The organism is Pseudomonas sp. 05N431, from assembly GCF_056397005.1.
Window position 1 is genome coordinate 57,672 of record NZ_JBFTMN010000006.1, and the last position, 56,612, is coordinate 114,283.

General features: G+C 59.3%; 55 protein-coding genes (2 of these 55 cut by a window edge). 32 read left to right on the forward strand and 23 right to left on the reverse strand.

Annotated features, from left to right (window positions below):
* The 5 genes from AC1DIG_RS12875 to AC1DIG_RS12895 form a co-directional block, all read left to right on the forward strand.
* Positions 1 to 717, forward strand: the 3' portion of a protein-coding gene (locus AC1DIG_RS12875; protein ID WP_477767612.1) for a mannuronate-specific alginate lyase. Its footprint begins 408 nt before the window's first position; only the last 717 of its 1,125 coding nucleotides appear in the window; its start codon lies beyond the left edge, outside the window; it ends in the stop codon at positions 715 to 717.
* 207 nt (positions 718 to 924) lie between these two features.
* On the forward strand, positions 925 to 2,403 hold the full coding sequence (locus AC1DIG_RS12880) for an MBOAT family O-acyltransferase (protein WP_477767613.1): 1,479 nt from the start codon (positions 925 to 927) through the stop codon (positions 2,401 to 2,403).
* Positions 2,404 to 2,414: 11 nt separating this feature from the next.
* Complete coding sequence (locus AC1DIG_RS12885) at positions 2,415 to 3,590, forward strand: alginate O-acetyltransferase (protein WP_477767614.1); 1,176 nt, start codon at positions 2,415 to 2,417, stop codon at positions 3,588 to 3,590.
* Between the two features lie 14 nt (positions 3,591 to 3,604).
* On the forward strand, positions 3,605 to 4,261 hold the full coding sequence (locus AC1DIG_RS12890; RefSeq protein ID WP_477767615.1) for an alginate O-acetyltransferase AlgF: 657 nt from the start codon (positions 3,605 to 3,607) through the stop codon (positions 4,259 to 4,261).
* Positions 4,262 to 4,527: 266 nt separating this feature from the next.
* Entirely contained in the window at positions 4,528 to 5,979 is a 1,452-nt protein-coding gene (locus AC1DIG_RS12895) for a mannose-1-phosphate guanylyltransferase/mannose-6-phosphate isomerase (protein ID WP_477767616.1), read from the forward strand.
* A gap of 73 nt (positions 5,980 to 6,052) precedes the next feature.
* On the opposite strand, the gene AC1DIG_RS12900 is transcribed toward AC1DIG_RS12895, so the two are convergent.
* A complete protein-coding gene (locus AC1DIG_RS12900) occupies positions 6,053 to 8,740 on the reverse strand; it encodes an RHS repeat domain-containing protein (RefSeq protein WP_477767617.1) in 2,688 nt (895 codons plus the stop codon).
* 34 nt (positions 8,741 to 8,774) lie between these two features.
* Here AC1DIG_RS12900 and AC1DIG_RS12905 point away from each other — a divergent pair, with 34 nt between their 5' ends.
* The 6 genes from AC1DIG_RS12905 to AC1DIG_RS12930 all read left to right on the forward strand — a co-directional run bounded on the left by AC1DIG_RS12905 (position 8,775) and on the right by AC1DIG_RS12930 (position 12,998).
* Positions 8,775 to 9,230 (forward strand): Tc toxin subunit A-related protein, encoded by a 456-nt coding sequence (locus tag AC1DIG_RS12905; RefSeq protein WP_477767618.1) that lies wholly within the window; start codon positions 8,775 to 8,777, stop codon positions 9,228 to 9,230.
* Positions 9,185 to 9,436: a Tc toxin subunit A-related protein gene (locus AC1DIG_RS12910; protein ID WP_477767619.1), complete on the forward strand. Its 252-nt coding sequence runs from the start codon at positions 9,185 to 9,187 to the stop codon at positions 9,434 to 9,436. Before AC1DIG_RS12905 ends, AC1DIG_RS12910 begins: the two co-directional genes overlap by 46 nt.
* Before the next feature lie 62 nt (positions 9,437 to 9,498).
* Positions 9,499 to 10,038: a hypothetical protein gene (locus AC1DIG_RS12915; protein ID WP_477767620.1), complete on the forward strand. Its 540-nt coding sequence runs from the start codon at positions 9,499 to 9,501 to the stop codon at positions 10,036 to 10,038.
* A 67-nt stretch (positions 10,039 to 10,105) separates the two neighbouring features.
* A complete protein-coding gene (locus AC1DIG_RS12920; RefSeq protein WP_477767621.1) occupies positions 10,106 to 11,383 on the forward strand; it encodes a hypothetical protein in 1,278 nt (425 codons plus the stop codon).
* A 284-nt stretch (positions 11,384 to 11,667) separates the two neighbouring features.
* Complete coding sequence (locus AC1DIG_RS12925; protein ID WP_477767622.1) at positions 11,668 to 12,132, forward strand: multidrug transporter; 465 nt, start codon at positions 11,668 to 11,670, stop codon at positions 12,130 to 12,132.
* Positions 12,133 to 12,173: 41 nt separating this feature from the next.
* Positions 12,174 to 12,998 carry an SDR family oxidoreductase gene (locus tag AC1DIG_RS12930; RefSeq protein WP_477767623.1) on the forward strand — a complete coding sequence of 275 codons (825 nt, stop codon included), beginning with the start codon at positions 12,174 to 12,176 and terminating at the stop codon, positions 12,996 to 12,998.
* A gap of 121 nt (positions 12,999 to 13,119) precedes the next feature.
* Here AC1DIG_RS12930 and AC1DIG_RS12935 read toward each other — a convergent pair whose 3' ends face one another.
* Complete coding sequence (locus tag AC1DIG_RS12935; protein WP_477767624.1) at positions 13,120 to 14,007, reverse strand: LysR family transcriptional regulator; 888 nt, start codon at positions 14,005 to 14,007, stop codon at positions 13,120 to 13,122.
* 109 nt (positions 14,008 to 14,116) lie between these two features.
* On the opposite strand from AC1DIG_RS12935, the gene AC1DIG_RS12940 reads away from it, so the two are divergent.
* The 3 genes from AC1DIG_RS12940 (at position 14,117) to AC1DIG_RS12950 (ending at position 16,605) form a co-directional block, all read left to right on the forward strand.
* On the forward strand, positions 14,117 to 15,496 hold the full coding sequence (locus tag AC1DIG_RS12940; RefSeq protein WP_477767625.1) for an MFS transporter: 1,380 nt from the start codon (positions 14,117 to 14,119) through the stop codon (positions 15,494 to 15,496).
* A complete protein-coding gene (locus AC1DIG_RS12945) occupies positions 15,493 to 15,891 on the forward strand; it encodes a DUF4440 domain-containing protein (RefSeq protein ID WP_477767626.1) in 399 nt (132 codons plus the stop codon). The genes AC1DIG_RS12940 and AC1DIG_RS12945 overlap by 4 nt, the downstream gene beginning before the upstream one ends.
* Before the next feature lie 339 nt (positions 15,892 to 16,230).
* Positions 16,231 to 16,605 carry a DUF6124 family protein gene (locus tag AC1DIG_RS12950; protein ID WP_477767627.1) on the forward strand — a complete coding sequence of 125 codons (375 nt, stop codon included), beginning with the start codon at positions 16,231 to 16,233 and terminating at the stop codon, positions 16,603 to 16,605.
* Between the two features lie 149 nt (positions 16,606 to 16,754).
* Here AC1DIG_RS12950 and AC1DIG_RS12955 read toward each other — a convergent pair whose 3' ends face one another.
* From AC1DIG_RS12955 to AC1DIG_RS12970, 4 genes are all read right to left on the reverse strand, one after another.
* Positions 16,755 to 17,618 carry an efflux RND transporter periplasmic adaptor subunit gene (locus AC1DIG_RS12955; protein ID WP_477767628.1) on the reverse strand — a complete coding sequence of 288 codons (864 nt, stop codon included), beginning with the start codon at positions 17,616 to 17,618 and terminating at the stop codon, positions 16,755 to 16,757.
* Between the two features lie 10 nt (positions 17,619 to 17,628).
* Positions 17,629 to 17,829: a DUF1656 domain-containing protein gene (locus tag AC1DIG_RS12960; protein WP_019691945.1), complete on the reverse strand. Its 201-nt coding sequence runs from the start codon at positions 17,827 to 17,829 to the stop codon at positions 17,629 to 17,631.
* Entirely contained in the window at positions 17,819 to 20,005 is a 2,187-nt protein-coding gene (locus AC1DIG_RS12965) for an FUSC family protein (protein ID WP_477767629.1), read from the reverse strand. Before AC1DIG_RS12965 ends, AC1DIG_RS12960 begins: the two co-directional genes overlap by 11 nt.
* A gap of 147 nt (positions 20,006 to 20,152) precedes the next feature.
* The gene (locus tag AC1DIG_RS12970; RefSeq protein ID WP_477767630.1) at positions 20,153 to 21,664 is read right to left on the reverse strand and encodes an efflux transporter outer membrane subunit; all 1,512 of its coding nucleotides are present in this window, start codon (positions 21,662 to 21,664) and stop codon (positions 20,153 to 20,155) included.
* A gap of 311 nt (positions 21,665 to 21,975) precedes the next feature.
* On the opposite strand from AC1DIG_RS12970, the gene AC1DIG_RS12975 reads away from it, so the two are divergent.
* From AC1DIG_RS12975 to AC1DIG_RS12985, 3 genes are all read left to right on the forward strand, one after another.
* Positions 21,976 to 22,944 carry a LysR family transcriptional regulator gene (locus AC1DIG_RS12975; RefSeq protein WP_477767631.1) on the forward strand — a complete coding sequence of 323 codons (969 nt, stop codon included), beginning with the start codon at positions 21,976 to 21,978 and terminating at the stop codon, positions 22,942 to 22,944.
* 189 nt (positions 22,945 to 23,133) lie between these two features.
* Complete coding sequence (locus AC1DIG_RS12980) at positions 23,134 to 24,108, forward strand: 2-hydroxyacid dehydrogenase (RefSeq protein WP_477767632.1); 975 nt, start codon at positions 23,134 to 23,136, stop codon at positions 24,106 to 24,108.
* 246 nt (positions 24,109 to 24,354) lie between these two features.
* Positions 24,355 to 24,864, forward strand: a complete 510-nt coding sequence (locus AC1DIG_RS12985; RefSeq protein WP_477767633.1) for a DUF2165 family protein — start codon at positions 24,355 to 24,357, stop codon at positions 24,862 to 24,864.
* A 48-nt stretch (positions 24,865 to 24,912) separates the two neighbouring features.
* Here AC1DIG_RS12985 and AC1DIG_RS12990 read toward each other — a convergent pair whose 3' ends face one another.
* A complete protein-coding gene (locus AC1DIG_RS12990) occupies positions 24,913 to 25,815 on the reverse strand; it encodes a DMT family transporter (RefSeq protein WP_477767634.1) in 903 nt (300 codons plus the stop codon).
* Positions 25,816 to 25,954: 139 nt separating this feature from the next.
* Between AC1DIG_RS12990 and AC1DIG_RS12995 the strand changes: the two genes are divergently transcribed.
* Entirely contained in the window at positions 25,955 to 26,830 is an 876-nt protein-coding gene (locus tag AC1DIG_RS12995; RefSeq protein WP_347927963.1) for an AraC family transcriptional regulator, read from the forward strand.
* 22 nt (positions 26,831 to 26,852) lie between these two features.
* Here AC1DIG_RS12995 and AC1DIG_RS13000 read toward each other — a convergent pair whose 3' ends face one another.
* From AC1DIG_RS13000 to AC1DIG_RS13035, 8 genes are all read right to left on the reverse strand, one after another.
* The gene (locus tag AC1DIG_RS13000) at positions 26,853 to 27,905 is read right to left on the reverse strand and encodes a YncE family protein (RefSeq protein WP_477767635.1); all 1,053 of its coding nucleotides are present in this window, start codon (positions 27,903 to 27,905) and stop codon (positions 26,853 to 26,855) included.
* The gene (locus AC1DIG_RS13005) at positions 27,905 to 30,346 is read right to left on the reverse strand and encodes a TonB-dependent siderophore receptor (RefSeq protein ID WP_477767636.1); all 2,442 of its coding nucleotides are present in this window, start codon (positions 30,344 to 30,346) and stop codon (positions 27,905 to 27,907) included. Before AC1DIG_RS13005 ends, AC1DIG_RS13000 begins: the two co-directional genes overlap by 1 nt.
* Positions 30,347 to 30,649: 303 nt before the next feature.
* Positions 30,650 to 32,350 (reverse strand): bifunctional metallophosphatase/5'-nucleotidase, encoded by a 1,701-nt coding sequence (locus AC1DIG_RS13010; protein ID WP_477767637.1) that lies wholly within the window; start codon positions 32,348 to 32,350, stop codon positions 30,650 to 30,652.
* 149 nt (positions 32,351 to 32,499) lie between these two features.
* A complete protein-coding gene (locus tag AC1DIG_RS13015; RefSeq protein WP_477767638.1) occupies positions 32,500 to 33,489 on the reverse strand; it encodes a FecR family protein in 990 nt (329 codons plus the stop codon).
* Entirely contained in the window at positions 33,486 to 34,061 is a 576-nt protein-coding gene (locus AC1DIG_RS13020; RefSeq protein ID WP_477767639.1) for an RNA polymerase sigma factor, read from the reverse strand. The genes AC1DIG_RS13015 and AC1DIG_RS13020 overlap by 4 nt, the downstream gene beginning before the upstream one ends.
* A gap of 199 nt (positions 34,062 to 34,260) precedes the next feature.
* Positions 34,261 to 35,163, reverse strand: a complete 903-nt coding sequence (locus AC1DIG_RS13025) for an alpha/beta fold hydrolase (RefSeq protein WP_477767640.1) — start codon at positions 35,161 to 35,163, stop codon at positions 34,261 to 34,263.
* On the reverse strand, positions 35,163 to 35,945 hold the full coding sequence (locus AC1DIG_RS13030; protein ID WP_477767641.1) for a class II aldolase/adducin family protein: 783 nt from the start codon (positions 35,943 to 35,945) through the stop codon (positions 35,163 to 35,165). Before AC1DIG_RS13030 ends, AC1DIG_RS13025 begins: the two co-directional genes overlap by 1 nt.
* A 196-nt stretch (positions 35,946 to 36,141) precedes the next feature.
* A complete protein-coding gene (locus tag AC1DIG_RS13035) occupies positions 36,142 to 36,597 on the reverse strand; it encodes a flavodoxin (protein WP_477767642.1) in 456 nt (151 codons plus the stop codon).
* Positions 36,598 to 36,750: 153 nt separating this feature from the next.
* Between AC1DIG_RS13035 and AC1DIG_RS13040 the strand changes: the two genes are divergently transcribed.
* Positions 36,751 to 37,224 (forward strand): PAS domain-containing protein, encoded by a 474-nt coding sequence (locus AC1DIG_RS13040; RefSeq protein ID WP_477767643.1) that lies wholly within the window; start codon positions 36,751 to 36,753, stop codon positions 37,222 to 37,224.
* 54 nt (positions 37,225 to 37,278) lie between these two features.
* Positions 37,279 to 37,884 (forward strand): hypothetical protein, encoded by a 606-nt coding sequence (locus AC1DIG_RS13045; RefSeq protein ID WP_054593953.1) that lies wholly within the window; start codon positions 37,279 to 37,281, stop codon positions 37,882 to 37,884.
* 3 nt (positions 37,885 to 37,887) lie between these two features.
* On the opposite strand, the gene AC1DIG_RS13050 is transcribed toward AC1DIG_RS13045, so the two are convergent.
* Entirely contained in the window at positions 37,888 to 38,847 is a 960-nt protein-coding gene (locus AC1DIG_RS13050; RefSeq protein WP_477767644.1) for a MerR family transcriptional regulator, read from the reverse strand.
* A 208-nt stretch (positions 38,848 to 39,055) separates the two neighbouring features.
* Here AC1DIG_RS13050 and AC1DIG_RS13055 point away from each other — a divergent pair, with 208 nt between their 5' ends.
* From AC1DIG_RS13055 to AC1DIG_RS13080, 6 genes are all read left to right on the forward strand, one after another.
* Positions 39,056 to 39,625, forward strand: coding sequence for an antibiotic biosynthesis monooxygenase (locus AC1DIG_RS13055; protein ID WP_477767645.1), 570 nt, complete (start codon positions 39,056 to 39,058; stop codon positions 39,623 to 39,625).
* A gap of 132 nt (positions 39,626 to 39,757) precedes the next feature.
* The gene (gene folM / locus AC1DIG_RS13060) at positions 39,758 to 40,468 is read left to right on the forward strand and encodes a dihydromonapterin reductase (RefSeq protein ID WP_477767646.1); all 711 of its coding nucleotides are present in this window, start codon (positions 39,758 to 39,760) and stop codon (positions 40,466 to 40,468) included.
* Between the two features lie 22 nt (positions 40,469 to 40,490).
* Entirely contained in the window at positions 40,491 to 41,051 is a 561-nt protein-coding gene (gene folE / locus AC1DIG_RS13065) for a GTP cyclohydrolase I FolE (protein WP_477767647.1), read from the forward strand.
* 2 nt (positions 41,052 to 41,053) lie between these two features.
* On the forward strand, positions 41,054 to 41,425 hold the full coding sequence (folX, locus tag AC1DIG_RS13070) for a dihydroneopterin triphosphate 2'-epimerase (RefSeq protein ID WP_054593958.1): 372 nt from the start codon (positions 41,054 to 41,056) through the stop codon (positions 41,423 to 41,425).
* A 68-nt stretch (positions 41,426 to 41,493) separates the two neighbouring features.
* The gene (locus AC1DIG_RS13075; protein ID WP_145022190.1) at positions 41,494 to 41,790 is read left to right on the forward strand and encodes a DUF1244 domain-containing protein; all 297 of its coding nucleotides are present in this window, start codon (positions 41,494 to 41,496) and stop codon (positions 41,788 to 41,790) included.
* Positions 41,783 to 42,121 carry a HopJ type III effector protein gene (locus tag AC1DIG_RS13080; protein ID WP_477767648.1) on the forward strand — a complete coding sequence of 113 codons (339 nt, stop codon included), beginning with the start codon at positions 41,783 to 41,785 and terminating at the stop codon, positions 42,119 to 42,121. Before AC1DIG_RS13075 ends, AC1DIG_RS13080 begins: the two co-directional genes overlap by 8 nt.
* Positions 42,122 to 42,291: 170 nt before the next feature.
* On the opposite strand, the gene trxB is transcribed toward AC1DIG_RS13080, so the two are convergent.
* Positions 42,292 to 43,254, reverse strand: a complete 963-nt coding sequence (trxB, locus tag AC1DIG_RS13085) for a thioredoxin-disulfide reductase (RefSeq protein WP_477767649.1) — start codon at positions 43,252 to 43,254, stop codon at positions 42,292 to 42,294.
* A 315-nt stretch (positions 43,255 to 43,569) separates the two neighbouring features.
* Between trxB and cysZ the strand changes: the two genes are divergently transcribed.
* A complete protein-coding gene (gene cysZ, locus AC1DIG_RS13090) occupies positions 43,570 to 44,325 on the forward strand; it encodes a sulfate transporter CysZ (RefSeq protein WP_477767650.1) in 756 nt (251 codons plus the stop codon).
* Positions 44,326 to 44,365: 40 nt separating this feature from the next.
* Positions 44,366 to 45,565 (forward strand): glycosyltransferase family 4 protein, encoded by a 1,200-nt coding sequence (locus AC1DIG_RS13095; RefSeq protein ID WP_477767651.1) that lies wholly within the window; start codon positions 44,366 to 44,368, stop codon positions 45,563 to 45,565.
* 108 nt (positions 45,566 to 45,673) lie between these two features.
* Here the strand turns inward: AC1DIG_RS13095 and AC1DIG_RS13100 are convergent, their stop codons facing one another.
* From AC1DIG_RS13100 to AC1DIG_RS13110, 3 genes are all read right to left on the reverse strand, one after another.
* On the reverse strand, positions 45,674 to 46,777 hold the full coding sequence (locus tag AC1DIG_RS13100; RefSeq protein WP_477767652.1) for an NADH:flavin oxidoreductase: 1,104 nt from the start codon (positions 46,775 to 46,777) through the stop codon (positions 45,674 to 45,676).
* Between the two features lie 188 nt (positions 46,778 to 46,965).
* Positions 46,966 to 47,448 (reverse strand): glutathione peroxidase, encoded by a 483-nt coding sequence (locus AC1DIG_RS13105; RefSeq protein WP_477767653.1) that lies wholly within the window; start codon positions 47,446 to 47,448, stop codon positions 46,966 to 46,968.
* Positions 47,449 to 47,572: 124 nt separating this feature from the next.
* Positions 47,573 to 48,058, reverse strand: a complete 486-nt coding sequence (locus tag AC1DIG_RS13110) for an FKBP-type peptidyl-prolyl cis-trans isomerase (protein ID WP_103315756.1) — start codon at positions 48,056 to 48,058, stop codon at positions 47,573 to 47,575.
* Here AC1DIG_RS13110 and AC1DIG_RS13115 point away from each other — a divergent pair.
* From AC1DIG_RS13115 to AC1DIG_RS13125, 3 genes are all read left to right on the forward strand, one after another.
* Positions 48,027 to 48,365 (forward strand): DUF3565 domain-containing protein, encoded by a 339-nt coding sequence (locus tag AC1DIG_RS13115; protein ID WP_477767654.1) that lies wholly within the window; start codon positions 48,027 to 48,029, stop codon positions 48,363 to 48,365. The genes AC1DIG_RS13110 and AC1DIG_RS13115 overlap by 32 nt on opposite strands.
* 61 nt (positions 48,366 to 48,426) lie before the next feature.
* Positions 48,427 to 50,526 carry a phosphate acetyltransferase gene (gene pta, locus AC1DIG_RS13120; RefSeq protein ID WP_477767655.1) on the forward strand — a complete coding sequence of 700 codons (2,100 nt, stop codon included), beginning with the start codon at positions 48,427 to 48,429 and terminating at the stop codon, positions 50,524 to 50,526.
* Positions 50,527 to 51,432: an acyltransferase gene (locus AC1DIG_RS13125; protein WP_477767656.1), complete on the forward strand. Its 906-nt coding sequence runs from the start codon at positions 50,527 to 50,529 to the stop codon at positions 51,430 to 51,432.
* A gap of 185 nt (positions 51,433 to 51,617) precedes the next feature.
* On the opposite strand, the gene cysN is transcribed toward AC1DIG_RS13125, so the two are convergent.
* The 3 genes from cysN to AC1DIG_RS13140 all read right to left on the reverse strand — a co-directional run bounded on the left by cysN (position 51,618) and on the right by AC1DIG_RS13140 (position 55,450).
* Complete coding sequence (gene cysN, locus AC1DIG_RS13130; protein ID WP_216742423.1) at positions 51,618 to 53,516, reverse strand: sulfate adenylyltransferase subunit CysN; 1,899 nt, start codon at positions 53,514 to 53,516, stop codon at positions 51,618 to 51,620.
* Between the two features lie 9 nt (positions 53,517 to 53,525).
* On the reverse strand, positions 53,526 to 54,443 hold the full coding sequence (gene cysD / locus AC1DIG_RS13135) for a sulfate adenylyltransferase subunit CysD (protein ID WP_477767657.1): 918 nt from the start codon (positions 54,441 to 54,443) through the stop codon (positions 53,526 to 53,528).
* A 248-nt stretch (positions 54,444 to 54,691) separates the two neighbouring features.
* Positions 54,692 to 55,450 carry a Nif3-like dinuclear metal center hexameric protein gene (locus AC1DIG_RS13140; RefSeq protein ID WP_427530134.1) on the reverse strand — a complete coding sequence of 253 codons (759 nt, stop codon included), beginning with the start codon at positions 55,448 to 55,450 and terminating at the stop codon, positions 54,692 to 54,694.
* Positions 55,451 to 55,552: 102 nt separating this feature from the next.
* Between AC1DIG_RS13140 and algW the strand changes: the two genes are divergently transcribed.
* Positions 55,553 to 56,612, forward strand: the 5' portion of a protein-coding gene (gene algW / locus AC1DIG_RS13145; RefSeq protein ID WP_477767658.1) for a Do family serine endopeptidase AlgW. The gene runs 95 nt beyond the window's last position; 1,060 of the gene's 1,155 nt are visible here — the first part of the coding sequence; it begins with the start codon at positions 55,553 to 55,555; the stop codon falls past the right edge of the window.

The following is a 56,612-nucleotide window of genomic DNA, read 5'->3' on the forward strand; positions in this document are numbered from 1 at the left end:
GACTTCAACCACACCGGCAAGTCGATGCGCAAATGGGCACTGGGCAGCATGGCTTCGGCCTACATCCGCCTGAAGTTCTCCGACTCCCATCCGCTGGCGACGCATCAGCAGGAAACCCAAGTGATCGAGGCCTGGTTCAGCAAGATGGCCGATCAGGTGGTCAGTGACTGGGACAACCTGCCGCTCGAGCAAACCAACAACCATTCGTACTGGGCTGCCTGGTCGGTGATGGCGACGTCGGTCGCGACCAACCGCCGCGACCTGTTCGACTGGGCCGTGAAGGAATACAAGGTCGGCGCCAATCAGGTCGACGCCCAGGGTTTCTTGCCCAACGAACTCAAGCGCCAGCAACGGGCGCTGGCCTATCACAACTACGCCCTGCCACCGCTGGCGATGATCGCCAGTTTTGCTCAGGCCAACGGTGTCGACTTGCGCCAGGAAAACAATGGCGCACTGAAACGTCTCGGTGACCGGGTGCTCGCCGGGGTGAAAGACCCGCAAACGTTCGAGCAGAAGAACGGCAAGGAACAGGACATGACCGACCTCAAAGTCGACTCGAAATTCGCCTGGCTCGAACCCTTCTGCACGCTCTACACCTGCCCGGCCGATGTGCTGGAACGCAAGCATGCGATGCAGCCGTTCAAGAGTTTTCGACTCGGGGGCGACCTGACCAAGGTCTACGACCCGGCACACGAAAAGGGCAACAAGGGCAACTAACGCATAACTCCCTGTAAAGCAGGGAACCCTTGTGGGAGCGAGCTTGCTCGCGATTGCGGTCTGACATTCACCATTGATGTCGACTGACACACCGTCATCGCGAGCAAGCTCGCTCCCACACTGAATGCAGTACATCCCCCCGGATATCGTGGGGGGTTTGGGGGGGCCGTTGGCCCTTGACTGTTGGTTACACAAGGAGAGATCAGGATGGTGTTTTCATCCAACGTGTTCCTGTTTTTGTTCTTGCCGATCTTTCTCGGCTTGTACTACTTGAGCGGGCAACGCTATCGCAACCTGCTGCTACTGATCGCCAGCTATGTGTTTTATGCCTGGTGGCGCGTGGACTTCCTGGCACTGTTCGCCGGCGTCACGTTGTGGAACTACTGGATCGGCCTGAAAGTCGGTGCCGCCGGCGTGCGGACCAAACCGGCGCAGCACTGGCTGTTGCTCGGCGTGGCGGTGGACCTGTGCATCCTCGGCTACTTCAAGTACGCCAACTTCGGGGTCGACAGCCTCAACGCGATCATGACCTCCATGGGCCTGTCGCCGTTCATCCTGACCCACGTGCTGTTACCGATCGGTATCTCGTTCTACATCTTCGAGTCCATCAGCTACATCATCGACGTCTACCGTGGCGACACCCCGGCGACCCGCAACCTGATCGACTTCGCGGCGTTCGTGGCGATCTTCCCGCACCTGATCGCCGGCCCGGTGTTGCGCTTTCGCGACCTCGCCGATCAGTTCAATAACCGCACCCACACCCTCGATAAATTCTCCGAGGGCTGCACGCGGTTCATGCAGGGTTTCGTCAAGAAAGTCTTTATCGCCGACACCCTGGCGGTGGTCGCCGACCATTGCTTCGCCCTGCAAAACCCGACCACGGGTGACGCCTGGCTCGGCGCGCTGGCCTACACCGCGCAGCTGTATTTCGACTTCTCCGGCTACAGCGACATGGCCATCGGCCTGGGCTTGATGATGGGTTTCCGCTTCATGGAAAACTTCAAGCAGCCGTACATCAGCCAGTCAATCACCGAGTTCTGGCGCCGCTGGCACATCAGCCTGTCGACCTGGTTGCGCGACTACCTCTACATCACGCTGGGCGGTAACCGTAAAGGCACGCTGATCACTTACCGCAATCTGTTCCTGACCATGCTGCTCGGTGGTCTGTGGCACGGCGCGAACATCACCTACATCGTCTGGGGTGCCTGGCACGGCATGTGGCTGGCGATTGAAAAAGCCATCGGCCTGAACACCTCGCCCCGCAGTTTCAACCCGACCCGCTGGGCGCTGACCTTCCTGCTGGTGGTGATGGGCTGGGTGATTTTCCGCGCGGAGAACCTGCACGTTGCTGCTCGCATGTATGGCGCGATGTTCAGCTTCAGCGAGTGGTCGCTGTCGGAACTCAACCGCGCCAGCCTCACCGGCCTGCAAGTCGCAACCCTGGCGGTGGCGTACGCCACGCTGGCGTTCTTCGGCCTGCGGGACTTTTACCGCAACCGGTCTGAGGTGCGGCTCGACGCCACGGCGAACAACCCTGTCAGCGGCGATGCCCAGGTGTTGGCGGCCAGTTGGGTCGCGGACTGGCCGCGTTATGCCATGCGTGCGCTGGTGCTGCTGCTGTTCATCGCTTCGATCCTGAAACTCTCGGCGCAAAGCTTCTCGCCATTCCTTTACTTCCAGTTCTGAGGGATCTGACCATGACCCGCTCATTACGTCTGTTCTACATCGCCCTGTTCCTGGTGACCCTGTTGGTCCTGGGCCTGTGGTCGGTGCGCAGCTTCTTTGGTTTCAACACCAACGCCGACGCAACGGTGCTCAACGGTCGCTGGAGCAAAGCCGTAGAGACCCACTACGACGACCATTTCCCGATCAAACGCCTGGGCACCAACCTCTGGGCGCTACTTGATTTCAAACTGTTCAACGAAGGTCGTCCGGGCGTAGTGCTCGGTCGCGATCAGTGGTTGTACAGCGATGAAGAATTCAACCCGGTGGTCAACGAAGAACTGAACCTGCAAGGCAACTACGCGCTGGTCGAAGGCGTGCGCCAAACCTTGAAGGCCAAGGGCGTGCAACTGGTGATGGCGATTGTCCCGGCCAAGACTCGCCTGTACCCGGAACACCTGGGTGAAGTGAAACCGGCGCGCATTCACGCCGACCTCTACAAGGATTTTCACGCCCGTGTCGCCGCCGACAAGATCCTCGCCCCTGACCTGCTCGGCCCGCTGCAAAAAGCCAAGCAGAACGGTCAGCAAGTGTTCCTCCGCACCGACACGCACTGGACGCCAGAGGGCGCGCAAATCGCCGCCGAACAACTGGCCAAAACCATCGCCGACAAAACCCCGCTCAGCGGCCAGCCGCAGCGCTTTGTCACTGAGGCGGCGGAACAAATCAGCCACAAGGGCGACCTGCGGTTGTTCCTGCCGCTGGACCCATTGTTCGAAAACCTGATGCCGGCGCCAGAGCCCCTGCAAAAGCGCAACACCCACGCGGTTGAAGACCAGCCTGCCGGTGACGACGCGCTGTTCGCCGACAACGAAGTGCCGGTGGCGCTGATCGGCACCAGCTACAGCGCCAACCCGAACTGGAACTTCGTCGGCGCGCTCAAGCAAGCGCTGCACAGCGACGTGGTCAATTACGCCGAAGACGGCCATGGCCCGATCCTGCCGATGCTCAGCTACCTGAACAGCGATGCCTTCAAGAACAGCCCGCCACAGGTGCTGATCTGGGAGTTTCCTGAACGTTATCTGCCTGTGAACAACGAAATCGGCGACGCCGACCCGCAGTGGGTCGCAGAGCTCAAACAAGCCGGTGCTCGTCAGCAAAACCTAGCGATTAACCGCAAATCCGAGACGCCCGACCGGGCGCAAAACTGAAAGAGGTAACTCCTATGACTTTCACTACCAATCCTCGTCGTCTCGCCAAGACTTTTGCACTGGTTGCCGGTGTCAGCCTGCTGTCGATGCAGGCGTTCGCCGGTGGCGACGCGGCGCTCTACGGCCCAGTCGCGCCGAAAGGTTCGACCTTTGTGCGGATCTACAACGCGAGTAACGCCGAAGTCAGCGCCAGTGTCGGCAGCACCGCTATCAGCGATGTCGCGCCGCTGGGCAGCAGTGACTTCAGCTTCATGCCCGGTGGCGACTACAGCGCCAAGGTCGGTAGCCAGAGCGTGCCGCTGAAGCTCGCCGCCGACCACTATTACACCCTGGTCAACAACGCCAGCGGCCAGCCGCTACTGATCGAAGAACCACCGTTCAAGAACAAGCAGAAATCCCTGGTCCGCGTGCAGAACCTCAGCGACAAGGCGCTGACCCTGAAGACTGCCGACGGCAAGACCGAAGTGGTTCAGGCCGTCGCGGCCAAGAGCCGTGGCGAGCGTGAAATCAACCCGGTGAAAGTCAGCCTGGCGCTGTTCGATGGCGACAAGAAAGTCAGCGACGTGAAACCGGTCGCCCTGGAGCGCGGTGAAGCCGCAGTGCTCTACGTCACCGGCAACGGCAGCAGCCTGTCGCCAGTCTGGGTAAAACGCCCGGTCTCGACGCGCTAATGAAATTATCGGGGCGTCACACGAGATCCCTGTAGCAGCTGCCGAGCCTGCGAGGCTGCGTTCGACTGCGCAGCAGTCGTAATTCCGGTGAATGCGGTCATTCAGTAAGACCGAGTTGTCAGAATTTACGACCGCTGCGCGGCCGAACGCAGGCTACGCCAGCTGCTACGGGGACTGTGTATGCCGGCCCGGCACGGAATAAGAACAAGAGTGAAACGACAAAACTTCGTCGCTCTAACCCATTACGATTTTCAAGGAGTAACACCATGATTCCAGTGATCTTGTCAGGTGGTAGCGGCTCACGTCTTTGGCCGCTTTCGCGCAAGCAGTTCCCCAAGCAATTCCTCGCCCTGACGGGGGAACAAACGCTGTTCCAGCAAACCCTCGAACGTCTGGTGTTCGAAGGCATGGACAGCCCGATCGTGGTCTGCAACAAGGACCACCGTTTCATCGTCAACGAACAACTGAGCAATCGTAAACTGGAAGCCCAGCGCATCCTCATGGAACCCTTCGGCCGTAACACCGCGCCGGCGGTGGCCATGACCGCGATGATGCTGGTCAATGAAGGTCGTGACGAACTGATGCTGGTGCTGCCGGCCGACCACGTGCTGGAAGACCAGAAAGCCCTGCAACGCGCCCTGGCCTTGGCCACCATTGCCGCCGAGCGCGGTGAAATGGTGCTGTTCGGCGTACCGGCAACCAAACCGGAAACCGGTTACGGCTACATCAAGTCCGCCAACGATGCCTTGCTGCCCGAAGGCGTCAGCCGGGTTTCGCACTTCGTTGAAAAACCCGACGTGAAACGCGCCACCGAGTTCGTCGAGGCCGGCGGTTACTTCTGGAACAGCGGCATGTTCCTGTTCCGCGCCAGCCGTTTCCTCGAAGAGCTGAAAAAACACGATCCGGATATCTACGACACCTGCCTGCTGACCCTGGAGCGCAGCGAACAGGACGCCGACACCATCACCTTCGACGAAGCCACCTTCGCCTGCTGCCCGGATAACTCCATCGACTACGCGGTGATGGAAAAAACCCGACGCGCCTGCGTGGTGCCGCTGTCCGCTGGCTGGAGCGATGTCGGTTGCTGGTCGTCGCTGTGGGACGTGCATGAAAAAGACGCCAACGGCAACGTCACCAAAGGCGACGTGGTGATCCAGGACAGCCGCAACTGCATGATCCACGGCAACGGCAAACTGGTGTCGGTGATTGGCCTTGAGAACATCGTGGTGGTCGAAACCAAGGACGCCATGATGATCGCTCACAAGGACAAGGTCCAAGGCGTCAAGCAGATGGTCAACACCCTCAACGAACAGGGCCGCAGCGAAACCCAGAACCATTGCGAGGTCTACCGCCCGTGGGGTTCCTACGACTCGGTGGACATGGGCGGCCGCTTCCAGGTCAAGCACATCTCGGTCAAACCAGGCGCGTGCCTGTCATTGCAGATGCACCACCACCGCGCCGAACACTGGATCGTGGTCAGCGGCACCGCCGAAGTGACCTGCGACGAAAACGTGTTCCTGCTCTGTGAAAACCAGTCGACCTACATCCCGATCGCCTCGGTCCATCGCCTGCGCAACCCGGGCAAGATCCCGCTGGAAATCATCGAAGTGCAATCGGGCAGCTATCTGGGCGAGGACGATATCGAGCGGTTTGAAGATATCTATGGTCGCTCTACGCCGATTGAACGCGGCGTCTCGGTGAAAACCATCGCACAGTGATTGATGGGTAAAACACCAAGCCCCTGTCCAGCCGACTGCGTTCCCTGTCCGCAGTGGGTTGGGTGGGGGCTTTTTAGCTGGATCGGCTTCTTCTGCGTACGGGCGTCGGAGGTACATCTGCGGGAACAATCGAATGCACATCTGCAGGAGCCGTCGGGGCATAGGCTGCAACCAGTAAGCGCATTGCCAAAGGACTCGGTGAGTGCGACTGCACGGTATCAAGTGTCGACACCTGGGCAGGCACCAGAGTGCGTGGCATCGAACGCTCGACGGTAAGCGCTGACGGACTTTCAGCTACCGGCGCCCTAATACTGGTCAATTGCCGGTACTGCATTTGCGTCTGAGCTTCCGAAACTCTCATCAGCCGTGCATAGGTCACTGCCACGCTACCCGCTGCATTCAGGACAGGGTTACGAGAATACGAAGCCATTCTGCCACCTATCTGTATCACGTTGGCCACACCCTCCCGACGATCAGCCAGTACCTGCGGCGACTCGACCGGACTATTAAAGGCCACCGACATCGGCCCCATGATGCGGCTTGTCATTTGCTCTCCCACGACATGGTTCAACACACCCGACATCACCTCGCCCGAGTGATACAGCACCGCACCGGAAGGTGAAGCCGTTTGCGTTCTAGCCGCCGCAATCACGTGCGCCTGGTGGGTGTTGGTAAAAGCGTTGTTGCCGTCAGCCCCCAACTCTACAAGCGCGACAGGGATTTCGCGCCGGTAAGCCATCGTCGCTGGATCCTGGCTGCCGGCGAAATAATTACGGATCGGCTGCATCCCAGCGGCTTGAAGGGGGTGAACCACGCCCTCCCGAGAAAGGTCGTGATAAACCGCATCCCCAGACACTTGATTGGGAGTGGGCGCCAAACCATCTTCATCACGATAGAACAACGGATTGTTGCGCATGGCCCGGTATCGATTCTGTCCATCGATGTCGCCCCCCGGATCAGGGTTGATCCAGCGCTGCAACCATGCGGCGTAATACCTGAATCCGAAATAGCAGAGTCTTGTCGCGTCTCGTTCCTTGCCCGAATAATGAAGGGTTTTATAGCTGTCTATACCCTCACTCCAGGCCGTCTCGCCATACGAATAAAAGACCTCCTGACTGATGACGCTACCGTCGCCAGCGAGCTCAACGGTGCAGGAATCCTGATGATCGCTAAGGCTGTAGCGGTATTGAACGTTGGCAACGCCTCGCGGCGGTATTGAGACCCAATGCAGTACCCGTACGCTATTGAGCCCGGCCTGGAGGGTCATCACCTCCAGCGCTTCTCCCGTCCCCGAGTCGATGCGTGTCTCCAACCCCGGTAGATAGCGCACCTCGTAAACGACAGTGCGGGCATTGGTTTGCAGTGAACGAACCTTGCGAACACGCTGTCTGTGTCCGTCACAGCTATAAACCTCGCAATCGTCGGGCTCGGCGTCACGCTCTACAGGCGACACCGACAGCAACTGATTACGCCGATCCCACGTCATGACGCCAGCAGAACTCAGCTCGAGCAAGTTCCCGTTGTCATCGAACGCCACCGCAATTTGCTCCTGCGTCGGTGGCTGGCCGTCCGGGCGCAAAGGCAAACAGCGATTGCTGTACAGCGCGGCCGTCATTTCCAGCCCAAGGCTTCGAGCACCGACGTGAGTGCGTTTGAGCAGATTGCCGCCAGCGTCGTATTCGTACGTCTGCCGGTAATTGCGTATGGCTGCGGGATCGTTCGGCACCGCTACGTGTGGCCCTTTGTTGGGTGCACTCGCTTCCCAGCCGAATGCCTCTATCAATCGATAAAGGCTGTCATAGCAATACCGCCGGACGGGATCAATACGCTGATTGGCAAAGTAACGCACGGGCATTGCCGCGTCGGTAATGCTCAACACATTGCCCATCCGGTCATAGTCATGGATCAGCCATTGCAACAGCTTGCCGTTGTAATCCTTGCGCTCCATCAGCCGACCGTCTTCGGGTCGATAGTGCTGGGTCGTTATCACGCCATTACCGGCCACCTGCCGCTCGATTTTGCCCTCGGCGTTGTACTCGATAGCGCTGACAACGGTGTGCCAGTCGCTTTCACCGTTCAGTTTCAAACGGCTTTCGCGCACGCGGCCGTCAAGGGTGTAACGGTGCTGCTGGCGATTACCTTTGGCATCGCGTTGTTCGTGTAAATCGTCAAGAGGGTTGAAACGCCAAAGGGTTTCATAGGACTGCGACTCCAACAGTGGCTCACGGTCATCGGGCAACGGCGGCCAGTCCGGTTGAACCGGATCAACCGTAAAACGTCGGGCCTGCCGGATGCAGTTGCCATGAATGTCGAACTCGGTGAAAGAAAGCGTTCCAGAGGGATCATCGTGACGAATCAACTGACCACACTGATTGCGCTCACGACTCGCGTCATCCGGCCCAGCGTATTCGAAACGTTCAGCACACGTATCTTGTTCAAACACGGCCAACGGTCGCAACAGACGATCGTATTGAGTCTCCTGCCGAGTGCCGCGACCGTCCCAGCTTCGCAACCGTTCCTCGGCCAGGCCGAACAATTGCAAGCGCATCCCGGCGTCGACACTCAGCGTTTTCAGTGCCTTGGTGGAAAGTGAGTAAACCGTTGTCTGATTGGCCGGTGTATTGGGATCATCCTTTTGCAGATCCCAGAGCCGCGGGTCCCATTGCTCAATGGCGCGGCCAGCCTTATCGAACACGCTACGGCTAATTCGGGCTTGCGCCGCTACGCTTTCTTCAGCGCGATAATAATCCACCGTACGCACAGACAACCACCACGGCCTGGGCGCAGGTGGGTCGATGCTGCTTGACCTGCTACGCCTGGAACGCATGTTCCTTGAGCGTAACGAGCGCCGACTGGAGCTGACCCAAACGATCTCCCTGCGCAACCTGTTCGAGCAAGGACAGTTCACGCCAGCTAAAACCTGGACCGTCGTGATTGCTGATCTCAAGAAAGGCAAGCTCGATTTTGAGCTCTCTCAAAAGCTGTTCGACAGCTGTCACCCCGGTCATTACTGCCGACAGATCACCACCGTCGCACTGTCCCTGCCGGTGGTGCTGGGCCCCTACCAGAATATGTATGCGACACTGATGCAAACCGGCAGCACCACGGTACTCAAAGCCAACATCAACTCGCTCGAGTACCTGTATGGCGACCGGAACCAGATGCCCCCCCCGATATTTTGCTCAACCTGCGCAGCCACCAGGAAGTGGGGATCAGCCACGGCCAGGATGATGCCGGCCTGCACCAACTGAACTTCGGTGATGAACGCTACCTGCCCTTTGAAGGGACAGGCGCCGTGTCGACTTGGCGACTTCAACTACCGCGGCCCACTAAGTCAAAAGAACAAGAAAAACTGATCAACGGCCTGACGGACATCATTGTGCACGTGCGTTATCTGGCGAAGGCCGGGGGTACGGCTTACACCGACGCGGTTCTGGATAAATTGGGGGACTCATAGTAGAGCGTGGCAACGTTGCATTAACCATTCAACAACCCTGAATCAATAGAGGTAAAAGTATCATGAACGAAGACGAAATCCCGGGTCGTGATTTGATTACAGATGGCCGATTTCCCCCAGACTGGAAGGAACACTGGACACACTTCAATGGAAAAGGAATTGCACGCCCCTACACAGATCCTGACTATGGTTATTACTTGCTAATGAATGGGGAAGCGGCAGTTTCTCAGACATTCAAGGCCGCGCCATTCACACCAGCTCAGCTGGAAAAGGCCCGGTATCGATTGAGTTTTCAGTATGAAAACCATGGTGATGGTTCAAACGCCAAAGTGGTGATAAAAACCAGTAACGGAAGTGAAGACACCATTAATCTTAGCGGCAAGATTTTTGACAAGCCCATGGCTGATTGGAACCGCTATGAACCTTATACATTCACTACGGTCACTTCAACAGACAAAGATATTACGATTGAACTGCATGGCTCTAACTTGACGGGAGTTAGCGGCTTACGCATAACTGACCTTAATATTCAATTGCATCTTGATTCTCTGAAATTGAGCAAAATCCAGGTCGACAACAGAGTTTATGAGCTCCAAAACTGATCATTGATCAGAAATGCAAGACCACCGCTTATCCAGTGTTCCCCCCACAATCCAGGAGTGACCTGCGATGAAACACAATCGCGAACCACAATCAACGTCAACACCAGTATTGTACTTTTGCCACGGAGGTGAGCATACAAAAACGATTTTTGCCGAAGCTGATAACCCTTGGCTTAACCAACGTGTCAGCCTTAATGAAGCACCAGGGCAACCACCGCTACCTCTGACCGTCGAGCCGCAGGTCGGCGACTTCCAAGTGCTTGAGGAGGATGGGGCGAGCTGGAAGTTCAAGTGTCCGAGCGACGGTAACGATACCGAATTCGCACTGAGGGTTCAGAACGAATACGCTGCCCCCCCCTATGACATATGGGTCTCGTTAGGGGACCATCGGCCTAAGTTCAGTAAAACAACTGCGCCAAATTATCCAATCGTATTGAATGAAGACGTCGCAGAGTTGGTGGTGACCGTTGCGTCTTTCTACACTGGCAAAGTGCTGGGGGGTGTTGAAGTCGAATGGTTCGTGCAGGGTGAAACGATTAAAAAGCATACCGAGGCAGACGGCAGGTGCAAGCACACATTCACACCCAATGGTGTTGGCGAATACGACATACATGTAAGAATGTGGTCTCCTTATGACGATGCGTATGTCCAGCACGTGTTCAAAGTTGAAGTAACTCCCACCTCCGCTTGGGCGTCCGACTTAGAGTTTTCTTGGAATGGTAAGCCATTCGCCATTGGAGAAGGAATATTAATGCCGACACCTAGTACAAATCATATCTTAAGGATAACCCCAAAGAACTCAAACCTCATAGGCAGTGACATTAACGCATATAACCTTGACAATATGGGCTGGTTTACCGCTACACCACCACTCAGAAATCCAAAAACTTTAACGCAATCAGGAATAGAGTGGCGCATAAACACTGCGACTGCTTTTGATACAGGCCGTCTGGAGTGGCGGTGTTCAAAACCCCTTAAACCAAGAGTAATGCCGATTCACGCTTTTAGCATAAACCTTTTGCACGGGGGCACCATGACACTTGATGGTTCTATCATAGTAGCCGAAAAATATGTTGACTTACACAGAGATAGAATACAGGTCATGAAATTCACACCCAAGCCGGGTAGTTCATTGATAGGTCGCGATTTAATCTTAACCCTTCCGAGCGGTAATGATTACGGGCTTGTTTTTTCACCTGGTGCGAACTCCCCCGTGCAGTTGACAGAAGACGGGATAGAGTGGTCAATTGATGGAAGGACCGCGAGAGCCGGTCATTTAATAATTTCTATAAAGTGCGTAACTCCTTTTGTTAGCGCGAACTTTAACTGCAATATAATGCCGTAGACTGGCGAGGAGGGGGGGACGTGCTGAATGTCATCTATGAAATACCCATGTTCAGCCAGTTCCTCCTGTTTTTTTCCATCCCAAACACTGCGCCCCCCATTCAGTTCTCCGAGTCTCCGGGCGCACATCCAGCATCGTGCACTCTATGAGTACGCAACCGCTCAAGGCGCTCTAGCCGTGTATCAGAGCCCACTGTGCTGCATGCTGGACTCACCAAACCGCCCATCGCCAATCCCATCTACGCTTAGGTAGCATGACCGTCTCCCTTCCCGAGGTTTCGCTTCATGTTCATCGGCGTCCTGCTGGTCATTACCTGGCTGATCCTGTTGCTGCGCTACCCGGCCAAGGCCTTGCCGGTCTCTCTGGCTGCGGCTATAGGCTTGGGGTTGGTCGCGACCTGGGTCATGTGGCTGGACAACCGCGAGATCAAGCAACTGGCGCGACTGGAGTTGCGCATCACCTACGCACCGGAACACTGCCCGGCGGATCGTCCGCTGGAACTGAAGATGAACAACGGCAACGACGTGCCGCTGACTGAATTGCGCTGGCGGGTCGCCGCCTATGCGCCGGGCGATACGGTCAATCTGGCGGACAATCAATACACCGCACCGCGCTACCGTGGCCCCGGCGAATTACAGGCCGGCGCGACGTGGGAAGACTGCTTGCCGATGCCGCCGCTGCGTCCGGGCTATCGCCCGCAAACCCTGGAGTTTCGCGCCGAGCATTTGCAAGGTAGTTTCTCTGACTGATGCTTCTCCTTCCCCTCTTCTTCTTGCACAAGGACCGCGCCATGCCCGTCGCGTTAATCACCGGTTGTTCCAGCGGCATTGGCCGCGCCCTGGCCGACGCCTTCAAAAACGCCGGTTTCGAGGTCTTGGCCACCGCGCGCAAGGCAGAAGATGTGGCGGTACTCGCGGCAGCCGGGTTCACCGCCGTGCAACTGGACGTCAACGATGAACCGGCACTCGAACAATTGAGCGAACGGATCAACCAGCAATACGGCGGCCTCGACATCCTGATCAACAACGCCGGTTACGGTGCCATGGGGCCGTTGCTCGACGGCGGTGTCGCGGCGATGCAACGCCAGTTTGAAACCAATGTGTTCGCCGTGGTCGGTGTCACCCGTGCGCTGTTTCCGGTGCTGCGTCGTGCCAAGGGATTAGTGATTAATATCGGCAGTGTCTCCGGCGTATTGGTCACGCCATTCGCCGGTGCTTATTGCGCCTCGAAAGCCGCGGTGCATGCCCTGAGCGATGCGCTGCGCATGGAACTGGCGCCGTTCGGCATCCGGGTGATGGAAGTCCAGCCCGGCGCTATCGCCTCCAGTTTCGCCAGGAACGCAGGTGTTGAAGCCGAACTGTTGATCAGCGAACAATCGCCCTGGTGGCCGTTGCGCGAGGGAATTCGTGCCCGGGCCAAGGCTTCCCAGGACAACCCGACCCCGGCCTCGCAGTTCGCGGCTGACCTGCTCAAAGCCATACAGCGACCCAAACCGCCGCGCTTGCTGCGCTTGGGCAATGGCAGTCGGGCGTTGCCGCTGCTGGCAGGATTGCTGCCCAAGGGGTTGCTGGAAAGCGGGTTGATGAAGCGGTTTGGGTTGCGCGGGCAGCTTTAAGACCGCGTCGACGCTATCGCGAGCAAGCTCGCTCCCACATTGGATCTCTGGCGAACACACAATTGGCATATCACTCAGATCCAATGTGGGAGCGGGCTTGCCCGCGAAGGCGTCAGAACGTTCAACCCAATTGTGGGCCTTTCATGAAATCAATAAACGCCCGCACCTTCAGCGGCAGATGCCGGGCATCCGGATACAACGCATACACCCCCTGTCGGGCGAATTGATGGTCGGGCAGCAAGCGTTGTAATCGTCCGGCATCGAGGTCTTCCTGAATCAACCATTGCGGCAGGATCGCGACGCCATGTCCTGACAGCGCGAAGGCCCGCAAGGTCGCCGAGTTGTCAGCGACAATCGCGGCTTTACCGGGGCCAGGCTGATAGAGATGTTCAGCCCCCTCGGCATCGGTCAGCGTCAGTTCAGTCACCCGCGCGTGTCCCAGTTTCGGCAGTCCCTCCAGCGCCGCCAATGTCGTGACCGCTGCGTGCCGGGCGATCAGCGTTGGCGCCGCCACCGCGTAAATCTCGAACGTCGACAACTGCACTGCGCGCAAGTTGGAGTCGAGCATTCGTCCCAACCTGATCGCCAGGTCGAAGCGTTCGGAAATCAGATCAGCGTGGGTCGAGGAGGTGGATAAGTGAATGTTCAGTTGCGGGTGCAATTCCCGGAACACATCCAGCGCCGACACCACTCTGGCCACTGCATATTCCACCGTAGTGGTAATACGCAGCGTGCCCTCGAGTTGGCTGTGTGCCGAACGCGCCTCCTCAATCGCCAGTTGTGCCTCTTCCAGGGTCCGCAGGCAGCGCTGATAAAAACGCTCGCCGGCATCGGTCAGCGCCAGTTGCCGGGTGTTGCGGGTCAACAGGGTCACGCCCAGTTCCGACTCCAGCCGTTTGAGGTTGAAACTCACCACCGCACGGCTCTGCCCCAGCAGATCAGCCGCAGCGGTCAGCGATCCGGCTTCGACCACGGCTTTGAAGGTGTCGAAACGATCCAGACTCACCATGTTGCGCCAACCATTTGTCAAAATAATTTTGACAAACTAGCAGGCAAACCACCGTTTCTCCAGCACGCCAAACGCCCTACCCTGCGCTTCTGTCTACCCGGAGGCTGCCATGGCCTATCGCTCGAAAGTCACCCTTGTGTATTTGCTCGGCTTTGCCCTCGACCTGTTGAACATGTTCGTCGCCAACATCGCTTACCCGGACATTGCCCTGGAACTGCACGCCTCGGTGACTCAACTGGCGTGGATCAGCAACGCCTACATGCTCGGGCTGACGCTGATCATTCCATTGAGCGTCTGGCTTGCGGCAGCAGTCGGTGAACGGCGGCTGATCCTCGGCTCATTGCTGCTGTTCAGTTGTGCCTCGCTGCTGGTGGCTCGGGCCGGTTCAATCGAGGCGCTGATCGGTTGGCGACTGGTTCAAGGTTTGGGTGGCGGACTGTTGATACCGGTGGGTCAGGCCTTGGCTTATCGACAGTTTCCGGTAGCAGAGCGCAATCACCTGACGGCGTGGGTGATGCTCATCGCTTTGCTGGTGCCGGCGCTGTCGCCTGCTGCGGGTGGGCTGATTGTGCAGGTGCTGTCCTGGCGCTGGATCTTCTACACCAATCTGCCGCTGGCGCTGTTGGCGTTGTTACTCGCGGCCGTGTGGTTGAAAGTCGACGACCCGGTGCCTGAACGCCCGACACTGGACAGTCGAGGACTGTTGCTCGGCGCCGGGACCTTGAGCCTGTTGCTGATTGCGCTGAGCCTGTTGAGCGAGGTCGACAGCCGCAACCTGGGTATTTTGGGACTGGTGCTCAGTGCCGTCGGCGGATGGCTGTACGTTCGCGATGGCTGGCGAAAAGCTGCACCGATCCTCGACCTGCAACTGATCAAGGGTCAGTGGTTGCGCGTGGCGATGCTGGTGTATCTGTTCATCCCCGGCGTCTTCATCGGCACCAGCCTGATCGCCGTGTTGTATTTGCGCGACCTCGGTTTCAGTGCGGTACAGACCGGCGCGTTGATGCTGCCGTGGGCGCTTGCCTCAGGGCTCGCGATCACGCTGGGCAAACGCGCCTTCCAGCATTTCGGCCCCAAGCCTTTGCTGATTGGCGGGATGTTGCTGCAAAGCGTTGGCATCCTGTTGCTGACACTGATCGAGCAGCCGCACGGCTGGCTGCCGATCCTCGCCTACAGTCTGATGGGGTTGGGTGGCAGCCTGTGCAGCAGCACCGCGCAGACCCTGGCCTTTCTCGACATTCACACCTCGCGCATGGGCCACGCCAGCGCCCTGTGGAACATCAATCGGCAACTGAGTTTCTGCCTCGGCGCGGCGCTCTTGAGTTCACTGCTGGGCGCGTTCGGCCCCTCTTCGTCGCAGGCTTTCATCCTGTGTTTTCTGTGCGCAGCCGCGCTCACGCTTTTTCCCTTATCAGCCATTCTGCGTCTCGACACCGCGAAATTGCTGACGCACATTAGCCCTCACTCACCCAAGGAGAACACCGCATGACGGACTACAGCGAATACTTCAACGAAGTGACCCAGACCCTTGTCGACATCGAGCAATGGTTTTCCGGCACGGCCGACAGAGGCCTACTGTCGCAGCTGCTGGCGCGTTTCTCGCCGCAGTTTTCGATGATCGTGCCCGGCGGCAATGTGCTGGATTATCCGGGGTTGAGCGAGCTGTTCGATAAACTCGGCGGTGCTCGTCCGGGCTTGCGAATCGGCCTGAGCGAAATGCACGGGATTGACCAACACGCAAACGGCGCCACCGTCAGCTATCGCGAACTGCAATCCGATGCGAGCGGTGTGTTGAACGATCGGCGTGCGACTGCGGTGATTGAAAGGCTGCCGTCAGGTGCGTTGCTGTGGCGGCATTTGCATGAGACGTATTGCCAGGGTTGATAAAGACGTGATCGCTCCCACGCGATCAACTTGAGCAGGATCGCTCCCATGCTCTGCGTGGTAGCGCGACGCCCGGGACGCTCTGCGTCCCAAGCGGTGACGCAGAGCGTCACGGGATGCATTCCCACGCAGGAGCGTGGGAACGATCAACAATGGTGTTTATGTCGCGTAGGTTTTGAAGGGCAATGGCCCGCGCTTCTGAGGACGGTTCCGACACGTTTTGACGGTTGCACCGGGTGATGAGGGATGGATAACCTTTTAGGGTCGCTGCCCATTCAGCGATCGGGTGTGGTAGCCCGGATTTCTCATAGGAGTGACTTAACCTATTGGAGCATCACCATGTCTAAAGCTACCCCAAATCCCACTGAAACCGACAGCACCGCCCCCTACGCCTCCCCCGATTCAAAAGAACTCCACGCCGCCGCGCACCGTGCGCTCGACCATTACCTGGTGCTGCCCGAGACCAAGCAATTGTTGGCCGACCGCCGTCCCGGCTGCATTTTCGTCATCGCCCCGGACGTCGACTCTGAAACCCTGCTGGCCCATGCCTGCGAGACCCTCGCCTCGGTCAATGTCATGGCCAGCGATCTGGCGTTTGAGCTTGAAGGCCCCAAGCGCAATACCGCGCTGGCGATTCAGCAGATGATTTCCCTGACCGAGATGGCCGTGAATCGCGCGCTGGATCACCTCGATCCACCGGATTCGCCGGAGTAGCACGCCAGTGCATTGATGTTGAATGTAATGCCGTCATCGCGAGCAAGCTCGCTCCCACACTGGATCTTCAGCGAATACACGATATGTGTACGAAGGAGGTCAATTGTGGGAGCGAGCTTGCTCGCGATGCAGGCGACTCGGTCTAGCAGTTACTCCACGCGATCCTGCTTCACCACCACCGTACAGGTAATCCCCGCCGCCAACAGCACCCCGTCCGGCACTTCATCAATGTGAATCCGCACCGGCACCCGTTGCGCCAAACGCACCCAGTTGAAGGTCGGATTCACATCGGCGATCAACTCGCGGCTTTCCGGGTTATCGCGGTCGTAGATACCGCGCGAAACACTTTCGACATGGCCCTTGAGCACTTCGCCGCTCATCAATTGCATGTCGGCCTTATCGCCGACCTTCACATGCGGCAGTTTGGTTTCTTCGAAGAAGCCGTAGACCCAGAACGAGTTCATGTCGACCACGGCCATTTTCGCTTCGCCGATGCGCGCGTAGTCGCCGCGATGGACGTTGAGGTTGGTGACATAACCGTCCACCGCCGCCAGCACTTTGGTGCGCTTGAGGTTCAGTTCTGCCGCTTCCAGCTGAGCCTGGGCCTGTTGGTAATCGGCCAGCGCCGAGTCGGCGATGTTGCTGGCGTCGTCGCGGTTTTCCTTGGAGATCACCAGGTTGTCGAGGTCGGCGCGGCGGTGCGCGTTGACCTTGCGCATCTCCCAAGTGGCTTTGCGCGAAGCCACCAGCGACTGCGCCTGTTTCACCGCGATCTGGTAGTGCTCGGGGTCAATCTGCATCAGCAGGTCACCCTTTTTTACCAACTGGTTGTCACGCACCGGCACGTCGACCACTTCGCCGGTGACGTCGGCGGCGACGTTGATGATGTCGGCGCGCACCCGGCCATCGCGGGTCCACGGGGTGTCCATGTAATGCACCCAGAGGGTCCGGCCGATCCACAGCGCGAGGGCCAGTACCAACAAGGTCGCGAGCAGGCTGAAAAGTTTTTTCATCGAATCGGTCTCAAGGATAAACAGTCAGCGCGAGGGCGCCGAACAAACAGGTGAAGAGGCTCAGGCGCAGCAGCGCCGGGTGCCAGAAGAAGCGGTACAGATCGAACCCGGACAGAAACCGGTCGAGCGCCCAGGCCACTGCCGCAGCGATGAAAAACATCAGGGTCATGGTCGGCATGTACACGCCGTGGAAGGCGATTTCACGAGGCATGGTCAGGTCCTTGCGGGGCAGCGAGTGCTGCCAGAGGCGATTGCGGATCGAGCAACGAAGTGCGGATGAAATGCAGGTAGCTCTTCACCCGGCGTAGGGCCGAGGTGTCGAAGTGCGGGGCGAACGGTTCGTCGGTGGCCTGGACGCGGCTGATGGCGTGGTCGACCGCCACCAGGCTGCGCTCCAGATTGCTCTGGCTCGGCTGCAGAAACAGCCGCACCAGCGAGCGGCCCATGACCCGGATCGCCTGGCGCCACGGCTGGGTTTCGGCATAGGCCGGGTGCACCGGGAGAATCGCCTGCTCCTTGCGCAACTCGATGATCGCGTGGCCGACTTCCAGCACCACGAACATCCAGCGCAGCAGATCGCGCTGCACCTGCGGTTGCCCGACGGCCAGGCCATAGGCCTGATGCACCAGATCGCGGGTGCTGCTTTCAAAACCCGATGCCAGCCCCTTGAGCTTGCCGCTGATGGCAAACACCACTTGCCCGCGCAAGTCCTGCTCCAGTCGCCGCCACAACCAGCGACTATTGGGCGGCAGGATGATCGCCCCGGCCGCCGCGCACACCAGCATGCCCATGATCATCGCGATGTAGTCATTGATGAAGGTGTAGGGGTTGTAGACCGTCAGGTTGTCCGGCACTGAACCGGTGCTGAAAAAGATCAGCAACCCTAGGCCGACACCGGCGTACTGCGGCCGTGAGGTGAGGAACGAACCGAGCACGATCACCGGCGCCAACATCACGCACAACAGTGGGAAACCGTCGATCCACGGGAAGATAAAAAACATCTCGACGAAGCCGATCAGCGCCCCGAGCAACGTCCCGCAGGCCATCTGGAACGCCATGCGCTTGGGGTTTGGCGTGGCCGCCGAGAGACCGACCGTGGCAGCAGCAATCAAGGTCATGGTCGCGCCGCTCGGCCACGCGGTGGCGACCCAGTAACTGCCCAGCACAATCAGAATGAACGACGCCCGAATGCCTGCCGCGGTCGACGCCAGCCAGTTGGTTTTCGGAGTGTAGGGCTCATCCCATTGCTCGCGTTCGTGACGGTGTTCGGCCAGCGAGGCGTGGGTCTGTGCATAACTGTGCACTTCGTCGACGAAGCGGTAGAGCAACTCGTACGCGGTGTGGAAATCCAGTTGCTCGGCGTCGCTCGGTTCGCTCTCCTGAAAGCTCGCCCGCAAGCTGCGAACCCGCGCCGGCAAGCCCTCTTTGTAGGCCGCCAATTGCGCCGCCAGACGCGCCGCGTCGGCATGCGTCAGTGCACGCCCCGAGAAGCCATCGAGCACTTCGGCCAGGTCCTGCAGCCCCGGTTTGATCGCCGCCACCACTTGTTCGGTGCCACTGCTGCGCAAGCGTTCGAGCAATTGGTGCAAGGCGTTGAACCGGGTGGTGATGCCCATGAATTCGCTGTTCAAGCGACTGAGCCGACCGTTACGCCGACGCATGTGCGGGTCTTCGAACACGGTGACGCTGCGCAAGCCTTCCAGCCCCACGGCTTCAGCGATAAAGCGCACGTTGCCGGCTTCGAATGCGTCACGTTGGCTCCGTCCACGCAAGCCATCGGTCACGAACAATGCGAACACCCCGAAGCGCTGATACAAGGCGTTGCGCATCGCCGCGCTGGCGGTTTGCGGAAGAATCGCGGCGCTGACCAGGGTCGAACAGAGAATCCCCAAAGAGATCTCCAGCACTCGCCAGACCGCCGCCATGAACGCGCCGTCCGGGTGCGCCAGCGCCGGCAAGCCGACCATCGCTGCGGTGTAACCGGCGAGCACAAACCCGTAGGCGCGAAAGTTGCGATAACGCGCCGCACCGGCCGTGCAGATGCCGACCCAGATCGCCAGCGAGCCGAGGAACAGTTCAGTGTTCTGGGCGAACAGGGCGATCAGCGCGACCATCACCGCCGACCCGGCCAGCGTGCCAAGGAAGCGATAGAAACTCTTGGCGAACACCTGGCCGCTCTGCGGCTGCATGACGATGAACACGGTGATCATCGCCGTGCGCGGTTGCGGCAGTTCCAGGCGCATGGCCAACCAGAGGGTCAGGAACGCGGCGATCAGTACCTTGAAGATGTAGACCCAGGTCACGCCGTCACTGCGTGCCCAGTCGAAAAAACCCCGGCGCCACTCAAGGGAATACAGCCAGCGCAAAGGTGCGGGCAAGGGAGTCATGAAATCCTGCTCAGTGGTCGAAAATTGTGCGGCGAGAACACGATCTCTGTGGGAGCGAGCTTGCTCGCGAAGACGGAGTGTCAGTCGATGCAGATGTCGCCTGACCCACCGCTATCGCGAGCAAGCTCGCTCCCACAGGGTTTGTTTTCAATTCACGATGCTCTTGAGAAGAGCCGGGGTTTTCGGCGCCTGGACTTTGCCGTCTGGCGGCACGTCGTTACCGGCACCGAGCCCGCCACCAAGGGCAGTGACCAGTTCAGCATGAGCACTCAAACGCGCGGCCTGAACCTGTTGTTGCACTTGCTGCTGCTTGAACAACAGGCTCTGGGCATTCAGCACATTCAGGTAGTCGGTGAGCCCGCGCTGGTAGGCGATCATCGCGATGTCATAGGTTTTCTGCGCGGTGGCCACCGATTCCTCGGCGAAGGCTTGCTGCTTGTCCATGGACTCGCGGCGGATCAACTGATCGGAGACGCTTTTGAGCGCATTGACCAGGGTCTGGTTGTACTTGGCCACGGCGATGTCATAGCCGGCGGAGGCTTCGCCCAATTCCGAACGCAAACGCCCACCGTCGAAGATCGGCAAGGAGATCGCCGGCCCGACGTTGTAGTTGAGTTTTTTGCCGGTCAGAAACTCCAGCGCCCCGCCACCGGTGGCCATGTAACCAAGGCTGCCGACCAGGTCGACGTTGGGGTAAAAGCCGGCGTGCGCCACGTCGATACCGCGCGCCTGGGCCGCGACTTGCCAGCGACTGGCAACCACATCCGGGCGTTGGCCGAGCAACTGAGCGGGCAATGCCGAGGGCAGTTTCAGTGCGGCGCCAAGGGACAAAGTCGGACGCTGCAACTGTGCGCCCTTCCCTGGGCCTTTGCCTGCCAGTGCAGCGAGTTGATTTCGGCTCAGGGCGATTTCTTCGTCCAGTGCATCCAGTTGCCGATGGGTTTCCGGCAACGGGGTTTGAGCCTGGCTGACTTCGAAATGGGTGCCGATGCCGCCATCCAGACGCTTTTGCGCGAGGTCGAGAATCTGCTGTTGCTGCTTGAGGGTCGCGGCCACGATGTCCCGCTGCGCGTAATGCAGCGACAGCTGGATGTAGGCGCGGACCACGTTGTTCTGCAATTCGAGCTGAGCCATGCGCGCCTCGGCGGCGCTCATGTGGGCCATGTCGACGGCGCGTTCGGTGGCATTGCTTTCGCGGCCCCAAAGATCGAGGGCGTAGCTGAAGCCGAGGGCAGCATTGTTGTCCCAAGTGGTAGTGTTGGCCAACTCGCCCGGACCGTAGAACTGGTCGGTGGGCCAGTTATGGCGTTTGAGCGTGGACTGGCCATTGACCTGCAACGACTCGGCCGACTCGGCAACACCGGCCATGGATTTGGCCTGACGCACTCGGGCAGCGGCCATGGCCATGTTCGGGCTGCCTTGCACGGCGAGGTCGACCCAGTGATTGAGTTGCGGGTCGCCATAGGCCTGCCACCACTGCGCGGTCGGCCAGTGAGCATCCTTGGCGGCGCTTTGAATGGCCTCGTCGGTGGCCAATGTATTGGCATCGAATGCCTTGCCCTGTGGGGCAATACCTCCGGTTCCGATGCAGCCGCTGATTGCTAACGATAAAGCCCAAACACTGAGAGTCTTCAGCTCTCTGCTGATGCGACGCGGCACTGCTGCAAATTCCTGGAATTAGGGGGAGGTACGAGGTCTTGTGGACACTGACTTATCTGTGGGAGCGAGCTTGCTCGCGATGGCCTCGGCGCGGTGTACCTGATGCACCGAGTTGTTTGCATCGCGAGCAAGCTCGCTCCCACATACCAGTAACGGCGCAATTCTAGGGGTGGGCCTGTGCGGCGATAAGCCGGGATTCCTGTGAATCTTTGTTACCGTTCACGAGATAATCCCTTGGTCGCATTCATTGGTCGCCTGTAAAAAAGCAGCAACTTCGTGTCACAATTTGTCATCGCACCCGAGAGCACCCCATGGACACTTTGCAAAACATGCGCGCCTTCAGCTGTGTCGCCGAAGCCGGCAGCTTCACTGCCGCTGCCGTGCAGCTCGATACCACGACGGCCAACGTCTCGCGCGCGGTCTCCAACCTGGAAGCCCACCTGCAAACCCGTTTGCTCAACCGCACTACCCGCCGCATCGCCCTGACCGAGGCCGGCAAACGTTATTTGCTGCGCTGCGAGCAGATCCTCGCCTATGTCGAGGAAGCCGAAGCCGAGGCCAGCGACGCCCATGCGCGGCCGGCCGGGCAGCTCAAAGTGCACACCATGACCGGGATCGGTCAGCACTTCGTGATCGACGCGATCGCCCGTTATCGCAAATCCCACCCGGACGTGACCTTCGACCTGACCATGGCCAACCGCGTGCCGGACTTGCTGGACGAGGGCTACGACGTATCGATCGTGCTTGCCAGCGAACTGCCGGACTCGGGTTTCGTCTCGCAACGGCTGGGCATCACTTACAGTATCGTTTGCGCTTCGCCGGCCTACGTGAAAGCCAACGGCTGCGCGCAGAAGCCCAGCGACCTGCTGAACCATGCCTGCCTGCGCCTGGTCAGCCCGGTGATTCCGCTGGAGAAGTGGCTGTTCGACGGCCCAGAAGGCCAGGAAATGGTCACCATCAATAGCTCACCGTTTCTGGTGAACTCCGCCGACGCCATGAAAACCGCGATCATCAGCGGCATGGGCATTGGTGTGCTGCCGGTCTACGCCGCCATCGAAAGTCTGCGCAACGGTAGTCTGGTGCGGGTCATGCCCAACTACCGCTCGCAAGAGCTGAACCTGTACGCCATCTACCCGTCGCGCCAGTACCTGGATGCGAAGATCAAGACCTGGGTCGAATACCTGCGCGGCTCGCTGCCGGAGATTCTGGCGGCGCATCAGGCAGAATTGGCGGCGTATGAGTTGAGCGGCACTTTGGGTGGCGCACGCGTGGCCAACTGACAACACCTGACTTGTCGTTCCCACGCTCCCGCGTGGTAATGCCTCTAGGGACGCTCCGCGTCCAGTGACGCGGAGCGTCACGGGCTGCATTCCCACGCAGAGCGTGGGAACGATCACTGGTCTCGCGTAAACCTCGTCAGGAATGTTAGCGTGCCTGGCATTCTCCTCCGCCTGACGAGCCTTCCTGCGATGAAAAAGACCGTACTTGCCTTCAGCCGTGTCTCGCCCGAAATGGTCGAGTCCTTGCGACACGACTTCGATGTGATCGTGCCCAACCCAAAGCTGGGTGACATCAATGCACAGTTCAACGAAGCCCTGCCCCACGCTCACGGCTTGATCGGCGTCGGTCGCAAGCTCGGTCGGGCCCAATTGGAGAACGCCAGCAAACTGGAAGTGGTATCCAGCGTCTCGGTCGGCTACGACAACTACGACCTGGACTACTTCAACGAACGCGGGATCATGCTCACCAACACCCCGGACGTGCTGACCGAAAGCACCGCCGACCTGGCCTTTGCCTTGCTGATGAGCAGCGCCCGACGCGTCGCCGAACTGGACGCCTGGACCAAGGCCGGGCAATGGCAGGCCACGGTCGGCGCGCAGCTGTTTGGTTGCGATGTGCATGGCAAGACCCTGGGCATCGTTGGCATGGGCAACATCGGCGCGGCCATCGCCCGACGCGGTCGCCTGGGCTTCAACATGCCGATTCTGTACAGCGGCAACAGCCGCAAGCCCCAGCTTGAACAGGAGCTCGGCGCGCAGTTTCGCAGCCTTGACCAGTTGCTGGCCGAAGCCGATTTCGTCTGCCTGGTGGTGCCACTCAGCGACAAGACCCGGCACCTGATCAGCCATCGCGAACTGGCACTGATGAAGCCGAGCGCGATTCTGGTGAATATTTCCCGTGGCCCGGTGGTCGATGAACCGGCGCTGATCGAGGCCTTGCAGAACAACCAGATCCGCGGGGCGGGGCTGGATGTCTACGAGAAGGAGCCCCTGGCCGAGTCGCCGCTGTTCCAGCTGAAGAATGCCGTGACCTTGCCGCACATCGGTTCGGCCACCCATGAAACCCGCGAAGCCATGGCCCACCGCGCCTTGGCCAACTTGCGCAGCGCACTGTTGGGCGAGCGGCCGCAGGATCTGGTTAATCCGCAGGTGTGGAAGGGTTGATTAACTAACAGGCACGCAGATCAAGGCGTGCCTGTTGCTTTAAACTCATGCAAGAACAAAAAGTACAGGACGAGTATACAATTCACACTCATATTCTGACCCAGCACTTGAGTTATTACTAAACAGTAAAATCTACCTTGCGACACAACTTGCAATTCAGTCCCCTGCCCGTCATTTTTTTCGCGTTATAAACTCCTGCCCCAATTACCTGCACAGTGCAGGCCCCGGAGATGGAGAGTACACACCATGAGAAATTTCACAACAGCCTGTCTGATCAGGCGCAGTAAGTTGGCCCTGGTTTTAATGGCGGGAGTCTTTGGCTTGCTTGTTGTATTCAGCAACGTGACCGACTATGACTCCAACTACGAATTCGTTGGACATATCCTCAGCATGGACACAACCCGCCCCAACGACGCCCTACGCTATCGGGCCATCACCTCCCCCATACTCCACCATAGAATCTACTGGATGATCATCACCCTGGAGACAACCTACACCGCCTGTTGTTTATTGGGGGCGTATCAGCTTTACACAAAACTCAACGCGCCGCGCAAGGAGTTCCACGAGGCAAAGAAATATGGAATTGTCGGTTTGATGATCGGCATTTTCGTGTATTACTTCTGCATACAAGTGATCGCCAATGAATGGTTCGATATGGACACTTCCGCAGAATGGAATGCCATGGCATGGACCCGAAGCATTATCGGTTACATGATGACGGCGCTTATTTATCTGTCACTGAAGACCGACCATTAATAAACGCCGTACTGCTGAACCCGATAATGCACAGTGCAACTTGATCGATCACGCCAACTTGCCACTTCCCACCGCCACCCGGGCCTTGGGCTTGCGAAACACCAACACGTTCCCCAACATGACCAGCACCAATCCGGCCAATGCCGGTGTGGTCCATTGGTAGCCTTCGGCGAAGGCCGACACGTTCAATGCCACTACCGGGAACAATACGGTGCAATACGCCGCACGTTCGGGGCCCATGCGCCCGACCAGGGTCAGGTACGCGGTGAAGCCGATGACCGAACCCGGAATCACCAGGTACAACAACGAGCCGATGTAACGCGTGTTCCATTCAATGTCGAAGGGAATACCTTTGACCAGGCAGTACATCGACAGCATCGCGGCGCCATAGGCCATGCCCCAGGCGTTGGTGGTCAGCGGCTTGAGGCCGGCTTTCTGTTGCAGGCTCGAGAGCATGTTGCCGGCCGAGAAACACAGCGTGCCCAGCAACGCCAGACCCAGGCCAAGCAGGGTTTGCGGGCTGGCGGTATGGCCGACCAGTTCCGGCCAGAACAACAAGCCCAGCCCGAACAGCCCCAACGCGCCGCCCATTAGCACATTGCGCGCAATTTTCTGACCGAAGAACACTCGCGAGTTGAGCGCATTCCACAGCGTGGCGGTGGAAAACACCACGGCAACCAGACCGCTGGGGATCCACTGGCTGGCGCTGAGAAAACACATGAAATTGATGCAGAACAGGCACAGCCCCTGGGCCAGGCAGATCAGATGACCGCGCCGGTTCATCACCTGCAGGCGTCGGCTGAGCAGTAACATCACGAACAGCACCAGCGATGCCAGGCCGAAGCGATAAACGATCGACACCGGAATCGCCACCACCCCCAGTTGCAGTTTCAAGGCGATCCAGGTGGTGCCCCAGATCAGCACGGTCAGCAGGTATAACGAGAGGTTCATGACGGCAACTCCTGAAGATGGCCTTCAGTCTGTTCCCGAGGCAGGTCGTGCGCTTGCATAAACTTGCGCTTTTGTCAGACGACGGGCTGGCAGCGTCGAGGCGACGGAGTAGGATGCAAGGCGTTGGAGAGAGCCGATCATGCCCGCACTGGAAACCCTGCAAGTCTTTCAAGCCCTCAACCGCTCGCCGAATGCTCGCCTTGAGCACAGCGCCGAGCTCGGTGACGGCATGGCTGCAGCCCTGTGGAGCAACCATCACGATGCGCAGGACTATGAAGCGCCCGGTCATCACACCCTCTCCTGCTACATCGCCGGTGGCACCGGGACCTTTCGCCGCGAGCAGCCCGGCACCAAGGGCGGCCCCGACAAACTCTGCATCCTGCCCGCCGAGCACCAGTCGGCCTGGGTGATCAACGGTGAAATCCGCCTGGCTCACCTGTACTTCAGCCCCGAGCAATTTGCCCTTGGCTGCGTCACTCTGCTCGACCGTGAACCGCGTGAACTGCAATTGCAGGAAAGCACCTTTCTCGAAGACCCGGTGCAGGCCCGGCGTTTCCGTCAGTTGATTGAATTGAACTGGGACGAACCCGGTGAACGCCTGCTGACCAGCAGCCTCGCGCATGAAATGCTCAGCCACACGCTGCTCAGCCAGGTTGGCCTGCGCCAGGGTTTGCGTCTCAAGGGTGGGCTGGCGGCACATCAGCGTCGGCAACTGATCGAGTACATCGACCAGCAATTGGCCGAGCCAATCAGCCTTGGTCAGTTGGCCGGCTTGTGCGCCCTGTCGGAGTACCACTTCGCACGGATGTTTCGCGAAAGCTTCGGCCTGCCGCCGCATCAATACCTGTTGGCCCGCCGCCTGGCTCACGCCCGGCATCTGCTGCGCAACAGCTCACAACCGCTCGGTGAAATTGCACTGGCCTGCGGTTTTGCCAGCGCCAGCCATTTCACCAATCGCTTTCGCCAGGCCATGAAGGGCACGCCCGGTGAGTACCGCCAGGCGTTTTTGCGCTAACACGGCCCCCGATGCAATGCTCTTACGGAGCCAGGGTGGTGACCGAGAAGGTGTTGGCGTGAAACAGCGGATCCGGCTTGGGCTCAGCCTTGCTCGGCGCAGGCTGGGTGAAGTCCATTGCTGGCAGGTAGAGCTTTTTACTCACAGGATCGAAGGCCATGTTGTAGGCCATCGGCAAGGTGCCGACGCTGGCCTGCGCCTGGTAATGATCGGCATCGAGTTGCTTGACGATGCTCAGGTTGGCATCGACTCCGCTGGGGATCAGCAACTGCCGGTTGTCCGCGTCATAGGCCAGCGCGTTGACGTCACGGGTGATCGGCAGACGGGCCTTCAACGCGCCGCTCTGAAGATCGGCGACGACCAGTTGCGGTTTTTCGCCTCGGCACGCAATGAACAGACGCCCGCGCTCGGTATCCTGAGCCAGTGCACTGGGCCGCGCGCAGCCTTCGAACTGCCAGGTGTCGAGGACTTCAAAACTGCTTGCCGAGAAACGAGCAACCTTGCCCTCATCGCGCATCGGCAGGAAGAAACTGCCGTCACCCTTGACCAGCAACGGATCGATTTTCTTCACATCCAGTTCATGCGCAGCGCTGATGCGCTCTTGCTTCGGATCGAACACGAACAAGGTCGAACGATCGGCGCGCCGACCGCTGACGATGATCACCTGCCCCGTGCGCGGTTCATACACCGCGCTGTTGAGGTTGCTCTGGGCCACCGGGATACGCTTGAGCAGTTTGAGTGTGGACAACTCGACCACGCCCAGGCTGCCGTCGGTGTTGAGCACAAACACCCGGTTCAACGTCGGCACGAATACCACGCCGTTGGCGCCCGCTGAGCCGTCGATGGTTTTCAGCAGACGTTGCTGCTCGACGTCGAACACGCTCAGGCCGTTTTCCCGGCGGGCCAGAAACAGATAAGGCCGCGTCGGGTCGAGGGCGACAAAGCCCCAGCTGTCTCCCGAGCCGGGCAAGCTCACCTGCCGCTCGCGATGGTAAACCCGGGCATCCGGTGCCGGCGCGGCAAACGCCGCGCCGCTGAATGCCAGGGCCAACATGGCAATCTTCAAGGTTTTCATCAGAACTCCAACGTGCTGGACAGCGAGATCTGGCGCGAATCGCCCATCGACACAAAGAACCGGTTGACGGCCGAGGTGTAGTAAGTGCGGTCGAAGAGGTTTTTCACGTTGAGCTGGAACTTGACCTTCTGCCCATCGAGCTTGGTGTCGTAGGTGGCGAAGGCGTCGGCTACGGTGTAGCTCGGCAGGTCGAAGTCGTTCACCGCGTTACCGGCCCGCTCGCCGACATACCGGGCGCCCGCGCCGACCCGCAACTGGTCGCCACCGACGATGGTGCCGAAGTCATAGACCGCCGACAGCGAGCCGGTGTTTTTCGCCACGTTCTGCAGTCGCTTGCCTTTGTAGGTCGGGTCCTCGGTGACCTCGGCGTCGGTGTAGGCGTAGCTGCCGATCATGCTCCAGCGGTCGCTCAACTGGCCGGCCAGGTCGATCTCCAGGCCACGGGAACGTACTTCACCGGCGGCGCTGTAAGTGGTGACCAGCGGGTTCTCGGAGTTGGCCACCAGCACGTTGCGCTTCTTGATGTCGAACAGCGCGATGTTGCCGGTCACGCGGCCCGGCATGTCGAGCTTGGCCCCCAGTTCCCAGGACTTGGCTTCTTCCGGTGCAATGCTGCCATCGAGCACGATCGAGCTGCCGCTCAATGGCGCGATGGTCGAGTTCGGTTTGAAGGATTCGGTGTAGCTGCCGTAGAACGACAACTCATCGGTGTAGCGATACACCAGGCCGGCGCGCGGCACCCATTTCTGACCGTTGCTGTCGGTGTTGGCCTTGAACGGACGGCCCTTGCCGGCGTACTGGTCGTATTCCTGGAAGCGTCCGCCGGCCACCAGAATCCACTGGTCGTTCAGGTGGATCGAGTCCTGCAAAAAGACTGAATCGCTGCGCAGCAGATCGGTCTGGTTGCTGTCCGCAGCGCTGACCGTGGTGCCGGCCACTTCACGACCGTAGACCGGGTCCAGATAGCTGAAGGACGGGAACAGGCTCTTCTGGCGGATCAGGTCGGCGCGGTAGATCTTGCGGTATTCGTCATCCACGCCGAACACCAGATCGTGTTGCATACCGGCCACATCGACCTTGCCTTCGAGGCTGGCGGTGGTGAAGCGGTCGGTGGTCAATGCGCCTTGGGTGCCGTCCATGCTGCGGGTCAGCGTGCCTTTTTTCGGGTCGATGGCGGTGATGCGAACCTGGCTGGCGTCGTAGGTTTCGCGGTTCCAGCTGTAGCCGAAGTGGGCTTTCCAGTTGTCATTGAGCTCGTGGTCGGCTTCGAAATGGTACAGGTCCGAACGACCTTCCATGTTGTTGAACGGCTCGTCGAGGCGGCGACCACGCGGGATGTCCAACGGATGATTGGTGCGCGGGTCAATGGCCGTACCACGGTCGAACGGTGCAAGAAACTCGCGATGCTCGTAGGCGAACAACAGCTTGGTGCTCTCACCGAACCAGGCCAGGGACGGTGCGATCAACGTCTCGCGATGCGTGCCGAAGTTGCGCCAGTAGTCTTCATCTTCATGGTCCAGCACCATTCGGTAGGCCAGTCCGGAGTCGCCCAGTGGCCCGGTGCTGTCGAGGCTGCCACCGCTGCCGTTCTTGCCATTGCCATAGCTCGAGCCGCGCACGGTCAAGGCATTGTATGGCTGCAATTCGGGCTTCTTGCTGACCATGTTCACCACACCGCCCGGGTCCTGGATGCCGTAGAGCAACGAGGCCGGCCCCTTCAGGACTTCGACCCGATCCACCGAGGCGTTCAGGCCACGCCCCTGCACCAGTGGCATGCCATCGCGCATGATCGAGCCGTTGCGGTTGTCACCGAAACCGCGAGTCATCACCGAATCCTGGGTGCTGCCCAAGGTATTGCCCTGGGTGATGCCGCTGACATTGGCCAGCGCATCGTCCAGGTTGCGCGGCACCTGGTCACGCAACACCTGGGCCGGGATCACGTTGATGGTCTGGGGGATTTCCTGAAGCGAGGCCGAGGAACGTGCCACTGAGGTGGTGGACGGCGGCTGATAGCTCATCGGTTGATCAACCGTCGAGGTGATGGTGGTCGCGCCGAGATTCAGCGTGCCCTCAGTGGGTTGTGGTTCAAGGACCAGGGTGTGGGCGTCGGTCTGGCGGAAGGTGAAACCGGATTTGCTCAGCAGGCGTTGCATGGCGTGCTCGGCGCTCATCTCGCCCTTGATGGCCGGTGCGCTGAGACCGTAGGGCGCTTCATCGGTGTAAACCACGCTGATGCCGGTGACCCGGCTGAAGTCGCTCAATGCCTGGGGCAAGGGTTTGGCGGCGATGCTGAAGTTGAACTGCGCGCTGTGTTGCTCGCTGGACTGCGCGGCGCATGCCACGTTCAGCGGCAACAAAGCCAACGCCGAAACGGCCAGCGCAGAAGCGCCAAACCACTGTTTAACCGAACCGCCTGCCGCCGATTTTGCCCTGGACTTCATTGCTCGTGACCTGTGTGTAGAAATGCTGCGGATGCGAATGAATCGCACTTTCACCACTACACGGATGTCACTCGGGTTTACCTCACACGAAAATTGAAAATAGTTTCAAAGCCCCTTACGCAGCCAGGCAAGTCGCACTACTCGTAGCAGCTGGCGAAGCCTGCGTTCGGCCACGCAGTGGTCGTAAACCCGGTACTCACGGTTCATCTGAAAACCACAGTGCCTGATTTTACGAGCGCTCCGCACTCGAACGCAGCCTCGCAGGCTCGGCAGCTGCTACGAAGCGTGTGATGTCTGGCAGCGCTATTTCACCTTAACGATGCGCCCTGCACTTTGCGCCGAACCAGCGGGTTTGCCTTGTTGATCCATGCGGTGCAGGTAGTCGATCAGGCTATCCAGGTCCGTCACTTGCAAATCCCTACGGTTGACTCCCTGTTTGAACAGACTGAAGCGATCGCCACCGTCGGCCAGGAAGCCGTTCACCACCAGTCGATAACTGTGCTCAGGCTGCACTGGCTTACCGTTGAGACGAACACTGCCGGGGATCACGCGACTACCCAACGGGCGCGTGGAGTCCCAGCGATAACTGAAGCCTTTGGAAACTTGCAGCGCATTAAAATCGCCTGCGGTTTTCCATTGCTGATTGAGCAATTGTTCGAGCTGTCGCCCCTTCAGGTCGAAAGCGATCAGGGTGTTGTTGAACGGCTGCACCGTCGCCACCTGCCCATAGTTGAGGCGTTTGAGACCTGGTTCCAGCGCCAGGTCGCCACGAATGCCACCGTTGTTCATGAAGGCGATCTGCGCGCCATGCGCCGCGCCCGCCGCCAGTTGAGCATCGGCGATCAAGTCACCCAACGGCGTCTCCCCCGCCGCATTGGCACGTCGGGTAATCGGGGAAGCCGCGATGGCGCCGACAGGTTTGAGCAGCACGTTATTGCTGCGTCCTTCGACTTCCCGCTGCAAGGCGAGCATCTGCGGATCGACTGGATACTGCGCCGGATCGGCCAGCAGGTTGGCCGCTTGAATGCGCGTGACCCGATGCTGACCGGGGGTCACCTCGAGTGTCAGGTGGGTCATCAGATGCCCATAGGAACTGCCCTGAGTCACCAGCAGAGAACCGACCTTGCACAGATAACCCTTATGGGAATGCCCGCTGATCAACACATCGACTGCCGGATCAAGACGCTTGGCCACGTCGACAATATCGCCGCTCAATTGGCTGCAGTCCTGTTTGTCGTAAGGTTCGGGGGTTGAGCCCCCCTGGTGCACCACCGCGACAATCGCATTGACGCCTTGGCGGTTGAGCTCGGGAATCAGCCGGTTGATCGAGTCGGCTTCGTCCTCGGTACGCAAACCCTGCATGCCCTTGGCACTGACCACAGAGGCAACATCGCGCAGCACCGCACCGACAAAAGCGATCTTCTGGCCTTTGACCTCTTCGATGCGGTACGGCGGCAACAGGGTTTTGCCGGTATCGGTGTCGATCAGGTTCGCCGCCAGGTACGGGAAACCACTGCCAGGATAGTTCGCACGAAACTGACAAGCCTTGGTCGGACGAATGGATTCGCAGCCGCCGTTGAGCTGACGCAGGAATTCCGCCTTGCCGTTGTCCAGTTCATGATTGCCGATGGCGCTGAGTTTCATGTCCATATGCCGCAACGCTTCGAGCGTCGGCTCGTCGGCCCACATCGCCGACAGCGGCGGACTGCCGCCCACCAGGTCGCCGGCACCGATGAACAACAGCTGCGGATCGTCCTTGCGCAGTTGCGTCAGCATCCCGCCGAGGGTCGCGATGCCCCCGGCCTTGAGCATGCGCACACCGTCAGCGGCCGTGCTGTCGCGAACCGAATACGGATTGGCCTGCAAGTAACCGTGCAGATCGTTGATCGCCACTATGTTCACGGCAACCGGTTGGGCTGGCGGCTGAACATGGGCGCAACCGCCCAGCGCGGCGACAGCCAGGGCGACTGCACTGAGCAGCCTTGGCAGGGAGAGACGTGACATGAGTTCATCCTTGTTCGCTAGTCGAAATCTGTAGAAGTGTGGCGATCATGCCGATTGCATCGCTTGCGGCACTTCAACTTGTTTCAGCGTAGTCCCCATCCCTGCACGCAGCAGGAGGATTTTCAGGTGGTCGGTAATGCGCTCGCCCCTCAGCGCAAAATGATCATCCGTCCCAATAGATGGTGCTGCTCGAACCCCAACACTCCTTGCAGGGAATCGAGCACTGCTTGCGGGTCTTTGCTCGGAAAGCTGCCGCTGATCCGTCGTGCAGCCAGGTCGTCGTTGAGCACTACGATCCGTCCCGGGTAATACCGGTCGAGGTCTTTCACCACATCAGCCAAGGGTGACTTGTAGTAATTGAGCCAGCCCTGACGCCACGCCAGTTGCGCGTCACTGTCGACCGCGTGGAGTTTTGCCGCGGTGCCGGCGCCGTAGGCCACTTGCTGGCCGGCTGTCAGCACCTGCTGCCCGGCGCCCTTGGTCGGCGTGACACCGACGCGTCCAGAGAGCACCGTCACCTGCGCACCCACCGGTTGCAAGCGCACTTCGAACTGCGTGCCGAGCACCCGCGCCTCGCCCTGTTCAGCGTCGACCACAAAGGGCTCGCCGGTATGGGTCACGCTGAAAAAGGCCGCTCCGCGCCGCAGCCGAACATGCCGTTCACCGTGGCTGAAATCCACGGCAATGGCGCTGTCGGCATCGAGGGTGACTCGGGATTGATCGGCCAGGGTCACGCTGCGCACTTCACCCGGCGCCGAGACATAGTCCGCCGCTAAATCATCGAACCAACGCGACGGTTGCCAGCCGGCGCCTATCGAAACCATCAGCAGCAAGCAGGCGGCCATGGCCAAGCCGCCTGACCAGCGCCGCATGCCGGAACGCCTGGAGCGGTTCATCGCATTGAGGTAACCCTGCAAGGCAAAAGCCTCTTCCTCGGCCAGGGTGCGAGCCGGTACTTCGCTCAATTCCCAGACCACTTGCGCCTGGGCGTAGGCTTCGGCATGCGCCGGATCGGCCTGCAACCAATGGCTGAACGTAGCGTGATCGCCGCTGCTCGGCTGGTCGTGCAACAGGCTCAGCCAGGCCAGCGCGGCCTGCTCCTGAGCCGGCGTCGGAATGACGCTGGCGGTGTGCTTCACGGTGCTTTCCCTGGCGTGCGTGATGTGGGGGCCCTCAGACTGGCCTTGCAGGCTTCGAGGGCGCGCATCATATGTTTTTCCACGGCGCTTTGGGAAAGCCCCATGGCTTTGGCGATTTCGGCGTACGTGCGCCCGTGAATGCGGTTGAGCAAAAAGATCTGCCGGGTACGTTCGGGCAAACTGCGCAATGCCGCCTCGACATGGCGCAGGTCATTACCGGCTTCCAGCGCTGCTTGTGGCTCGACGCCAAGGGTGTGCTGTTGCTCCGGCAACCAGCCTTCGTTGAGCCTTACCCGCGCACCTTCGCTGCGCAGGTGATCGATAGCAATGTTGCTGGCGCAGCGCAGCAGGTAAGTGCTGAGTTCTTCGACGTGCACCAGCGGTCGGCGCCAGAAACGTAAAAACAGGTCCTGTACCAGATCTGCAGCAGTCGCCCGACAACCCACGCGCCGACTGACCAACGCTTCCATTTGCGGCCGCTGGGACAAGAATACCTGCAGAAAATACGCACGACTGTCCGGGCTGTCAGAGCCGTCGACGTTCTGGGATTCGGGTGGAGTATTGATCATCAAAGGTCGACTCAACGTGGTCCATGCCCTACGCAGGGTCAACGGTGCGCCAATATTAATGATAAATATTCTCATATGCAAAAGACTCTGATGAGAGCCCTCTACTCAGTCGGTCTGTGCTGATTACCGGATACGGTGATTGGCCGCACTGGAGCCAGGCAGCTCCCGCGTGATGGGTGACAACAAGGGTCAATGCGCAGGGTCAGGAACAGGCGGTTTTCAACGCGGGGGGATCCAGTTGGTCACGAAACGCCAGGTAGTGCTTGAGCACCTGGATCGGCGCCTCGATTTGCGGGTAATGACCGATTCCGCGTAGCAATACCGTGTCCGGATTGGGGATCAACTGGCGGTAGCGTTCGACCATGTGGGCTCCCGACACCGGGTCGTCTTCGCCATCGATCACCCGCATCGCAACGGTGCCCGCTTGCATGGCCTTGACCCACCTGTCCCGCTGCATACGGCGTTGCGGGATATAGCTGATCAGTTTGTGCATGATCCGCGTGCCGCGGTTGTTGTCAATCAGGCTCCAGAAATCGTCCAGTTCGCTTTCACTCGGACGGGTCCGGGGGCCAAAGATCTGCCGGAAACTCTTGACCAGCCCATCCCGACTGAACGCCCGTCCGATCATCCAGCCCAACGGGCTGAGCAACAGTTTTTGCATCAACACTGGCCGATGGGTTTCGGGAAACAGGCCACCATTGAGGAACACACAACTGCCAATCTCGACACGCGCCTCAGTATGTCGGGCCAACAACTCCTGAGCCACGCTGTCACCGTAATCATGCGCCAGCAGGTGCACAGGCTGCCGGACACCCAGATAGTCCAGCAGTGCCTGCTGCAAGTCGGCCTGCTCCAACAGGCAATACTCATGGTCCAGCGGCTTGGCCGAGTCGCCAAAACCGAGCATGTCGCAGGCGATCACCCGATACCGCTGGGTCAACGGTTGCCAAAGGTAATGCCAGTCCCAACTGGCGGTGGGGAATCCGTGGATCAGCAGCAAGGGCTCACCCTGCCCGGCCACCCAATAGCGAATGGTCTGGCCGCGGAATTCAAAGCTCTGGCTGCGTTTGCGCCAGACGCACAGAGGGATCTCGGCGAGTGGCATTAGAGTCTGTAACCCGGAGCTTGTTGATCGAGTTTGCGCAGCAACGCCGGCCAGGCCAGCGCGCCGCCCATCCCTTGAGCACTTTTGGTCACGCCGGCAATCATCGCCTTGGCGCCTGCGAGAATCTGCGGTTCGATGGCAATCAGTTCAGCCCCGCCGTTCTGCGCCAGCACCTGGATATCGCAGGCACGCTGAAAGGTGAACATCATCAAAAAGGTGTCGGCAATGCTGCTGCCACAGGTCAGTAGCCCGTGGTTGTGCAACATCAGAAAATTGTTTTCACCGAGGTCGGCTTGCAGGCGCGCCTTTTCCTCGTGGTTGAGTGCGACACCTTCATAGGCGTGATACGCCAGGCTGGACAGCACAAACAGTGATTGCTGGCTGATAGGCAATACGCCCTGCTTCTGCGCGGAAACCGCCACACCGGCCGCCGTGTGGGTATGCAGCACACACGCCACGTCGTGACGCACTTCATGCACGGCGCTGTGAATGGTGTAACCGGCGGGATTGATCTCGTAGGGGCTGTCCATCAGCTTGTTGCCGGCCTGATCGACTTTGACCAGGCTCGATGCGGTCATTTCGTGAAACATCATTCCGAACGGATTGATCAAAAAATCTTCAGTCCCCGGCACCTTGGCGGAAATGTGGGTGAAGATCAGATCGTCCCACCCCTGCAACGCCACCAGCCGATAGCAGGCCGCCAGATCGACTCGGGTTTGCCACTCGGCGGCGCTAACCTGATCTTTCACATCGGATGTCGATTGAACGGGGGTTACGCTCACGGCGAGGACCTCTGGTTCTTATTATTTATTTAGTGTGGGGTAAACGCAGTCTAGTCAGCTGTCAGGATTCGTGTAGTTGCATTCGCAGCCAGCTTACTGACCCAACGAGTCAGCAAGCCTTCAACCGCGAAATGACGTGAGCGATGTCACAACACCGGGACCAATAGCGGCGTCACAAACAGGTGCGAGCGTCCGGTCAGCCGCGCAACGCACTGATCAGTTCCGCCAGCCAAGGTTCGGCGTCGGTTTCCGGAGTCACGCTTTCGCTGGCGTCCAGGCGCAGCATTGGCAAAACCTCACGCAGGCCCAACTCACCGAACAGCTCGCGCATTTGTTCGCCGCCACCACAGAACGTGTCGCCATAGCTGGCATCCCCCAGACCGATCACCGCCCCCGGCAAGCCGCGCCAGGCAGCGGGTAGCTGATCGCGAATTGTCGAATACAGCGGTTGCAGGTTGTCCGGTAACTCCCCCATGCCGGTGGTTGAGGTCACGGCCAGAAAGGCCTCAGGAGCAAACGCCTGGATATCGGCCAGGGTTGCACGCGGGTTGTGCCAGGTTTCAAAACCTGCAGCCTTGAGAAGGTTGGCCGCATGCCGGGCGACTTCTTCAGCCGTGCCGTACACCGAGCCGGAAAGGATGGCGACTTTCATCAATCTGATCCTGAAGCAAAATAAAAGACCCGGATATTAACAGCTGAAGCAAATAAGCTGCGATTGTCTCGCAATAAGGACTGATGGCCAGTGGACAGTCCGCAGCCATGTCATAGAATGCAACTCATCATTCGATGCAGAAAGGACTCTCTGATGATCAATGCCCAATTGATGCAAATGGTGATCAACGCTTCTAACGACGGCATCGTGATCGCGGAAAAGGAAGGTGAGGACAACATCCTCATTTACGTAAACCCTGCCTTCGAAAAGCTTACCGGCTATAGAGCTGAAGAAATCCTGTATCAGGACTGTCGTTTTCTCCAGGCCGGAGATCGCGATCAACCTCCGCTGAAAGCCATCCGTGAGACGCTGCAGAATGGAGGGTCCTGCAGGGAAGTTCTGCGCAACTACCGCAAGGACGGCACGCACTTCTGGAATGAGCTGTCGCTTTCAAGGGTGTACAACGAAAACGACAAGCAAACTTATTTCATCGGCGTGCAAAAAGACGTCACTGTCCAGGTCAAGACGCAACAACGAGTGGAACAACTGGAAGCTCAACTCGCCGCAGCACTAGAGGAACTGAACGTACTCAAAGCGACAAACGGTCAAAACAAGCTGTCGAATTAATGGTCATTAACTACAATCACCAATGACTTTGTAATTATTTCTTTCGAGCAAACCATGCATCGCGACACCCTCCTGACTCAGGATGAACTGGACTTCATCCAGACCATGCAGCACAACCCGCAGCTCAATGTTCGCGATGCGACGTCGAGCCTGCTGGTGAATGGGGGCTCGCAAATCCGCGATTTATTGACACGTCTGGCAGCCAACGAACAGGTCACCATTCAGGCACACTTCGAAAATCAGCAAATGACCTTTCCTCTGCATCTGGTGGAGGATGAGTTTCATGCGTTGCATTTGCGCCTGGGCGTACCGAGCATCTACGAGGACGGGCCGATGGTTCGCCCTTGGCGCCTGGCACTTGAAGAACCCGTAGCCCTGGAGAACGCCAAAGGCCAACCCGGCACGCTGTGGGTGCACGAAGTGTCGTTCAAAGGGGTTTTGCTGGAAGTACGCAACCGCACCAAGCCGCCAAAAAGTTTCGCGTTATGGTTCAGCCCTTCAGGCTATGAACGCATTGCGCTGCGCGGGGCCTTCGAGCGCGAAACCGAACAGGGCTATTACGCCTATCGGCTCAACCAAAGTGACAAGGATGAAACCGAACGCCTGCGTCAGTACATTCTTCAGCAACATCGCCTGACACACCCTGCGTTGCACATCTGAGCGTCAGGTATCGAGCGTTCCCGCGAGGAACTGCTGCAAACGCTGCTGCATCAACACCCCTTCATTCCCAATACAGCCAATCGACGATCCGGCCAGGCTCTCTTGTGCCAGATCCGCCGAGTCTCCGGCCAGCATCAGGCGGCAATTCAGGCTCATGGCCAAGCGATTCACACGACGGATAAAGTCAGACGTAGGCGCTTGATTGGAGAACAGCACCAGCGCGTGCGGCTTGATCTTTTCACAGACCAGAGTCAGTTCATCAAAGGGCTGCCCCAGTGCCAACAGCCTGACTCCCACCTGCGCACTGCCCATATACAAAGCCGCCAATAGCAATTCAAGCTTGCGGCACTGTCCATCAATCGCAGAAACGACTACCCGCAACGGCTGCGTACCTCGCAACAAGAACAGCCGCTGAAGAACTCTGGTACGTAGAAACCCGTCCAGCATCACCCATTCGCTGGTTTCTCCGAACTGGTCGTGTTGCTGGAGTAACTGCGTCCACAGCGGCATCAAAATGTCCTGGAACGTCACCGTCAGTGAATAGGTAGAAAATACCTGACCGTAAATTCGCCCCAACTCCACATCGTCAAAATTGCTGAGCGCAGTGGCAACCTGCATTTGCCACTGGGCATAGTCGGCCTGAACCAGTTCATCCTGGATGACGCCCGACAACGCCGGGACTTCGCTGGTCTTCGCCAGAATCCTGCCCACCTTGCTGACTGCCACGCCCCGTCCGATCCAGCCAAGAATGCTCCGAACCCGCTCAATATCGGTCATCGAATACAGTCGATGCCCGATTTCGGTGCGTGTCGGCTGAATCAAACCGTAACGCCGCTCCCAGGCCCGCAGGGTCACCGGATTGACGCCCGTCAGGCGTGCCACTTCACGGATTGGGAACATTTGCTCCTGCTTTACAGAGGCAGAAGACTGCATCGTCTGGGGAGATTCAGTGATAGCTTCCATGAGCTTTGGGACGTCCGTATCAGATTGGATCCCATTTAGCGCTCATCAAGCCCTACATTCAAGAGGGGCCTTTTCGACCAACGTCTCTGGCGTATCGGGTGAAATCAGGAATAATCCTTGCTTGTTTTTAAACGCAGCCCTTTACCCCGGTGCTGCGTTTTGTACGCCTCCTACCCGGAACCGCGTGCTTGCCCTACGGAGATGCACAATGTCTACCTCACCCGTCACCCTGATGGTTGCGCGTCGCGTTGCCAGCGGACGTTATCAGGACCTGATCGCCTGGCTGCGCGAAGGCGAACAACTGGCCACCGACTTTCCCGGCTATCTCGGCTCTGGCGTGCTCGCACCGCCGCCCGGTGATGACGAATTCCAGATTATTTTCCGCTTCGCCGATGAGCAGACCCTGCATGCCTGGGAGCATTCCGCCTCGCGCACGGCATGGCTGGGACGCGGTAGCGAGTTATTTGCCCACCCTTCCGAGCATCGGGTCAGTGGCATCGACGGTTGGTTCGGTGCCGCCGGGCAACGTCCGCCTCGCTGGAAACAGGCCATAGCGATCTGGTTGGCGTTCTTCCCGGTTTCGCTGCTGTTCAACTTCGTACTCGGCCCGCTGCTGAGCGACATGGGCCTTCTGGCTCGTGTATTCGTCAGCACCCTGGCCCTGACGCCGTTGATGGTCTATTTCTTCATTCCGCTGTCGACCCACCTGCTGGCCGGCTGGTTGAACAACACACCTGGGCGGCCATTGCCCGTTGCACCGTCCACCCAGAATCGCTGAAGATCGTCGCCGGCAGCTCCAACCCCTGGCTAAACCGCACATCGCAGGAGCTGCCGGAAGCGGCGATCTTTTCAGGGCATTGCGCAGGCTGTCGCTGGTATAGTTTTGCCATACCCGCGATGCGAGCCATCCATGACCTCTTCCTCAGCCCCGATCCTCATTACCGGCGCCAGCCAACGTGTCGGCCTGCACTGCGCACAGCGACTGCTGGAAGAAGGTCACCGCGTGATCATCAGCTACCGCAGCGAACGCCCGGGCGTGCAAACACTGCGCGACCTTGGCGCGATTGCACTGTTTGCCGACTTTTCCAGCGAGGCCGGGATCCTGGCGTTCATCACCCAACTCAAAGCCCATACCCGGAGCTTGCGGGCGATTGTGCATAACGCCTCTGCATGGCTGGCCGAAACGCCTGACACCGAAGTGGCCGCGTTCACCCAGATGTTCAGCGTGCACATGCTTGCGCCCTACCTGATCAACCTGCATTGTGCCGACTTGCTGCAGCGCTCCAGCCCCGCCGACATCGTGCATATCAGCGACGATGTCACGCGCAGGGGCAGCAGCAAGCACATCGCTTATTGCGCCACTAAAGCCGGGCTCGACAGCCTGACCCTTTCTTTCGCCGCGAAATACGCACCGAAAATCAAGGTCAACGGTATCGCGCCGGCCCTGCTACTGTTTAATCCCGACGACGACGCGGCTTACCGCGCCAAAGCCCTGGCCAAATCCGCATTGGGTATCGAACCCGGCAGCGAGGTTGTCTACCAGAGCCTGCGCTACTTGCTGGACAACCCTTATGTCACCGGCACGACCCTGACCGTCAACGGCGGACGGCACGTCAAGTAGGCCGCCCCCGCGAGGATGTTCCATGACGTTATCCCTGTCCCAGAGCTACCGCGAGATCCTTATCGGCGTTGGTGAAGACCCCGACCGCGAAGGTTTGCAAGACACCCCGATGCGTGCGGCCAAGGCCATGCAGTACCTGTGTCATGGTTACGAGCAGAGCGTCGACGAGATCGTCAATGGCGCGCTGTTCGCCTCTGACAACGATGAAATGGTGATCGTCGACGACATCGAGCTCTACTCGCTCTGCGAACATCACCTGCTGCCCTTCATCGGCAAGGCCCATGTGGCTTATATTCCTACCGGCAAGGTCCTGGGCCTGTCGAAGATCGCGCGCATTGTCGACATGTTCGCCCGGCGTTTGCAGATCCAGGAAAACCTCACCCGGGAAATCGCCGAAGCGGTGCAGCGCGTCACCCAGGCCGCCGGTGTTGCGGTAGTGATCGAGGCCCAGCACATGTGCATGATGATGCGCGGCGTCGAGAAACAGAATTCGACCATGAACACCTCAGTGATGCTCGGCGCCTTCCGCGAGTCGAGTAACACCCGTCAGGAGTTCCTGCAATTGATTGGACGGAGCAAGTAGCAATGCCACAACTTCAACCAGGAATGGCCCGCATCCGGGTCAAGGACCTGTGTCTGCGGACCTTCATCGGAATCAATGAGGACGAGATCCTCAACAAGCAGGATGTGCTGATCAACCTGACCATCCTCTATGCCGCGCAAGACGCCGTGCGCGACAACGACATCGATCATGCACTCAATTACCGCACCATTACCAAGGCGATCATCGCCCATGTGGAAGGCAATCGGTTCGCCCTGCTCGAACGCCTGACCCAGGAGATACTCGATCTGATCATGGCCAACCAGAGCGTGCTTTACGCCGAAGTCGAAGTCGACAAACCCCACGCCCTGCGTTTCGCCGAGTCGGTATCGATTACCCTCGCCGCGAGTCGCTGACCGTGTCTGGCGCATAGTCCGCCAGGCTTTTATTATCCGCGCCACGATTTGATAGCACCGAGCCCATCATGACCGAACAACAACGCCTGGAACTTGAAGCTGCTGCTTTCCGCCGACTGGTCGCGCACCTGGACAGTCGCAAGGATGTGCAGAACATCGACCTGATGAACCTCGCGGGTTTCTGCCGCAACTGCCTGTCCAAGTGGTACAAGGCCGCCGCCGACGAACGCCAGATCGAGGTCAGCCTCGATGACGCCCGCGAAGTGGTTTACGGCATGCCGTACGCCGAGTGGAAAGCCCAATACCAGCAAGAAGCCAGCGCCGACCAGCAAGCGGCGTTCGCCAAAGGAAAAACCCATGACTGACCTGAACACCCTGCGCGCCAGCCTCAAGAGCGGCGAACACGCCTTCGCCGATACCCTGGCGTTCATCGCCGCTGGTTATGATTACCAGCCACAAGCCTTCAACAACGGCGGCGTGGAAAACGCCGCCGGACAGAACGAAGGTTCATGCAAAACCCTCGGCCTGGCGCTGCTGGAAGGCTTGAGCGATGAAGAAGCGCTGCTGGCATTTGGTGAGCATTACCGCTCGGTGGTTGCTACGCCGGATGGCAGCGACCATGGCAACATCCGGGCGTTGATTGCGCAGGGTTTGGCCGGCGTTAAGTTCGCAGCGCAGCCACTGACCCGCCGCTGATTCCCAGATTGAATACAACACCCTGTGGGAGCGAGCTTGCTCGCGATGGCTGCGTCACATTCAAAACTAATATCGACTGATACATCGCTATCGCGAGCAAGCTCGCTCCCACAAAAGCAGCGGGTACAAAAAAACCGGCCGAGGCCGGTTTTTTTTTCATTTCAACGATTTCAGAACTTGGCGTTCTGCAGGTCGTCCAGGTAACGCTCGGCGTCCAGTGCGGCCATGCAGCCAGCGCCGGCCGAAGTGATCGCCTGACGGTAAACGTGGTCGGCCACGTCACCGGCAGCGAAGATCCCTTCGAGGCTGGTCGCCGTTGCGTTGCCTTCACGGCCGCCCTGCACTACCAGATAACCGTCTTTCAAGGTCAGTTGGCCTTCGAACAGCGACGTGTTCGGGGTGTGGCCGATGGCGATGAACACGCCGTCGACTTTCAGCTCGTCGAAGCTGCCGTCGTTGTTCTTCAAACGAGCGCCGGTCACGCCCATGTTGTCGCCCAGCACTTCGTCCAGAGTCGAGTTCAGCTTCAGGACGATCTTGCCTTCGGCAACCCGAGCGTGCAGCTTGTCGATCAGGATTTTCTCGGCGCGGAAGGTTTCGCGACGGTGAATCAGGGTCACTTTGCTGGCGATGTTGGCCAGGTACAGCGCCTCTTCAACAGCGGTGTTGCCGCCACCGACCACGGCTACTTCACGGTTGCGGTAGAAGAAGCCATCGCAGGTTGCGCAAGCCGATACGCCTTTGCCCATGAAGGTTTCTTCCGACGGCAGACCCAGGTAACGAGCGCTGGCACCGGTCGCGATGATCAGTGCATCGCAGGTGTACGTGGCGCTGTCACCCGTCAGGGTGTACGGCTTGGCGGCGAAGTCGACAGCGTTGATGTGGTCGAAAATGATTTCAGTCTCGAAGCGCTCGGCGTGCTCTTTCATCCGCTCCATCAATGCCGGGCCGGTCAGGCCGTGCACGTCGCCCGGCCAGTTGTCGACTTCGGTGGTGGTGGTCAGTTGACCGCCAGCCTGCATACCAGTGATCAGCAACGGCTTGAGGTTAGCGCGGGCGGCATAGACCGCAGCGCTGTAACCGGCAGGGCCGGAACCGAGAATAATCACTCGCGAATGACGTACATCAGACATGACTCACTCCTATCGACCGGCCGGTATTACCTGGCGCGGAACGCCGGATGACCGGCTGGAATTAAAAAAGGACTGTGCAAGCACTTGGGGAAGCGCCGTAGTTGGACAGCCCTGAAAAATAATGGGTGCAGCGTATCGAGGAGGCGAAGATTAAGGAAATACGGAATAACAATCCAGCTCATAGGCGGTCTCTATCCCCAGGAGGCCGATTTAAAGGCGTCTTTGTTACAGTTAATGTCGATGTCGTTACCGCTCTTTCGCCTGTATGGCAAAGCCGGTAAGGTCGGCGCGTTTTCTCATTGTTCGGAGCACGCTATGCCCGCCCCCGTTCTGTCCGGCCCGCAATACCTGCGCGAAGGCCTGAAGCTGGTCTTGAGTCCCGGCCTGCGTTTGTTCGTGTTGTTGCCGCTGGCCATCAACCTGGTGCTGTTCGTCGGATTGATTTACTTCGCCGGCCATCAGTTCAGCCTGTGGGTCGACACCCTGATGCCTTCACTGCCGAGCTGGCTGAGTTTTCTCAGCTATGTGCTCTGGCCGCTGTTCGTCGTTCTGGTGGCGCTGATGGTGTTTTTCACCTTCACCATGCTCGCCAACGTGATCGCCGCGCCCTTCAACGGTTTTCTCGCGGAGAAAGTCGAAGTGGTGGTGCGGGGCACCGACGACTTCCCGACCTTCAGCTGGGGCGAACTGATCGCGATGATCCCGCGCACGTTCGCCCGGGAAATGCGCAAACTCGGCTACTTCCTGCCCAGGGCTCTCGCGCTGCTGATCCTTTCATTCATCCCGGTGGTCAACCTGGTCGCCGCACCGCTGTGGCTGCTATTCGGCGTGTGGATGATGGCGATCCAGTACATCGATTACCCGGCGGATAACCACAAACTCGGCTGGAACGAGATGCTCGCCTGGCTGCGCCAAAAACGCTGGCAGAGCATGAGTTTTGGCGGAATCGTCTATCTGGCGTTGCTGATTCCGGTAATCAACATCCTGATGATGCCGGCGGCGGTGGCTGGTGCGACGCTGTTTTGGGTGCGTGAACGTGGCGCTGAAAACCTGGTGGCCAAACCCGCCTGACGGCGTCACAAATCCATCATCGCCCTGACACAATGGCGACATGGCCTCAGTCGACACTGAGGCCATGACGACAGCTCTGCATATCACCCTGATCACCGAAACCTTCCCTCCGGAAATCAACGGAGTGGCCAATACTCTGGGCCGCTTGTGCGAAGGCCTGCGCGCGCGCGGGCACCTGGTAGAACTGGTGCGACCGCGCCAAGGTAGCGATCAGACCCGCCTCAGCGACGATCAACTGCTGCTCTGCCGCGGCTGGCCGCTGCCGGGTTATCCGGGTCTGCAATGGGGCCAGTCGTCGATGCACAAGTTGCTCAGGCGCTGGAAGCGTCATCGCCCGGACGTGCTCTACATCGCCACCGAAGGACCGTTGGGGTTGTCGGCCTTGCGCGCGGCACGGCGGCTGGGGATTTCGGTGGTGAGCGGGTTTCACACCAACTTCCAGCAGTACTCCAACCAGTACGGTCTCGGACTGTTGACCCGGTTACTGACGCATTACCTGCGCTGGTTCCATAACCGCTCCAAGCTGACCCTGGTGCCCAGTGCCAGCCAGCGAATGGAGTTGGAGCGTCGGCACTTCGAGCGCCTGGCACTGCTGTCCCGTGGCGTCGACAGCCAACTGTTCCACCCGGCCAAACGGCTGGGTTCGCTGCGTGAAAGCTGGGGACTGGATAACGACGACATCGCGCTGATTCACGTCGGCCGGCTCGCTCAGGAAAAAAACCTCGGCCTGCTCAAACGTTGCTACCAGGCCTTGCAGTCGACTTATCCACAACGACGAATAAAGCTGATTGTGGTCGGTGATGGCCCGCAGCGTGCGCTGCAGGAAAAAGAACTGCCCGATGCGATCTTCTGTGGCTCGCAGCGCGGCGAAGCCCTGGCTTGTCACTATGCGTCCGGGGATCTGTTTCTGTTTCCGAGCCTGACCGAAACCTTCGGCAATGTGGTGCTGGAAGCCCTGGCCTCCGGATTGGGTGTGGTGGCCTACGATCAGGCCGCCGCGGCTCAACACATTCGTCATGGCTACAACGGCGTGTTGGCGATGCCGGGGGACGAAGAGGCGTTTTGCGACGCCGCCCGTTGGCTGCTGGAAGAAGCAGAAACCTTGCGCTGCATACGACTCAACGCGCGCCAGCACGCCAGCCGGCAGGGTTGGGGGGCTATCATCGAGCAATTTGAAGGGCAATTGCGCCGGGCTTGCGTCGCAGAGCATGGGCCGATCAGTGCTGCGATATCGCCCTGATTTCACTGTGGCATTGAGTCAGCCATCGCGAGCAAGCTCGCTCCCACATTGGAGTACATACTCCTGTGGGAGCGGGCTTGCCCGCGATGGCGTCCGCCCGAGCGCCGTTTAAACCAGCGTCATCAACGCCTCACGACTGAACGGCAGGATGTCCTGCTCGCGACCTTCGCGGACTTTCTGCGCCCAGTCCGGGTCGACCAGCAAGGCGCGACCCACGGCTACCAGATCGAACTCTTCGTTGTTCAAACGTTCCAGCAGGTTCTCAAGACTGGCCGGTTGCGCGACTTTGTCGGTGTTGACCATAAACTGCAGGAACTCACCGTCCAGCCCCACGCTGCCCACGGTGATGGTCGGCTTGCCCGTCAGTTTGCGGGTCCAGCCTGCGAGGTTCAGATCGGAACCGTCGAACTCCGGCTCCCAGAAACGCCGCGTAGAGCAGTGGAAGATATCCACGCCAGCATCGGACAGCGGCTGGAGAAATTCGCCCAACGCCTCCGGGGTTTGCACCAGACGTGCGGTGTAGTCCTGCTGCTTCCACTGCGAGTAACGGAAGATGATCGGGTAGCCCGGACCGACCGCCGCACGCACGGCCTGGATCAGTTCAATGGCAAAGCGCGAACGATTGGCCAGGCTGCCACCGTATTCGTCGGTGCGCTGGTTGCTGCCTTCCCAGAAGAACTGGTCGACCAGATAACCGTGGGCGCCGTGGATCTCGACGCCGTCCATGCCGATGCTCTGCGCATCCTTGGCGGCCTGGGCGAAGGCTGCGATCACGTCCTGGATATCCTGTTTGGTCATGCCGTGAACCACGACCTGACCGTCCTTGAGTTTTTCCGATGGCCCGTAGCCTGGAATGCTGGCGTCCGGCTCGGTGCCGATGCGCCGTACGCTGCCGACGTGCCACAACTGCGGAACGATCTTGCCGCCTTCGGCGTGTACCGCATCCACGACTTTTTTCCAGCCGGCCAACGCCGCTTCGCCGTAAAAGTGCGGGACGTTCGGGTAACCGTTGGAAGCCTTGTGGCCAACCGTGGTGCCCTCGGTGATGATCAGCCCCACACCTGCGGCAGCGCGGCGGCGGTAGTACTCGATGACTTTCAAATTCGGCACGCCGCCCGGGGAAAACGACCGGGTCATCGGCGCCATGACCACGCGGGTCGGCAGCTCCAGGGCACCGAGGTTGAACGGCTTGAACAAGGCTTTGACAGGCATGCGGCACTCCATCGAGAGGCAATATTTATGATGACGATAATATGGAGTGGCCAATGCTTTGAACAGCACTATTGATTGCAGTGATTAAGGATTAAAAGGCAGGAGAAACGAAAAGATCGCAGCCTGCGGCAGCTCCTACAGATAGCGTTGATCAGTAGGAGCTGCCGCAGGCTGCGATCTTTTGATGTTCAGATCAGGGCTTTTTCGATCGCCTGAACGATCGTCGGATCATCCGGCGCAGTACGTGGCGAGAAACGCGCCAGCACGCGACCATCTTTACCGAGGAGGAATTTCTCGAAGTTCCAGGTGATGTCACCCGGGAATTCCGCGCCCTCGCCCGCCAACAGACGGTACAGCTGATGACGGTCGTGACCGTTGACTTCCAGCTTGCTGGACAACGGAAAGGTCACGCCATAGTTGAGGCTGCAGAACTCTTTGATCTCGCTTTCAGTGCCTGGCTCTTGCCCGGCAAACTGGTTGCACGGCAAACCCAGCACACTGAAACCTTTGCCCTTGTATTGCTGGTAGAGGTTTTCCAGAGCAGCGTACTGCGGGGTCAAACCACACTTGGAGGCGACGTTGACCACCAGCACGACGTGCCCTTTGAAGGGCGCCAGAGGCAACTCCTGGCCATCCAAAGTTTTCAATGTAAGGTCGTGAAAAGCACTCATGACGAACTCCAAATTTCCCGTGTTCTTCTCGAAACAGCCTCTTGGCGATGTCGCCAAGGACAGCCGCGGACTAAAAAGGCGCCCCTCGGGCGCCTCTCCAGTTCTCGAAGCTTAGCGCAGAAAATCAGTGGTGATGGCCACCTTCGCCATGGACGTGACCATGAGCGATTTCTTCCTGGCTGGCATCACGGATGTCGATGATCTTGACCTTGAAGTTCAAGCGCTGACCGGCCAACGGGTGGTTGCCGTCAACGGTCACGTCGTCGCCGTCCAGATCACGGATGGTGACGATTTGCATCTGGCCGTCTGGCGCGGAAGCGTGGAACTGCATGCCCACTTCCAGTTCGTCGACGCCTTCGAACATGCTGCGGCTCAGGGTGCTGACCAGTTCGGCAGCGTATTCGCCGTAGGCATCTTCAGGTTCAACGGAGACGTTCAGCTCGTCACCGACTGCTTTACCTTCCAGGGCTTTTTCCAGGCCCGGGATGATGTTACCTGCGCCTTGCAGGTAAACCAGCGGTGCGCCGCCGGCAGAGCTGTCGATGACCTCACCAGCGTCGTTGGTCAGGGTATAGTCGATGGAGACAGCCTTATTGGCGGCGATCAGCATGGGGCGAGACCTTTTGCATAAGAATATAGAAAGACCAAGTTTAGCGAAGCCATCGCCCGAAAGCGAACAGAACCCGGACGGACGGGGCGCTTCGACAGGGTCGACGATCCAGGGCTTCCATCTGGACGAGGATGGACACTGGGTTGTCGAGCTTTCCTGCGGCCATACCCAGCATCTGCGCCACCAGCCACCGTGGCAATCACGAGCCTGGGTGCAGGACCCTGCCAAACGCATTGAAAAAATAGGCCAACCCTTTGATTGCGGTTGGTGCGCTCAGGGCTCGGTTAGCGATAACCTTGACGTCTGAAATATCGGTAGAAGGCCAGTCATAGGCGTTCGCCCTTGCCATGCACCTCCAGAGAATCCGCATGCAAACTTTTTTTATCGCGCCCACCGATTTTGGTGTGGGTCTGACCTCCATCAGCCTCGGGCTGGTGCGTACCCTTGAGCGAGCCGGGCTGAAAGTCGGTTTCTTCAAACCGATTGCCCAGCCGCACCCTGGCGACACCGGGCCTGAACGTTCCACCGAACTGGTGGCCCGCACCCACGGCCTGAAGCCGCCGCAACCGCTGGGCCTGGCCCACGTCGAGCGGATGCTCGGCGACGGTCAGCTGGATGAACTGCTGGAAGAAATCATCACCCTGTACCAGCAAGCCGCCATTGGCAAAGACGTGCTGATCGTCGAAGGCATGGTCCCGACCCGCAGCGCCAGTTACGCCGCGCGGGTCAACCTGCATTTGGCGAAAAGCCTGGATGCCGAGGTGATTCTGGTCTCGGCGCCGGAAAACGAAGTGCTCACCGAACTGTCTGGCCGGGTCGAGTTGCAAGCGCAATTGTTCGGCGGTCCGAAGGACCCGAAAGTGCTCGGCGTGATTCTCAACAAGGTCAAAACCGATGAAAGCATGGAGGCTTTCGCTGCACGCCTGAAGGAACACTCGCCCTTGCTGCGCAGCGGCGACTTCCGGCTGCTCGGCTGCATTCCGTTCCAGCCGGAACTGAACGCGCCGCGTACCCGTGACGTCGCGGACCTGATGGGCGCTCAGGTACTCAATGCCGGCGACTACGAAACCCGGCGCATGAGCAAGATCATCATTTGCGCCCGCACCATGCGCAACACGGTCGAACTGCTCAAGCCCGGCGTGCTGGTGGTAACCCCCGGCGATCGCGACGACATCATCCTCGCTGTCAGCCTTGCGGCGATCAATGGCGTGCCGCTGGCCGGACTGCTGCTGACCAGTGGCACCCTGCCCGACCCACGGATCATGGACCTCTGCCGAGGCGCCTTGCAGGCCGGTCTGCCGGTGTTGTCGGTGAGCACTGGCTCCTACGACACCGCCAACCAGTTGAACGGCTTGAACAAGGAAATCCCGATCGACGACCGCGAGCGTGCGGAGATCATCACCGATTTCGTCGCCAGCCACCTCGACGCCAAGTGGCTGCACCAGCGCTGCGGCACGCCGCGTGAAATGCGCCTGTCGCCGGCGGTGTTCCGCTATCAGCTGATCCAGCGCGCCCAGGCGGCCAACAAACGCATCGTCCTACCTGAAGGCAGCGAGCCGTTGACCGTGCAGGCCGCCGCGATCTGCCAGGCGCGCGGCATTGCCCGTTGCGTGTTGCTGGCCAAACCCGAAGACGTGCAAGCAGTTGCGCGCGCCCAGGGCATCGAGTTGCCTGAGGGCCTGGAGATTCTCGACCCGGACCTGATCCGTCAGCGTTATGTCGAGCCGATGGTTGCGCTGCGCAAAACCAAAAGCCTCAACGCGCCAATGGCCGAGCAACAGCTGGAAGACCCCGTGGTGATCGGCACCATGATGCTCGCGCTGGATGAAGTCGACGGGCTGGTGTCCGGGGTCATCCACTCCACCGCCAATACCATTCGCCCGGCGTTGCAACTGATCAAGACCGCACCCGGCTGCACGTTGGTATCGTCGGTGTTTTTCATGCTGTTCCCCGAGGAAGTGCTGGTCTACGGCGACTGCATCATGAACCCGCACCCGAGCGCCAGCGAGCTGGCCGAGATCGCCCTGCAAAGCGCCGACTCCGCCGCCGCCTTCGGGATCACGCCACGGGTGGCGATGCTCAGCTACTCCAGCGGTGAGTCGGCCAGCGGCGAAGAAGTCGAAAAAGTCCGCGAGGCCACTCTGCTTGCCCATGAAGCGCAAAATGCGCTGCTGATCGACGGACCGCTGCAGTACGACGCAGCGGCCAACGAAGTCGTGGCTCGGCAACTGGCGCCGAACAGTCAGGTAGCTGGCCGGGCTACCGTGTTCATTTTCCCAGACCTGAACACTGGCAACACTACGCACAAAGCCGTGCAACGCAGCGCCGACTGCGTCAGCCTCGGACCGATGCTGCAAGGCCTGCGCAAACCGGTGAATGATTTGCCGCGCGGCGCTCAGGTCGACGACATCGTCTACACCATTGCCCTGACTGCGATTCAAGCCGCCAACCGACCTATGGATGTTTAAATGCTGGATTCTCTACCTGCACCCTTGCGAGGCGTGATCGCCTCGCTGTTGTTGGCGCTGAATACGATCGTCTGCTGCACACCGCTGTTTGTCGTGGCAATCTTCAAATTACTGCTGCCCTTCCCGACCGCACAGCGCTTCACCGACTGGCTCATGAGCCACATCCATGAAGCCTGGATCAGCAACAACAAGGCCTGGATGGACTTGCTCGGGCACACGCGCTGGACGCTCAGCGGGCTCGAAGGCCTGGACTATCAGCACTCGTACCTGATCACCAGCAACCACCAGAGCTGGGTCGACATCATGGTGCTGCAGTACGTGCTCAACCGCCGGATTCGCCCGTTGAAGTTCTTCCTCAAACAGGAACTGATCTGGGTGCCGGTGATTGGTCTGGCCTGGTGGGCGTTGGGCTTCCCGTTCATGAAGCGCTACTCCAAGGCCTATCTGGAAAAGCACCCGGAGAAGAAAGGCAAAGACCTGGAAACCACCCGCAAGACTTGCAACAAGTTCCGCAATAACCCGGTGGGCATTTTCAACTTCGTCGAAGGCACGCGCTTTACCGAAGGCAAGCATGCGCAGCAGCAATCGCCCTTGCGCTACCTGCTCAAGCCCAAGGCAGGCGGTATCGCGTTTGTGCTGGATGCCATGGGCGAGCAACTGGAAGCCATCGTCAACGTGACCATTCACTACCCGGCCGGGCGCCCCGGTTACTGGGACCTGCTGTGTGGCAACGTGAAGGACGTGGTGGTGCACTTCCAGGAACTGAAGATCCCGCCCCAGTTCATCGGCAAGAACTATGACCAGGACGGTGTGTACCGCCTGGAGTTCCAGGGCTGGATCAACCAGTTGTGGGAAGACAAGGATGCGCTGCTTGCACAGATGCATCGCGAATATCCCGCGAAGTAATAAGGTGTCTGTACCGGCCCCATCGCGAGCAAGCTCGCTCCCACAGTTGATCGTTGGTGAACACAAAATTTGTATTCCATAGAGATCCCATGTGGGAGCGAGCTTGCTCGCGATGAGGCCCGACGAGACACAAAAAAGCCCGCAGATGATTGCTCATCTGCGGGCTTTTTACTGGAAGCGAGCGCTTAGATCGCGCCGCGTTTACGCAGCAGATCCAGCACTTGCTTGACGCTTTCTTCCAGCGACAGCGTCTGGGTGTCAACCACAAGGTCGGCGTCCAGCGGCACGTCGTACGGGAAGGAATCGCCCGGGATGTTGTCGCCACCCGCGGCGTACAACCCTTGCGGATCACGCGCGGCGCAGACCATCGGCGACGCCTGCACATAAACGGTCAGCAAGCGATCGCCACCGATCAGCGCCTTGGCCTGTTCACGGCCTTCGGCATCCGGTGCGACAAACGCCGCCAGGGTCAGCAAACCGGCTTCGTTGAACTGACGTGCGACGTGAGCCGCACGACGCCAGTTCTCGGTACGCCCGGCACGATCCTGCGGCAGACCTTTGTTCAGGTCGTGACGCAGGTTCTGGCCATCGAGCACAAACACCGCACGGCCCATGTCGAACAGCTTGCGTTCAACCGCATAGGCCAGCGTGCTTTTGCCCGCGCCCGAGAGACCGCTGAACAGCACGGTAGCCGGTTGCTGGCCGAAGCGCTGGGCACGCTCCTCGGTGGCTACATGGGCCAACTTGCCGTGGTGCGTAGAGCTGCCGTGAGCCAAAGGCTGGGCGACGATCATGCCGGCGCCGACGGTGCCGTTGGTCAAGCGGTCGATGATGATGAACGAACCGGTGGTGCGGTTGCTTTCATACCCGTCGAGGGCAATCGGCGCGTCGAGGCTGATCTTGACCTTACCGATCTCGTTCAGTTGCAAGGCGCTGGCCGGGCCTTCTTCCAAGGTGTTCACGTCGACCTTGTTGACGATGCTGGCAATCGAGCCCGGCACGTAACTGGTGGCGCGCTTGATGTCGTATTTCTTGCCCGGCAGCATCGGCTCTTCAGCCATCCATACCAGCATCGCTTCGAAACTGTCGGTGACTGGCGGCACGTTGTCGGCATGCACCAGCAGGTCGCCACGGGAGATGTCGATTTCGTCTTCCATGGTCAGCGTTACAGCCTGACCAGGACCTGCGTGTTCCAGCTCACCTTCGAAGGTGACGATGGATTTCACGCGGCTGCTCTTGCCCGACGGCAGCACCACGACTTCGTCGCCCTTCTTGACGATGCCGCTGGCCAGGGTGCCGGCGAAACCGCGGAAGTTCAGGTTTGGCCGGTTGACGTACTGCACCGGGAAACGCAGGTCGGTGAAGTTACGGTCGCCCGCGACTTCCACGGTCTCAAGGATCTCCATCAGCGACTGGCCGGTGTACCACGGCGAGCGCTCGGATTTATTCACCACGTTGTCGCCTTTCAGCGCCGACATCGGCACGAAATGCATGCTGGTAGGCTTCATCTTCAAGCCTTCAGCGAACTTCAGGTAGTCGGCCTTGATCGACTCGAACACGCCCTGATCGAAGTCCTTGAGGTCCATCTTGTTGATGGCGACGACGATGTGCTTGATGCCCAGCAACGAGGCAATGAAGCTGTGGCGACGGGTCTGGGTCTGCACGCCATAACGGGCGTCGACCAGGATGATCGCCAGGTCACAGGTGGATGCACCGGTGGCCATGTTGCGGGTGTACTGCTCATGGCCAGGGGTGTCGGCAATGATGAATTTGCGCTTGGCGGTGGAGAAATAGCGGTACGCGACATCGATGGTGATGCCTTGTTCGCGCTCGGCCTGCAGGCCGTCGACCAGCAACGCCAGGTCGATGTCGTCACCGGTGGTGCCGACTTTTTTCGAGTCGCGGGTAATGGCTTCCAGATGGTCTTCGTAGATCATCTTGGAGTCGTGCAGCAGACGCCCGATAAGGGTGCTCTTGCCGTCGTCGACGTTACCGCAGGTCAGAAAGCGCAGCAGCTCTTTGCGTTCGTGCTGGCCCAGGTAGGCGAGGATGTCCTCGCTGATCAAATCAGATTGGTGCGACATGACAGCCCCTTAGAAATAACCTTGACGTTTTTTGTCTTCCATCGAGCCGGCGCCATCGTGATCGATGACTCGGCCCTGGCGCTCGGAAGTTCGCGTCAGGAGCATTTCCTGAATGATGTCCGTGAGGCTTTCGGCCTCGGACTCCACCGCGCCCGTCAACGGGTAGCAGCCAAGGGTACGGAAACGCACTTTCTTTTTGACGATGCGGGCTTTGTCTTCGTCGCTCAGGTGCTCGAGGATGCGCTCGTCGTCGATCATGATCAGCGTGCCGTTCTTCTCGATGACCTCGCGCTCGGCGGCGAAGTACAGCGGGACGATCGGGATGCCTTCAAGGTAGATGTACTGCCAGATGTCCAGCTCGGTCCAGTTCGACAGCGGGAATACGCGGATCGATTCGCCTTTGTTGACCTTGCCGTTGTAGATGTTCCACAGCTCGGGACGCTGGTTTTTCGGATCCCAGCGGTGCTTGCTGTCGCGGAACGAGTACACGCGCTCTTTGGCGCGGGATTTCTCTTCATCGCGGCGCGCACCACCGAAGGCTGCGTCGAAGCCGTACTTGTCCAAAGCCTGTTTCAGGCCTTCGGTCTTCATGATGTCGGTGTGCTTGGCGCTGCCATGGGTGAAGGGGTTGATCCCTTGCGCCACGCCTTCCGGGTTGACGTAGGTAATCAGGTCAAGGCCCAGCTCTGCGACCATCTTGTCGCGGAAACTGTACATCTCCTGAAATTTCCATTGGGTGTCGACGTGCATCACCGGAAACGGCAGCTTGCCCGGGAAGAACGCCTTGCGTGCCAGATGCAGCATCACGGCGGAGTCTTTACCGATGGAGTACAGCATCACCGGATTGTCGAACTCGGCGGCCACCTCGCGGATGATGTGGATGCTTTCCGCCTCCAGCTGTTTCAGATGCGTCAGTTTGTCGACCATGGCTACTCACGAAAGCTTTCTTATGAACGGCCAGCGGGCCGTGTTCGAGCGGCGAATGCTAGCACAGCGACCTCTTCTAATCAGGTCACCGACTAGATCGAAAGAGCATATGAATATACCTGCCTGTTCGGGCGCCGCAGGCCCTTGTGGGAGCGAGCTTGCTCGCGAAAGCGGTGTTTCAGTCGACATCCCTGGTGAATGTCAGTCCGTAATCGCGAGCAAGCTCGCTCCCACATTGACTGCCTGCGTCAAATCGGATTCGGGCAGTCGATGAAGATGTGTTCAAGGGCAAACCGTCGCGCCAGATAATCCCCCAGCGCTTGCACGCCGAAGCGTTCGGTGGCGTGATGGCCGGCGGCGATAAAGCTGATGTCGTTCTCCCGGGCGCTGTGGAAGGTTTGCTCGGACGCTTCACCGCTCAGGTACAGATCGACACCGGCTTGCACCGCCTGATCGATATAACCCTGGCCACCGCCCGTGCACCAGCCGACGCGCCGGACCATTTTGCTGCCCTCGATCAGCAACGGCTCGCGGCCCATGACCTCTTGCACCTGACGGGCAAAGTCGCGCGCGGTCATGGGTTCGGCAAGCGAACCGACCAGTCCGACCACTTTGAGGTTTTCCGGGTCCAGCGGACCTTCGACGGTAATGTCCAGCTGGCGAGCCAGTTGCACGTTGTTGCCCACTTCCGGGTGCAAATCCAGCGGCAGGTGATAGGCCAGGAGGCTGATATCGTGCTTGAGCAGGGTTTTGAGCCTACGCTGTTTCATACCGGTGATGCAGGGGTTTTCACCTTTCCAGAAGTAGCCGTGGTGAACCAGCACCAGGTCGGCCTTGGCTTCGACCGCTGCATCGAGCAATGCCTGGCTGGCCGTGACGCCGCTGACGATGCGCATGACCTGCGGCCGACCTTCGACTTGCAAGCCGTTGGGGCAATAATCGGCAATCCGCGAACTGGCAAGGTAACGATCCGCTTCTTCTACCAGGGTGCTCAGGGCAACGGCCATAAAAGACTCCTAAATATCCCGTTCAGAGGCGCGCGCGGCCTCGTATAATGCGCGACATTATGGGCCGTAGACGGCTCTCCGTAACCTCCCAGGATTTGCTTAATGCTCAAGGGTCTGCGTTTCTTTGGCTGGCCGCTGCTGGCCGGCGTGCTTATCGCGTTGTTGATCATCCAGCGTTACCCGCAATGGGTCGGCCTGCCAAGCCTGGATGTGAACCTGCAACAAGCCCCACAAACCACTCAGACCCAACAGGGGCCGGTGTCTTACGCCGAAGCCGTGGTCATTGCCGCACCGGCAGTGGTCAACCTCTACACCACCAAAGTGGTCAACAAAACCAGCCATCCGTTGTTTGAAGACCCGCAATTCCGGCGTTTCTTCGGCGACAACGCACCCAAGCAGAAACGCATGGAGTCGAGCCTCGGTTCCGGGGTGATCATGAGCCCTGAAGGTTATTTGCTGACCAATAACCACGTGACCTCAGGCGCCGACCAGATTGTCGTCGCGCTCAAGGATGGTCGTGAAACCCTTGCTCGAGTGATCGGCAGCGACCCGGAAACCGACCTCGCGGTACTGAAAATCGATTTGAAGAACCTGCCGTCGATCACTGTCGGCCGCTCGGAAAACATCCGCGTCGGCGATGTCGCGCTGGCCATCGGCAACCCGTTTGGCGTCGGCCAGACCGTGACCATGGGTATCATCAGCGCCACCGGGCGCAATCAGTTAGGCCTGAACAACTACGAAGACTTCATCCAGACCGACGCCGCAATCAACCCGGGTAACTCCGGCGGTGCGCTGGTAGACGCCAACGGCAACCTTACCGGGATCAACACCGCGATTTTCTCCAAGTCCGGCGGCTCACAAGGCATTGGTTTCGCGATCCCGATCAAGCTGGCGATGGAAGTCATGAAGTCGATCATCGAACACGGTCAGGTGATTCGCGGCTGGCTGGGGATTGAAGTGCAGCCCTTGAGTCAGGAACTGGCGGAATCGTATGGCCTGTCCGGGCGTCCCGGGATTGTCGTTGCGGGGATTTTCCGCGACGGCCCGGCACAAAAAGCCGGCCTGCAATTGGGCGATGTGATCCTCAGCATTGACGGCGAACCGGCCGGCGATGGCCGCCGTTCGATGAACCAGGTGGCGCGGATCAAACCGACTGACAAAG

Coding starts and splice junctions, on each gene's coding strand:
- AC1DIG_RS12925 (WP_477767622.1), top strand. CDS start 11,668: ATGTTCATCGGCGTCCTGCTGGTCATTACCTGGCTGATCCTGTTGCTG.
- AC1DIG_RS13095 (WP_477767651.1), top strand. CDS start 44,366: ATGGCCTCAGTCGACACTGAGGCCATGACGACAGCTCTGCATATCACC.
- AC1DIG_RS12945 (WP_477767626.1), top strand. CDS start 15,493: ATGACGGACTACAGCGAATACTTCAACGAAGTGACCCAGACCCTTGTC.
- AC1DIG_RS13125 (WP_477767656.1), top strand. CDS start 50,527: ATGCTGGATTCTCTACCTGCACCCTTGCGAGGCGTGATCGCCTCGCTG.
- cysD (WP_477767657.1), bottom strand. CDS start 54,443: ATGGTCGACAAACTGACGCATCTGAAACAGCTGGAGGCGGAAAGCATC.
- AC1DIG_RS12960 (WP_019691945.1), bottom strand. CDS start 17,829: ATGCCTCGTGAAATCGCCTTCCACGGCGTGTACATGCCGACCATGACC.
- AC1DIG_RS12940 (WP_477767625.1), top strand. CDS start 14,117: ATGGCCTATCGCTCGAAAGTCACCCTTGTGTATTTGCTCGGCTTTGCC.
- AC1DIG_RS13010 (WP_477767637.1), bottom strand. CDS start 32,350: ATGTCACGTCTCTCCCTGCCAAGGCTGCTCAGTGCAGTCGCCCTGGCT.
- folM (WP_477767646.1), top strand. CDS start 39,758: ATGACCTCTTCCTCAGCCCCGATCCTCATTACCGGCGCCAGCCAACGT.
- AC1DIG_RS12955 (WP_477767628.1), bottom strand. CDS start 17,618: ATGAAAAAACTTTTCAGCCTGCTCGCGACCTTGTTGGTACTGGCCCTC.
- AC1DIG_RS13080 (WP_477767648.1), top strand. CDS start 41,783: ATGACTGACCTGAACACCCTGCGCGCCAGCCTCAAGAGCGGCGAACAC.
- AC1DIG_RS12890 (WP_477767615.1), top strand. CDS start 3,605: ATGACTTTCACTACCAATCCTCGTCGTCTCGCCAAGACTTTTGCACTG.
- AC1DIG_RS12985 (WP_477767633.1), top strand. CDS start 24,355: ATGAGAAATTTCACAACAGCCTGTCTGATCAGGCGCAGTAAGTTGGCC.
- AC1DIG_RS13100 (WP_477767652.1), bottom strand. CDS start 46,777: ATGCCTGTCAAAGCCTTGTTCAAGCCGTTCAACCTCGGTGCCCTGGAG.
- cysN (WP_216742423.1), bottom strand. CDS start 53,516: ATGTCGCACCAATCTGATTTGATCAGCGAGGACATCCTCGCCTACCTG.
- folE (WP_477767647.1), top strand. CDS start 40,491: ATGACGTTATCCCTGTCCCAGAGCTACCGCGAGATCCTTATCGGCGTT.
- AC1DIG_RS12995 (WP_347927963.1), top strand. CDS start 25,955: ATGCCCGCACTGGAAACCCTGCAAGTCTTTCAAGCCCTCAACCGCTCG.
- folX (WP_054593958.1), top strand. CDS start 41,054: ATGCCACAACTTCAACCAGGAATGGCCCGCATCCGGGTCAAGGACCTG.
- AC1DIG_RS13075 (WP_145022190.1), top strand. CDS start 41,494: ATGACCGAACAACAACGCCTGGAACTTGAAGCTGCTGCTTTCCGCCGA.
- AC1DIG_RS12915 (WP_477767620.1), top strand. CDS start 9,499: ATGAACGAAGACGAAATCCCGGGTCGTGATTTGATTACAGATGGCCGA.
- AC1DIG_RS12920 (WP_477767621.1), top strand. CDS start 10,106: ATGAAACACAATCGCGAACCACAATCAACGTCAACACCAGTATTGTAC.
- AC1DIG_RS12980 (WP_477767632.1), top strand. CDS start 23,134: ATGAAAAAGACCGTACTTGCCTTCAGCCGTGTCTCGCCCGAAATGGTC.
- AC1DIG_RS12935 (WP_477767624.1), bottom strand. CDS start 14,007: ATGGTGAGTCTGGATCGTTTCGACACCTTCAAAGCCGTGGTCGAAGCC.
- AC1DIG_RS12895 (WP_477767616.1), top strand. CDS start 4,528: ATGATTCCAGTGATCTTGTCAGGTGGTAGCGGCTCACGTCTTTGGCCG.
- AC1DIG_RS13110 (WP_103315756.1), bottom strand. CDS start 48,058: ATGCTGATCGCCGCCAATAAGGCTGTCTCCATCGACTATACCCTGACC.
- AC1DIG_RS13050 (WP_477767644.1), bottom strand. CDS start 38,847: ATGGAAGCTATCACTGAATCTCCCCAGACGATGCAGTCTTCTGCCTCT.
- AC1DIG_RS13140 (WP_427530134.1), bottom strand. CDS start 55,450: ATGGCCGTTGCCCTGAGCACCCTGGTAGAAGAAGCGGATCGTTACCTT.
- AC1DIG_RS13005 (WP_477767636.1), bottom strand. CDS start 30,346: ATGAAGTCCAGGGCAAAATCGGCGGCAGGCGGTTCGGTTAAACAGTGG.
- AC1DIG_RS13000 (WP_477767635.1), bottom strand. CDS start 27,905: ATGAAAACCTTGAAGATTGCCATGTTGGCCCTGGCATTCAGCGGCGCG.
- AC1DIG_RS12880 (WP_477767613.1), top strand. CDS start 925: ATGGTGTTTTCATCCAACGTGTTCCTGTTTTTGTTCTTGCCGATCTTT.
- pta (WP_477767655.1), top strand. CDS start 48,427: ATGCAAACTTTTTTTATCGCGCCCACCGATTTTGGTGTGGGTCTGACC.
- trxB (WP_477767649.1), bottom strand. CDS start 43,254: ATGTCTGATGTACGTCATTCGCGAGTGATTATTCTCGGTTCCGGCCCT.
- AC1DIG_RS12885 (WP_477767614.1), top strand. CDS start 2,415: ATGACCCGCTCATTACGTCTGTTCTACATCGCCCTGTTCCTGGTGACC.
- AC1DIG_RS13045 (WP_054593953.1), top strand. CDS start 37,279: ATGCATCGCGACACCCTCCTGACTCAGGATGAACTGGACTTCATCCAG.
- AC1DIG_RS13055 (WP_477767645.1), top strand. CDS start 39,056: ATGTCTACCTCACCCGTCACCCTGATGGTTGCGCGTCGCGTTGCCAGC.
- AC1DIG_RS13035 (WP_477767642.1), bottom strand. CDS start 36,597: ATGAAAGTCGCCATCCTTTCCGGCTCGGTGTACGGCACGGCTGAAGAA.
- AC1DIG_RS12990 (WP_477767634.1), bottom strand. CDS start 25,815: ATGAACCTCTCGTTATACCTGCTGACCGTGCTGATCTGGGGCACCACC.
- AC1DIG_RS13040 (WP_477767643.1), top strand. CDS start 36,751: ATGATCAATGCCCAATTGATGCAAATGGTGATCAACGCTTCTAACGAC.
- AC1DIG_RS13115 (WP_477767654.1), top strand. CDS start 48,027: ATGGAGACAGCCTTATTGGCGGCGATCAGCATGGGGCGAGACCTTTTG.
- AC1DIG_RS13105 (WP_477767653.1), bottom strand. CDS start 47,448: ATGAGTGCTTTTCACGACCTTACATTGAAAACTTTGGATGGCCAGGAG.
- AC1DIG_RS12965 (WP_477767629.1), bottom strand. CDS start 20,005: ATGACTCCCTTGCCCGCACCTTTGCGCTGGCTGTATTCCCTTGAGTGG.
- AC1DIG_RS12950 (WP_477767627.1), top strand. CDS start 16,231: ATGTCTAAAGCTACCCCAAATCCCACTGAAACCGACAGCACCGCCCCC.
- cysZ (WP_477767650.1), top strand. CDS start 43,570: ATGCCCGCCCCCGTTCTGTCCGGCCCGCAATACCTGCGCGAAGGCCTG.
- AC1DIG_RS13025 (WP_477767640.1), bottom strand. CDS start 35,163: ATGCCACTCGCCGAGATCCCTCTGTGCGTCTGGCGCAAACGCAGCCAG.
- AC1DIG_RS12930 (WP_477767623.1), top strand. CDS start 12,174: ATGCCCGTCGCGTTAATCACCGGTTGTTCCAGCGGCATTGGCCGCGCC.
- AC1DIG_RS12905 (WP_477767618.1), top strand. CDS start 8,775: ATGCTGCTTGACCTGCTACGCCTGGAACGCATGTTCCTTGAGCGTAAC.
- AC1DIG_RS12975 (WP_477767631.1), top strand. CDS start 21,976: ATGGACACTTTGCAAAACATGCGCGCCTTCAGCTGTGTCGCCGAAGCC.